The organism is Coleofasciculus sp. H7-2 (assembly GCF_042747725.1).
Lineage (GTDB): Bacteria > Cyanobacteriota > Cyanobacteriia > Cyanobacteriales > FACHB-T130 > FACHB-T130.
Genome location: NZ_JBHZGO010000085.1, coordinates 1 through 52,277, shown reverse-complemented (window position 1 = coordinate 52,277; position 52,277 = coordinate 1). Strand labels below are relative to the sequence as shown.

The following is a 52,277-nucleotide window of genomic DNA, read 5'->3' as shown; positions in this document are numbered from 1 at the left end:
CTTTAGCTATTAGCCAGGGGTTTAAACCTCTGGCTGGCGGACTGGCGGACTCTCAAGAAAATGATTATTAGTCGGTTTTAACCGACTTTAGCTATTAGCCAGGGGTTTAAACCTCTGGCTGGCGGACTGGCGGACTCTCAAGAAAATGATTATTAGTCGGTTTTAACCGACTTTAGCTATTAGCCAGGGGTTTAAACCTCTGGCTGGCGGACTGGCTGGCTGGCGGACTCCCAGCACGAGCCTTTACACAAATGCTCCAAGTCCTAAAAGACCTGGTGAGGGTTTAAATCCCTGGCGGACTCCCAGCACGAGCCTTTAGCTATGAGGTGATTCCCATGCAAACTACAGAGCGCGACTTGCGTTTAGATATGTTAAATAGTCTGCTCACCACGCCTCACCGGGAGCTAGAGAAGGTGAGTGAAGTTCACAAGAAGATGGTGGAAAACGACCCCATCTTCTATGGACATTTAGCGGTATGGTATCAGCGCAATGGGGATGTCCGCGACCACAAAGAGGTATTTGTGGGGAATTTGCTTACTAGCAGCTTATGGGAACACCGCGATGCTGGTTTTGTCATGCTACAAGAGTTTCCGCCTTATCAAGTAGCGCGGATTGTAGACTTCTTGAAGCAACACCGGGGTAAGTTGCCGCGTTCTACCCGAACTGCGGTGCGGCGCTATCTTTATGAACGGGAGAAAAATCCTGTATTCTTCGATCGAGCAGCGCTGCGGGCACGCAGTGCGATGAAGCACCTGTATGCTAGCTTGCATATTAAACCGAGCGATCGCGCAGATGCAGTGTTATTCAAGGACAACCCGCCAGAAGATAGTTTAGCGTTTGCGCTAAAGCTGATGGCGATCGCATCTTCACCCTTAGAGCAAGCGCAACTGATTGTAGAACACAAAATTCCCTACACAGTGGCAGTGGGAGCCATCAAACAGATGACCCCCACCGTGCTAGTCGCGCTAATTAACTCCATGACACCCCAAGAGGTGATTAACAACCTCAAGTCACTGCAATCTCGCGGTGCAATGGCAAACCCCCAGGTAAAAGCCCTCATCGACGAGAAATTGGAGAAAGCGCAAACTGATGTGCGGGTAGCAGCTCTCAAGGCGCGTGTAGCGGCAGATGCGGCGGAACTAGATGCCGAAACAGCCGCCAAGTTAGAGCGCGTCATGGACGAGCAGGTGAAAAAGCGCGGCAAAATTAATCAGCCAACCGCCCTGCTAGTCGATAAGTCTAGCTCAATGGAAAGCGCCATCGAAGTCGGGAAGCGCATCGCCGCTCTAATTTCCGGCATGGCGGCGGCAGATTTATTCGTCTACGCCTTTGACACCATGCCTTATCCGATTAAGGCGTCTGGGAACCAGTTGAGCGACTGGGAACGGGCATTCCAGCACATCAAAGCCAACGGTGCCACTAGCATCGGTTGCGGCTTGGAAGCGATGCGCCTGAGAAAGCAACTGGTTGAGCAAATCATCCTAGTAACGGACGGAGGAGAAAATAAAGCGCCCTACTTTGTGGAAACTTTCGACGCCTACAAGCGCGATCTCAAAGTAGAGCCAAGCGTCCTCATTGTCAAAGTAGGTTATTCCTACGATTGGCTAGAGCGCAAGTTACAAGAAAAACAGGCGCAAGTAGATACTTTCACCTTTGCGGGTGACTACTATTCGTTGCCGAACTTGATGCCACTTTTGTCTCGTCCTTCGCGTCTAGAGTTGCTGATGGAAATTCTGGAGACACCTTTGCCAGTCCGGGATGACAAGTAGGGGTAGGTTTTAAAAAACCTGCTCTGACAAAACAAAGTAAGGTGGGCAGTGCCCGCCTTACTCTGGACTGCATAGGTTTCGTTATCGGTGAAATATATCAACGATCGATGTAGATTTGCCGCTAGTGCAAATCTTTGCCAAAAATATATTCATCCCAAAAGATGCCATGAGCGAAATACAGACAGCGTACAAAGTGGTAGCCCTTGCCGTATGGCAAATTGTTGGCGAACAGCATCCCGATGATTTAGCAATATTAAAACGAATTTTTCGCGTTAAAGCAAAGGGAAAAAGAATTCGGAGTTGTTTCAAATTTTAATAAGTTTGTCATGAGCATCTTTAAGGTAGAAATCGTCAAAATCAACAACGTCACTCCTCATCCCAATGCTGACAGATTAGACATTTGCACGTTTGAAGGGATGGCGTATCAAGTTATTACTGCTAAGGGTAATTTTAAAACTGAAGATTTGGCGTTCTACTTCCCGATTGAAAGTGTGATTCCCGAACAGTATCTCGATGAATTTGGGATTCGCCCTTACTACTCCAAGAAACTGCGTGCAGCAAAACTACGCGGTATCTTCTCTGAAGGTTTACTGATTCCTGTTAGTGAAAAATTTACGGTAAATGTGGGCGATGACTACACCGAATACTTTGGGGTGACAAAGTACGAATATCCTCTGCCGCCAAAAAGTATGAATGGGGATATGGAAGCCCCGATTGGACACTACAAATTCCCCAGCCCAGAAAATCTCAAGCGGTATCGAGATATCCTTCAGGATGGGGAAGAAGTGGTCGTGACGGAGAAGCTTCACGGCACGAATTTCACTGTCTTGGTAGATGCTGATGAAACCATTCACGTAGGTAGCCACAACTACTTCTGGAAAAATAACGAAACTAACAATAATTTAGTCTACATTCGGGCTTACAACGAAAATCCATTTCTGCATAAACTGCCACCAAACACTCAAGTTTTTGGGGAGATTTATGGTGTACAAGATATTAAGTATGGCTTGCAGAATGGTAAGATTGGAATGGCTCTGTTTGCTGTGCGTAGCGGCAACAGATTCCTCAATTACACTGAATTTGTAGGGTTTTGTGAAGAATTTTCCTTACCCAGAGTGCCTGTTCTCTATATCGGTGCTTACAGTTGGGAAGCGGTATATCAGTTTAACAATGCTGATAGCGTATTGGTTTCAGATTGCATGATGGAAGGCGTTGTCGTACAGCCGTTAGTTGAGAGAACGCATCCAGAAATTGGGCGAGTGGTGTTGAAGTTGATAAGCGATCGCTATCTCCTCCGCAAAGACGGTACTGAGTTGCATTAGCTAGAAATAGAATAGGAGCGCACAAGCCGTGCGCCCTTACAATTGGCAAAGCAAGATTTATCGGGAATCGGTCAATCCCAGGCTGTAGTACCTTATAATACAAATACTGTCATTGTGCGATTTCCCAGCCTGTCGCCTTTGTCAGCATTGCTAAAATGCCGATTTTTGTAAAAAGTCGCCGCACATCCCTGGATACTTTGCGTAAACGCTATGACGAAGCAACGATTCTCGACTTAACTTCTCGTGGTTCAGAACCCTGGTTTCGCTTTAGTCCATTTTATCCTCATGGTGGAATTCCCGTTCCATTTTCGCCGGGACACTTTAGCTACACCGTTGAAGGTATTTGGCAGGGATTAAAAGTTTTTGAGTCTGCGGATGTAGATCCGGGCAAACTAGCGATCGCTAATATGAAGGGGATCAAGCGCACGACACGAACTTCCGGCAAGGTTCTAGGGCATCGTGCAGGCTTAACCGGAGACAAATTATTGTCCTATGCAGAAGCACGTCATGCCATCTACCTACCATCGTATAAATGGGTACTAGAGAACTATCTTCAGAACCTACTCGCGGAACTAAAACAGCTAAGTGCAGACCAAACTGTGTTGTTATTAGATTATGAAACAAACTGCGATTTAAACGATTTATCGAGTCCTTTATCCCACGCAGGTTTGGTCAAGCGATATTTAGAGGATGACTGGTATTGTTAAATTAAAAAGAGCGATTCAATGAATAATTCTCGCTTAGTTAAAATTAGCAAATATCTCAGCAAGCATCTTCGGCATACTCCTGAAGCAATTGGTCTTCAACTTGCACCTGGTGGCTGGGTTGCTGTCGATAAACTTCTAAAAGCGTGTGCAGATCGCTCTTTTATTCTTACTCGTGCTGAACTCGATGAAGTTGTCGCTAAAAATGACAAAAAACGCTTTTCCTTTGACTCAACAGGCACCTTAATTCGTGCGAATCAAGGACATAGTACAGAAGTTGATTTGCAGCTAGAAGCCGTTGTTCCTCCAGATGTGTTATACCACGGTACAGGACACGGTACAGTCGAATCAATTTTGAGTACAGGACTGTGTAAAATGTCGCGTCACCACGTCCATCTATCGAAGGATATTTCCATCGCAAAAACTGTCGGCGCACGGCATGGTCGTCCGGTCGTTTTTGCTGTAGATGCGGCGGCAATGCACAAAGCAGGATATGAATTTTACTGTTCTGAAAATGGGGTTTGGCTAGTGGATTGCGTTCCATCCGAATACTTGCAAAAAATTTAAATGGCAGTTTGGAAAAATAACTGAGCGCATTACTTCCTCATCATTCCATCACAAAGCAAGAAGAACTGAAACTATGGGATCGGGATACTTCGGAAACGACGAAAGCAATCCAGGCAACAAAAACCCGCAAGCTAAAGGCTTATTGGGTGCAGGTTGGCGACCCTTAACCCGGCAGATTGACTGGGGATTTCTTGTGCATTTAGTATTTAACGACCCCAAAGAGCTAAGCCAGAAAGCTTTGGATTTAGCTAGCGATGTTGCTGATGCAATGGGTCGCAATGAATATACTTGGTGGGCAAATATTTTAAATGTATTTTCTGAAAGTACGCGATATGAAGTCGATGAATTTTGGAATTACATTACCCCAGACCCTCCAAGTCCAGATTATCGCTTCCAAGACGTTTTAAGTGTTGATTCGCCTGTCATTCAATTTGTCAGCCGTAACAGCATTCCCATTGAACACGTTCTCAATCGGCTACAGGAAATTACTATTTTCAAAGTTCTGGAATTATTGGGACGTCCGGACATGATTACCCAGTATTATCTAGATCGATATTTTTATTATCCTGTAGATCGATTTGTTAACTGGGAACGTCTCGATATCATTAACACGGTTTATGCCTATTGGCCTCAACAGCAAGCTTGGCTAGAAATTGAAAATTTAGATCGGGGACGGCGACGCTATACCCTGATGGCTAAGGAACTAGCGCCACTGGTCAATAAAGCAACTTTTAATCTTGCAGTGATGCTGAGTGGCTACCAGAGTCGTGTGGGAAAAATTCACGGCGAATTTCCAATTCGGTCGTTTCCCGCTGACATTCAAAGCTTTACCGATAGCGTACAGCAGGCAATTCTCGACCAAAGTCAGTTAGCGGTTCTCGTCCACGGAGATCCGGGTACGGGAAAAACTGCTTGGACGCAAGCTGTAGCAAAAGAAATTCTCGCGCCTCTCGGATATGTAATTTTTATTCTGGATCACGATGCGGTTGAGAATTTTGTACCGCCAAGTTACTTAGAGCGAATTTGTCTGATTATTAACGAAGCGGATAATTTAGCAAAAAATCGCGCTTCTGAAGCCGCTCAAAATAACAACAAAACAGAGCATATTTTGAGCTTACTAGATGGAACCCTCTATCAAAGTGTCATTGATGATTCGGGGATTCATACTAAGCAAAAGTTAGTGGTTTTGATGACTTGCAATACAACTGAAAGATTAGATCCAGCCGTTTTACGCAAGGGAAGAGTTGATTTCACCTATGAATTTGCTCACCGATTTGTCTAAGGTTAGGATAAATGAGGATGCAAGGTTGTTATTTAACCACAAAGACACAAAGAACACAAAGGAAGAGTAAGAAGAGAGATATAGCAATCTTAAATGATTCGTGAAGGCGAGATATCCGACAACTCTTACGAAGTCGGGTATCTGAAGGGATAGTTCACAACTAAAATAGGATTGCTATAGATGGAATAAAATGCGCTTCAGGCAATTCAGAAATACACAATGGCTCTTTTACTACAACAGTGCTAATTTAAACCCCAATTTTGTAGGCTGGGTTGAGGTAACGAAACCCAGCATCATCCTGGGAATGTTAGGTAACGCGATCGCTCAACCCAACCTACTAGCTTCATTCAACTTAGAAATACACAATGGCTCTTTTATTACAACAATGCTAATTTAAACCCCAATTTTGTAGGCTGGGTTGAGGTAACGAAACCCAGCATCATCCTGGGAATATTGGGTAACGCGATCGCTCAACCCAACCTAACAGTTGCCTGAAGTCAGTGCCATTGCTATTAACAAAAAAATTTAGCTAAGCCAAACATCGTAATCAAGGCAATATCATGGCAGATATTCGCAATCTCCTTAACCAAATTGCTGCACAAGAAGTGCAATTACGCGATACTCAATTTCTCGCACCGTGCGTGGGTGGGGGGAAAGTCCGCGCTTCTGTAGCTGGGATGGTTTACACATTTAAACCGCAGCCACAAGAATTTGAAGGATGGGGCATTTTTCAGCCGATGAACGAAAAAAAGGCTGAGATGCTGGAGGAAGCAAACTTGCCGCAGGTGGCGGAATATCTGCGACTGTTGAAGCCGTTGCGCCTGCGTCTGGCTTATGTGTTGCAAGGGCAAACGTGGCTGGCGTACCCTGTGAATGAATCTGATATGCAGCAGCGCTTGGGTGTTGCTAAGCCGGTGCCGGTGTATTTAGTTACTGAGGGGGCAGTATTTGAGCCAGCGATCGCGCGTTGGGATGGCGCTGCTTGGTGGTTTGATGAACTCGATCGACGTGCCGATCCGCTGGTGGCGGAACAACTCAAAGAACAACTCAGAAATGGGACGGAAGCGGAAAATCTTCGCTTTGCGGGGATGACGCCAGAGATGCGGACTGTCTATGACTTGGCGTTGCAGCAGACGGAAGAATATCAACTTAGAAGACAGCAACAACTTGAGGAAGAACGCTTACGCCAGATGCGGCGGGGTACAAGACGCCAGCAGCAGGTACGGCAAGATCCGGAGCGGCAGGCGTTTTCAGGCGATGAAAGCCGCGTGCGCGATGCCTTGCGGATGGGTGGTGGCGAACTCGAAGATGTGCGCGATCGCGGTGACTTTTGGCAAGTCGAGTGGACAACCCGCAGCGGTGAACGTCAGATATCTGCAATTGCCAAGCGCGATTTGACAGTTATCAGTTCTGGGATTTGTTTGAGTGGACGCGATCGCGATTTTGACTTGCAATCTCTCGTTGGCGTGATCGAAGCGCGAGATAACTGGGACTTTTGAATAGGTAATAGGTAATGGGTAATGGGTAATAGTTCATCGTTTATTGAATTTGCCATGAACGATGAACTATTAGCAACAGAACTTACGCAAAGCTTATACATATAGCGTTCTTGTCGGTTCAATCCCCCTGTGGTTGCCCTCAGATGTAGTGATGTTGCGTAAGTCCTGAACTATTAGCAATTAGCAATTAGCAATTAACAAAAATGTCGATATTCTTTCACGAACAACTGCACAGAACACCCGCACTAATGGCACAGATTAAGGAATTTTCGCTAACTGTGTGCGGTGCGGGGGCGCTGGGAGCGAATATTACCGAAAATCTGGCGCGTTCTGGCTTTGGTAAGCTGGTGGTTATCGATCGCGATCGCATTGAGGAACGCAACCTCTCCACCCAGCCTTATTACCGCTCAGACGTTGGCGCGTACAAAGCTAAAATTCTTACTAATACCATTTACCGCGCTTTGGGTGTCGCCGTTGATGGGCGTCCGAAAGAATTAACATCAGCAAACGCTGCCCAATTGCTCAGCGGTAGCCATGTTGTCATCGATACTTTTGATAACAGCACCAGCCGTCAAATTGTCAAAGATTATTGCGCCAATGCAAATATTCCTTGCCTGCACGTCGGCTTAGCTTCCGATTACGCTGAAATTATCTGGAATGAAATTTACCGAGTTCCTTCACCAGTAAACGATGACGTTTGCGACTACCCCCTGGCACGGAATTTAGTAATGTTGGCTGTTGCCGTTGCTTGTGAAGTTATGGTGAATTTTGTTGCTACTAGAAATCGGCAAAGTTTCACTGTGACACTGGGAGATTTTGCCGTTAAGCCAATAGTTGTTTAACGCTCTCGTTACGCAGAGTTTAAACTTACCTTTGCGTTAAAAATTTACTATCTAATTACAATTCGCCGGTACCGAGCTTCTACGAAATTATAAATACCATAAGCGACCAAACCAAGCGCCACAATTCCTAACAACCAAGGACCAAAAGGTTGTTGTGCTAGTGCTGCTAGCGCCCCACCTAGTCCCTGAACTTGGTTGGCGTCAGACAGACGCCCCGCTTGGAGCAAAAATAAGCCAATAATGGAAAAGACAACGCCACGGGCAGCAATCCCAAATCTGCCAGCAAAGATTGCCCATTTCTCCTCTTTTTCGCTCATCTCGCTGACTTTCCACTTTTTGCGGAATTTTGCTTTGTAGGCTCTGTAAAATTGATAGAAGCCCATGCCAACGATCCCGGCTCCCACAAGCCCAACTAGGAATTGACCGAAGGGCTGCGCTAACAAGCGTGCTGTCCAGTCTTGTGAGGAATTACTATCGCCGCCGCCTCCCGAACCCAGGATCAGCTTAATCGCACTCCAAGCTAAACCAGCATAGATTAAGCCGCTGCCAACGGCTCCCAGGCGCGATGCAAGACCTTTGGCATCGGTGCCTTTGTTGTCAGGATCGGCGATCGCTTCCACGAAACGCCACAGCACAAAGCCAAGCAAACCCAAAGCAACAATTGCCAGCAAGAATTTCCCAAAAGGCTGTGTCACAATCGTCACCAGCGCACCCTGCGTATCGGTGGTTCTGCCGCCTGCACCAAACGCCGCCTGCGCCGCCAGCACTCCCACCGTAGCGTAAACTACCCCTCTCGCCCCAAAGCCCAAACGTGCCAGTCTTTCCACCCATGTAGAGGCATCTTCTGGTGTCATCGGTTGGTCTGGTCTGGTCTGCATCTTTATGTCTTCTGCGTGGGAGCAGGTAAATTGTGGTTTGCTACCAATTTTTTAGCAATATTTACTCTTATCTACATCTACCCAAATGCTTAACTATTGCTAATGTTGTTCTCAAACTTGTAAGCTCATATTTCATTTTGATTTCATCAAGCTCTGTCAATCTAGTTAATTAGGAAGTGATTGATTGTTAAGGAGTATTTTGATGAAAAAACTGATTTATGCCGCTGCACTCACTTTACTGCTCACATCTACTATCCCAGCTGCTCAAGCCACTGGTGTACCGGGGGATGTCAAAGCCTCGCATATAGATCATACTGGAGCGCATCCATTCAACGCTCGCTCCCCCAATGCCACTCATCACTTTGAGCTACACGTCGAGGGGCCTTCTCTTTCTCAACTTTCAATTGATGTGCCAGAGGGCATTCGCATTGGTAGGAAAATTGAGATTACCGATCGAGCGCAAAAAAAAGTTGAGGCTACCGTTTCTATTCAAGACAGAAAAGCTAAGATTGTTTTTGCTAAACCTGTACCTTCAGGAACAACACTGTCAATTTCAATGAAAGGCATCAGGACTTCAAGCTACCTTGGTCGTACCTGGCTTTATCGAGTCTCAAGTCAAATGGTTGGTTTAATAGGTGATATCCCACTGGGTACAGCCCAGATTAGAACTTATGACTAAGGAACGTGGAGTCCATGAGGGTGTTGCTAGTTGAAGATGAGCCAGATTTAGGGGCGGCAATTAAGCGAACTCTAAGTCAGGAAGCGTATGTGGTTGACTGGGTTCTGAATGGCACGCAGGCATGGGAGTTTTTAGAAACCCAGTGGACGCAATATACGCTGGCTATTTTTGACTGGTTACTGCCAGGATTATCAGGAATCGAGTTATGTCAGCGACTGCGGGGGAAAAATAATCCTCTGCCAGTTTTGATGTTAACTGCTAAAGATCGCATGGAAGATAAGGTGGCTGGATTGGATGCTGGTGCAGATGACTATTTGGTGAAGCCATTTGGCATGGCGGAACTGCTGGCACGATTGCGGGCATTGCAAAGGCGATCGCCTCAGCTTCATTCCCAACAACTACAAGTGGGAAATCTCACTTTAGATTACGGCACTCATACGGTTTGGTATCAGAATACATTGGATGACAAACAAATCATTCCTTTGACTAGCAAGGAATTTCAGTTGCTGGAATATTTGATGAAGCATCCTAACCAAATTATCACTCGCGATCAGTTGCTAAATCAGCTTTGGGAATTTAGTGCAGAACCAATGAGTAATGTGGTAGCAGCGCAGATGCGATTGCTGCGGCGTAAGTTAGCGGCTTTTGGATGCGATCGCTTTATCGAAACTGTCTATGGTATAGGCTATCGTCTGAATAGTTATTAGTCATTATTTCGATTAAAAATGATTGTAGGGAATGGTTGAGGAACGAAACCCAACACCTACTTATGTTTAGTTGGGTTTCGTTCCTCAACCCAACCTACGCTAAATAATCAAATTTCCCAATTACCAATTAACGTGAATGAAAATAAACTTTTTCAGCTAACTCGTTGGCGACTGGCAGGTTGGTATGCAGGCGTCATGGGAGTGATTTTAAGCTTGTGTGGAGTTGCGGTTTCTGAAGCGATCGCTCGTGCGAATTGGGTTGCCCTCGACCGAGAATTGGAATCTGTCGCCGGTACGCTTCACGACAGTATGGAGCCGATTTTGCAGCAACCGGGACGCTTGGAACCCGATGTCCAGCAACTATTGCCGGATATTTGTTTGGTTGGGGAAAAATGCGTTAACCAGATAGAAAATCCCACTCGTCACACTTTGGGGGCAATTCACCAAGGTAACTACTACGTGCGGCTGCTAGATAGTTCGGGACACCCAGTTGCTTTGGCAGGACTTCAGCCAGTGGGATTGCCAGCGACAGATAAAGGCGATCGCGTTTCTACAGCACAATTGTGGCAAATCCTCCAGAATCGCCAAGGCACCCGTTTTCATCAAATTTCTCTATCGCTGCATACCGAAGACAATCGCCCTTGGGGATATCTTCAGGTGGGGCGAAGTCTCAAAGAATTGGACGATCATCTGACTGCCCTGAAATTTATTCTCTTGCTGGGGTTGCCGGTAGCAATGATCGTCGTTGCCGGTTCCAGTTGGTGGTTGGCGGGGCTAGCAATGCAACCAATTTACCAATCTTATGGGCAAATCCAACAATTCACAGCCGATGCCGCCCATGAGTTGCGGACACCCTTAGCGGCAATCCAAGCAACGGTTGAATCGACGTTGAGAATGAATCAACTGAGCGAACTAGAGGCGCGAGATACTCTAAAAACCATTGAACGGCAAAATTACCGGCTATCTGAATTGGTTCGGGATTTATTGCTACTCTCCCGCATGGATCGGCAGGTGTTGTCCATCAAATATCGTCCCGCCTGTCTCAACGATCTCGTTAGCGATGTTACAGAAGAATTGTCAGCACTAGCGATCGCTGCCGATTTGACGCTTTCCACAGATATTCGCACGCCGGAACCTTTGCATGTCAACGGCGACGAAGAACAGCTGTATCGCCTGATTTTTAACTTAGTAGTGAATGCAATTCAATACACGTCCGCCGGGGGTCAGGTGACGATTATTTTAGATAGTAATAATTCTCACGCACTAATTTATATAAAAGATACTGGCGTTGGGATTGCACTCCCAGAGCAGACGCGAATTTTTGACCGCTTTTATCGGGTAAATAGCGATCGCTCTCGACACACTGGCGGTTCTGGATTGGGTTTGTCAATCGCCAAAGCGATCGCAATTGCCCACAACGGCAGCATCGACATTCAGAGCGAATTGGGCAAAGGCAGCACCTTTACGATTCGACTGCCTTTGCATAATTAAATGAAAATGTCAAGCAGTTGCCATTGACATCTGGCGGCATGAATCGGCACAACGGCGACACATCTGAGCGCACTCTTTCATCTGAGGATCGTCACCCATCCGATCGCAATCTTGGGAGCAGCGATCGCAAATCTCAGCACAAACACCACAGGTACGGGCATGGAGATCGGAACCACGCAGCATAAAATTAGCACTTGTCTGGCAAATCTCCACACAGTCGAGCATCAGGCGAATGTGAGCTGCGTCTGCGTGCATTCCGCCTTTCTGTAAGCAGTACGATACAGTATTCAAGCAGGTGCTATGGCAATCCAAACAGTTTTGAATGCACTGCTGCATTTCTGGGCTAATTTGATGCAGATGATGTGACATTAGTTTTACCTCTTTTGCTTGAGTTAACTGTCATTGGAGGTACTTGTACCTCTTGGGGTTAACTTTAGAAAGTTGGATGCTTGACTGCGTCTATCTAATTAAATACGTTGGATTTCTTCCTAATGACATATTAGAATTTCATCCTAATTTCATTTTTTTATAAGACACTGAGAAATGCCTACTGCTTTCTTGACGTAACGTAGAGAGCAGAAGCGAGAATAGTCAAACAAATTGATGCCCATAAAGTCTATGCAACCTAATTTTTTAAAAAATGGTTTTTTTGCTGTCACCCTGGTAGCGATCGCCTCCATGACTGGCGGATTTCTGACAGCTTGTTCTAGTGGCTCCCAAAACCAAGCCCAAGCCCCAAACGCCTCTCCATCAGATGCTGGCGGCATGGAAAATATGGGACACGGAAGCGGCATGAATCATAGCATGGCAATGGATTTAGGAGCAGCCGATGCTAACTACGATCTGCGGTTTATCGACGCAATGACCGTGCATCATCAAGGTGCAGTGATGATGGCAAAAGAAGCCCAGCAAAAATCGAAGCGTCCTGAAATTAAACAGCTAGCAGACAATATTATCAAAGATCAAAACAAAGAAATTAATCAAATGACACAGTGGCGACGGGCATGGTATCCCCAAGCCAGCAAACAGCCTGTTGCTTACGGAGGTGCAGACAAATCTGTAGTCCCCATGTCAGAACAACAACGCCAAAGCATGATGATGTCTGGAGATATGGGCGCTGCTGATGCTGAATTCGATCTGCGTTTTATCAATGGGATGATTGCTCACCATGAAGGCGCTTTAACAATGGCTCAAGATGCACTCAGTAAGTCTAAGCGCTCCGAAATTAAACAATTGTCCCAACAAATTATCACTTCCCAAAAAGCAGAAATTGAGAAAATGAACCAGTGGCGACAAGCCTGGTACAAAAAGTAATTCAGAAAGTTAATTGAAAGCAGGAAGCGGCGATAAAACAGCACCGATAGGTGAGGCAAAAACTCACCTATAGCAGAATGGCACTGACTTAAGCCCTAAACTAAAGTTTGGGCTAAAAGCTCGCAACCCGTTTCAACGGGTTAAAAGCTTACCCAGTAAGCTTTAGCTTGACATAGCTGTGAGCCGGAAATTTATTTCCAGGCTCCTTGCGTCAGTGCCATTCACCTATAGCAGGATTTCTGCCTCCCCGTGAACCTACCGTGTACACACAAGTCGGCAGACCTCTCCCCAAACCCCTCTCCACCTCTCCCTAACCCTCCCCTACAAGGGGAGGGAAAAGGAATAAATTTTTTTGGCTGGAGAGGGGCTTTGAATATGGCGCCCCTTCCCTATGAGGGAAGGGGCGGGGGGTTGGGTCTGGGAGCGCTTTGAGCAACAAATAAGTCACTTGTGCGAACACCGTAGCCCCGCGAACGGGGAGGGGTGAGGTTCCGGATTTCATCCTAATTTCATTCTTTTGTGCAAACTTAAATCTTTAGATGGTGGTTTAACGCTGTTGCGGTCAGCATCGCTGATTATTTCGGCAGTAGGCAAGTGCCCTTGCTAGAGGGCTGAATTAACACCTCGGTATCCCATCCAAACGCAAGAAACCCCTAGTTATGCTTTTTTTTGCAAGCTTCAAGCCATCTAAGGCACGCGATCGCTTATTTGGGACACTTCTGAGCCTACTGCTACTGGCTGCACCAACCTCAGTTCTCGCCCATGCTGGACATGGGGACGAATTTCATGGGGAAACCGAAGCCAGTCAAGGAACTCCACAAGGAATTCAAGTGGATGCCCAAACAGCAAAACGGATGGGAATTGAGGTAAAACCAGTCGCTCAACAACGGCTGGATTTTGGCATTAAAACCACGGGTCAAATTGAAACTTTGCCTAGCCAAAAAGCAGAAGTGACATCACCGACTGCGGGGAAAATCGTTGAGCTTCTCGTGGAACCCGGTGCAGTAGTGCAAGCAGGCAAAGTCGTCGCCGTCATCGCCGCACCCGACTTAGTAGAACTGCGCGTAGGTTCCCTAGAAAAACGAGCCGAAGCCGAAGCGGATCTGCAACAGGCGCAAGCAGATTTAAAGCTAGCCCAAGAAAATTATCAGCGATACTCGCAGATAGCCGCCGCAGATATTCAGCAAGCTCGCACTGAACTAGCAGTCGCTCAAGAACAGTATGAACGCGATCGCGAGTTGGCGCGTGCCGGAGCGATGCCACGTCGCCAAATGCTGGAGTCTCTTGCTCACCTGGCAGAAGCCAAAACCCAATTGACCAAAGCAACCAGCCGTCGGGAAGTTCTGGAAGCCGAAGCGCAACTCAAACGCGCCCAATCGGCTGTAAAAGTCGCAAATTCCCGGATTCGCCTGAGTAACGCCGCTTATCAGACGCGGCTGCAACAACTGGGAACCCGCGCCAATGAGCAAGGACTGGTGACGGTAACGGCTCCCATTTCTGGCACCGTTGCCGACCGGGAAATTACCCTCGGTCAATCGGTGGAGGAGGCGGGGGCAAAGCTAATGACCATCCTGAATAATAATCGGGTGTGGGCTACGGCGAATATCTACGAAAAAGATTTAAATAAGGTGAAAATTGGGCAACGGGTGAGCGTGAAGGTCACTAGCTTGCCGAATCGCACCTTCAAGGGCAAGATTGCGGTGATTGGCTCGGTTGTAGAAGGGGAAACGCGGGTCGTGCCAGTCAAAGCCGAACTGGATAACCCTGGCGGACAGTTAAAGCCGGGGATGTTTGCAGAATTGGAAGTATTAACCGACCAAACTCCCGCGCCTATCTTAGTTATTCCCACTTCAGCAGTGGTAGAAACTAATGGCAGGCAGCTAGTTTACGTGCAAAATGGTACCGCTTTTGAGCCAGTTGAAGCCACCTTGGGGCGAACGATGGGAGACTTAGTTGAAGTCAAGGGAAGTTTGTTTGAGGGCGATCGCATTGTCACCCAAGGAGCCATTCAACTTTACGCCCAGTCCTTACGCGGAAGCAAGGGAGCAGGAGAGCAGAAAACTACTCCTCAGCCCTCAGTCCTTAGTCCTCAGCCCTCACTTCCTTGGTGGGTTTTGCCAGCCGGGGGAGCGATCGCATTCGTTGCCTTTTGGTTAGGACGCCGCACCAGTAGCAATCAGCCATCAGCGATTAGCTTAGTTGACTTCTCAACTTCCCAAACAAACAAAACTCAAGACTCTAATTCCCACCAACCAATACCAAAGTAACGTAAAAAGGGGCAATATTTGATTGCGCCTTTTTGCAGCATCAAAGCCCGCTCAAGCTAAGATCCAGTCATAAAGCTGCTCTTTGAGCCATTATGGTAAACTACAATCCGCTGCAAAATCTGCCCTCTAGTGACGAACTACCAGATTCTGACGACACTCCAGTGGATCATGAATTGCAAATCCTCATCCCCACCTTGCTGAGGATAATTTTAAATTGGCTGTGGGCTAGTCGTAACGACTGGTTTTTCGGCGTTAATATGGGCATTTACCATACAAGTGGGAGAAATCCTAGAATTGCCATAGTTCCCGATAGTTTCCTGAGTTTGGGAGTACCGCGCCTCAAAAATGGCAAGTTACGACCAAGTTACATCGTTTGGGAAGAAAATAACATTGTCCCAACTTGGGTCTTAGAAATCGTTTCCAAAACCTACGGGGGAGAATACGACGAGAAAATTACCGATTATGCCCGATTAGGGGTGTTGTACTATTGCGTTTACAACCCCGATTATTGGCGGCGCGACAAACATGACCCCTTAGAGGTTTATCGCTTGGTGGACGGGAAATATGTACGTCAACCGGGGGAACCTATCTGGATGCCGGAGATTGGCTTAGGAATTGGGCGCGAGATTGGCACACACGATCGCTGTCAGCGGGAATGGCTTTACTGGTATGACGAGGAGGGTAATCGATTCCCAACGCCAGATGAACGGGCACAGAAAGAGCAGCAACGAGGGGATCGGTTGCTAGAGTTACTACGGAAAAGGGGTATTGACCCGGAAACTCTGAGTTAGCGGATTTAATTTGTGTAAGTGACGAGCGAGAGAATTTTACAATCTACCTGTCTTTGTCAGAGAGAAGAAACACGTATGCTTGTCTCTTTTCCCACCAAAACCCAGTCACACCCCAACTCAACCCACCCAACCTGATAGCAACAGCAGGCAGATGTCCATCGAGAGCTGAGGAATTGAAGGTAAGGTCATCGACTTGTAGGCAGTTTTTATTCACGCGCCATCCTACGCGATCGCTAAAAGGTTCGTAAATTTGATCGCTAGCGTTGAGATTTCCTCCTACGCTTTTCCAAATTTGCTTTTGTACACTATATCCAAAGCGTCCATCAGAGGATTTTAACCAAAGTTGGTCGATAGCGCGAAGGTCTTCATAGGGGAATTTTTCGATGGATGCTACATCCAGCCAACCTTCTTTTTCTCGACCTGCCACTTGAAGCCGAATCCTGAGCGTTTCTTCGTCAGCTTCTTTCCATCTTCTAGATGCTAGAAGATCGGCTAGTTTTGAAGCTAACGTTGGCTTACTTTGTGGAGTTGCAGGCTTTGCGAAAAACTCATTGATAGATGGTTTCAAGTCGCGCATACCATCTTCAGTCTCACCAATCAAACTTCTCAGTGGCGGTGACTGGATGGTTGTTTCTTGATTCTTCGGCTGCGGCTGATTTAAGTTTTCCAGCTTTCTTGCTTCTTCTCGCTGAGCTAATCGCTGCTGATTTAAGTTTTCCAGCTTTCTTGCTTCTTCTCGCTGAGCTAATCGTTGATGTTTGTCTTGTTCGCGTCGTTGCTCCTCTTGTCGCTGGTGTTGCTTCCATGCAGCCCAGGCTAACACTCCCGCCGCTACTACTGCGACGATTACGAGCATCACCCCAATAATTGCTATCCTACGCACAACTCCTCTACTTCTTAGCTTGAATTTCATCCTGATTTCATTTTGCTGTGTCAACTATTAAAAAGGGATTCTCACGACAACAACTGACAAATGCTCAGTACCATCATTAAGTGGTCTATTAAACAACGCTGGCTAGTTGTCCTCGCCGCCATGCTGGTGACAGTTTGGATATTTCGCGTGGCGTCGCAAATGCCGGTGGATGTATTTCCCAGCTTTGCTCCACCCCAAGTCGAAATTCAAACTGAAGCCCCCGGATTAGCACCAGAAGAAGTAGAATCTCTGGTTACTTTACCGATTGAAAGTGCTATTAATGGGACTCCCGGCGTCACAACAGTACGCTCCGCTTCAGCGGTGGGACTTTCAGTTGTGAAAGTTATCTTCAACTGGGAAACTGATATTTATCAAGCCCGACAATTGGTGACAGAACGATTGCAGCAAGCGCAAGAAAAGCTGCCAGGAAGTGTTGATTCACCGCAAATTTCTCCGATTAGTTCTCCAATCGGCACTGTATTGCAATATGCTTTCACTGTTGATGAAGGCAACAGGCAACAAGCAAATTCACTCAGCACTGACTTGATGGAGGTCAGACGTATCGTAGATTGGCAGGTGACAAACCGCCTTTTAGCGGTTCCTGGCGTCTCGCAGGTAATCGCTTATGGGGGTGATATTCGCCAGTATCAAATATTAGTCGATTCCGCAAAGTTGAAAGCTTTTGATGTATCTTTGCAGGACGTGACTGAAGCCGCAGAGAAAGCCAATGTTAACGCTCCGGGTGGATTTTTGATCAACCCAGATCAAGAGTTATTAATTCGCGGTGTTGGACGGATTGAGTCGATTGAAGACTTGCGACAATCAGTGATTACCTCTCGGAATGGAACACCGATTAGATTAGGCGAGGTCGCTGAAGTCAAAATTGGTGCCGCACTCAAGCGTGGCGATGGCAGTTTTAATGGCAAAAAGGCAATTGTGGTCATGGTTAACAAACAGCCACAAGCCGATACTCCCACTGTCACTCGTGCCATTGAGGCGGCAATGAAAGAGGTGAAATCGAGTTTACCTCCGGATGTAAAAATGACGGTTACTTTCCGTCAAGAAGACTTTATTGACGCCTCGATTGAAAATGTCCGGGAAGCGCTATTTGAAGGCAGTATTATTGTTGCCTTTATTCTTATCCCGTTTTTGATGAATTGGCGCACTCTTGTTGTGAGTCTTACCGCACTTCCCTTGTCTTTGCTGTTAGGATTGTTGGCGTTAAATTGGCTGGGATACGGTCTGAATACGATGACTCTGGGAGGCTTAGCAGTTGCGATTGGCTCAGCCGTTGATGATGCCATTGTAGATGCCGAAAATGTCTACCGTAGCTTGCGAGAAAATAAGCTGGCAGAGAAACCAAAGTCACCATTAGAAGTTGTCTTTGAAGGTTGTCAGGAGGTGCGTGATTCTCTATTTGGTGCCACTTTAATTACCGTAGTCGTCTTCTCGCCAATTTTCGCCCTCGCGGGTGTGGAAGGTCGCATTTTTACACCGATGGGAGTGGCTTATTTAGTAGCAGTTCTGGCTTCTAGCGTTACCGCACTCACTATTACTCCAGCTTTATGTGCCATCTTACTGCCTCACGGTCGCTTACCAGAAAAAGAACCTTGGGTGGCGAGATTTTTTAAAGGACTTTATCGTCCGTTTTTAATGTTTTCTTTGCGGAATTCTCAGCTGATTTTGGGAGTTGCTGTGGCGAGTTTAGTGGCTGCAATTTTAATTGTCCCCTCGTTGGGACGGGTGTTTTTACCGGAGTTCCAAGAGCGATCGCTCGTCAACACCCTGACTCTCTATCCCGGTGTCTCCCTAGAAGCAACTAATCGCGCCGGTTTTGCCCTTCAGGATGCGCTCAAGGATGACCCCCGGTTTGATTTTATCCAGTTACGCTCAGGAAGGGCACCCGGAGATGCGGATGCGGCGGGTGTCAATTTAGCACACTTAGATGTAGAACTGAGCGAACAAGGGATAAAAGACCGGCAAGGAAGTATTGAAAAGCTAAGAGCAGAATTTGCCAAATTACCAGGAGTTGCGCCGAATATTGGCGGATTTATCTCTCACCGCATGGATGAGGTGCTGTCAGGGGTGAGGAGTGCGATCGCTGTCAAAATTTTTGGTCCGGATTTAGAACAACTCCGCACTCTTGGTAAACAAGTCGAAGAGATTATGAAAACTGTTGAGGGTGTCGTAGACTTGCAACTCGAACCCCAACTGCCAATTAGACAGGTACAAATCCAGTTTGATCGCCAACAAGCGGCTCGTTATGGATTATCGGTAGGAGAACTTTCCGAAACTATTGAAACTGCACTCAATGGACGTGTAGTTTCTCAAGTTTTGGAGGAACAACAAACTTTTGACCTCGTTGTATGGTTAAAAGAAGATGCGAGGCGCAATCTAGAAAGCATCCGCAATTTATTAGTGAGTACACCAACAAATCAAAAGATTCCCTTAGCTCAGGTAGCAAAAATTGGCTACGGTACTGGACCGAATACCATCAACCGGGAGAATGTTTCCCGCTTAATTGTCGTCTCCTCTAATGCTAGCGGTCGAGATTTGCGCTCTGTCGTTGATGAAATTAGAGCCAAAGTTAAACAACAAGTGCAATTACCTGCTGGTTACTTTATCCAATACGGCGGTCAATTTGAGTCGGAAGAACGCGCTACTCAAAATATCTTGATATTCAGCGCGATCGCGTTTGTGGTGATTACGGTATTAATCTACTTGTCTGTTAAGTCCATCCCCTCAACCGCGATGATTATGATTAATTTGCCCTTGGCATTGGTGGGAGGTGTAATTTCAGTAGCACTAACGGGTGGGATTATTTCCGTCGCCTCTCTAGTTGGCTTTATTACTTTATTTGGAGTTGCCACTCGCAATGGATTGTTATTAGTTGATAATTACAACGCTAAATTTGCCACGGGAATGCCTTTTTGGGAAGTAATCATTCAAGGTTCGATGGAACGGCTCAATGCCATTCTGATGACGGCTTTTACCTCCGCTTTAGGATTAGCACCTCTGGTAGTGGGAGGCGGCGCAGGAAAGGAAATCCTACAACCGTTGGCGGTAGTTGTGTTAGGAGGGTTGTTTACTTCTACGGCGTTGACGCTGTTAGTTCTACCCGCTTTGTATGCCAAGTTTGGCAAAGTTTTGCTGCCGAAACAGGTAAAGCTTGTGTCTGAATTATAAGTTGCAAGAAGAATTTAAACCACAAAGACGCAAAGGACGCGAAGAGAAAATGAAATTATTGAAGGCAAGTTTAATTGTTTTGAGTAGTGTCGGTTTAATGGTTTTGGGCGCTTGCACTGGCGAACAGCAGGCAGCGAAACCTGATAATAGTCCCACAGAGGCGAAAACGAGTCTTCCTGCTGTTTCTCCTTCAGAAACGGCAACCAAAGCCGATCATTCACAACCGTCCAAAGGGGGTAAAGTCGTCGAGGCGGGAAAATATCATTTAGAGTTTGTGCCTGAAAAAGAAGCTAATGGCACTCACTTAGATTTTTATCTTCAGAAAGGTGACACCCACGAAGCAGTTTCTAATGCTAAAGTGACGGCTCAAGTTCAGTTACCCAATGGGGGTCAAAAAACCCTAGATATGAAATACGATGTTCAGGGTAAACACTACGCTGTTTTGCTACCCGAACCAGCATCAGGGGAGTATAAAGTGGTTTTTCTCTCTGAAATTAATGGTGAAAAGGTGAATGGTCGTTTTACCTTTAATCGCTAGTAATTCTAGGGGTACAAAGCTAGTAGGTTGGGTTGAGGCAACGAAATCCAGCCTGCACTGCATAAGCATTTGTTGGGTTTCGTTCCTCAACCCAACCTACAACTGACAATCCCGTACCCTTAGAATGCTAAAGATTGGATTTAGTCGTTGCCTGTGACCTTTTGAATCAGGTCTTGCGCTTTTTCTATTAAGTTAGGCTCGTTATTTTCTTCTTTGGACTTGATTACAGTTTTTTCGTTTGCCTTCTCATTATAGTTAAAGGGTTCATTAGCGTTTCCTGAGTTTTGCTTATCCTCTTCGAGCAAACCTGTTGCTTCGCTATATTGGTAGGCGCGGTCAACCCTTTCGTCTGGTGTCAGCTTGTTTTTTGAATGTAACACTGCATAACTAGGCTGTGCGGCGATGAATAAACTTGCCACACTGATTAAAGTCATCAAACCTAAAACAAAAATATTCTTATGCAATCTTTGTTTTAAAGCCAATAAAATTCGTTGCATGGAAATTTCCTCTCAATTGCTTTTTGTGAGACTTGATGATGCGCGAGTAGATATGACTACTAACACAATTTACAAGTACGAAATGCATCGTACTTATCTAGTTACATCTGTGCCTTCTGCCGCAGGATACATTCGTTTATTTTTTCAACCATTCATGATGAATTTTTATTCCTCGGCTCTGCATAGTTTGTTCAAATAAATCAGTGGAAAGTGCCTGTTCTACGGGCCAGACGCCTGGTTTTTTTAGTTTTCCTGCCAACAATAACTCGGCAAGCGTGCCGGTGCCATAACCGGCTGCTACGGCTGTATTTTCATGCACTAAAGTTGAGCAATAACTTGCTGGCTGACCATCTTTATGACCGCTGACTTCAGACCGAATTGCTACACCGATGCCGGTGAAGCGATCGCTAAAATCTGTCATGCGGTGGCTGACGCGAGCTAAAAATTCGATGACTTTTGGGTTGTTGAGCCAGCTAGAGGGCCACCAGTGGGCAACGCTCCAAGTTAGATAATTGTAAAAATCGGGAACTGTACCAAATTTGGTGATGACAGTTTTAACGGGAAAGGTGTCGGGTAGCGTGAAGGCTTCTGGCATATCAAACCAGTAAACGCCGATGCGACCATAGGGAGGAGGAAATTCAATGGTTTCGCGATCGCTATACGGCTTGATTATCTGCCATTGACCATCTATCCAAGCTTTAAAAGGGCTTTGTAGCCCTAGAAATGTAGTTCGCATCACCGTAATGCCAGCACCCCCCGACCCCGATACTAGATAGCTCAGATGAATGCGTTCTGTCTCATCTAGTTGCTCGACGCCCTGGCGTACCATGCTATTAGAAATACCGGGGAAAATACCCGTGTTAATAATTGCCGTAACTCCAGCGGCGGCGGCTTCGTCTCGGTAATCCAAAACTTTGCGAGTAAAAGATGGGTGATCGCTGACATCCAGATAGTTGACACCCATTTCTATACAGGTTTTTAGCACTTGGACATCTCGGTAGTGAAACGGCCCCGCACAGTGGATTACTAGATCGCAAGAGGCGATCGCATCCCTCAACGCTTCTCGATCCGCTAAATCCAAAACTCGAAATTGCACTTGCGATCCCAGCTTTTCACTGACCAACGTTGGCAAGGTTGCAACACCGTGCGCTCCGATTGGGTTTCTGCCGGTAACGGTAATTTGCGCCTGTGTGTGAGCGACGATATCCGCCGCCACATTGCTACCAATCCGTCCGCTTCCTCCCAGAATTAAAACCCGTGTCATTAATCAAGTTGTTAACGTTATCTTCAGTTCATCAGGTTTGCCTGCTTCTCTCCATCGGTACCAAGGCAGACTTTTTCCTAACTAGAAAGGATGATAGACAAGTTTTATATAAAGCCGCGAAGATGAATTTGCCAAGCAGCTGACCTACATCAGATTCCTTTCACACCCAGCTCTAGTGAGTAGCATCTACCCGAAAACTTCACACTCTTACATTATACTTAAGGAAGATGTACATATAAATTTTCTATGTTATTCAAACAAATACCAATAAAGCTGGCGTCAGAAGTCTTTTGTCAAAAGGCTTCTGACTGCCGTCAATAGTTCATGAATGAAGGAAAATAAAATCTTTTGATCAATTGCTAAGAACTCCTTAATCTAAAGATAATTTCAGGCTGGCATCATTAGTTGCGAATGAAGGGAGTAATTAGCTGGATTCGGCATAACTTCTCAATGGAAGTGTCCAGCAGTGAAAAAGGAAATTTTCGAGCAGCAGATTGAGGCTACGCTACAACGCCTGAAAGAGTTTTGGCAACAAATTGAAGAATTTCCCACCCAGGACAAGCAACTGCTGGTGGAAAGTTTGGAAGCACACAACCAAACTCTACAAGAATTACAGATAGCCACAGAGGAACTGCACCAGCAAAATCAGGATCTAGCTGCCACCCGTCAAGTATTAGAAGCAGAGCGTCAGCGTTACCAGGAGTTGTTTGAAATGACTCCAGACGGATACCTGGTGACAGATCCAAATGGGGTAATTCTGGAGGCTAATCAGGTTGCAAGTAACTTACTGAAAGTTCCTCAGCAACACTTGGTAGGCAACTCATTGATTGTGTTTGTGTCTGGTGAGGCTCATCAAGAATTTTTAAGTCAGTTAAGTCAGTTACAAAGCGGTAACGAAACGAGGGGATGGAAAGTCTGGATTCAGCCTCGGCAGGGTATATCTTTTCCAGCCACTTTCAGGGTTGCTGCACTGCAGGACTCGCAGGGGCAGGTGGTGAGCCTGCGCTGGTTGCTACAAGAGATTACTCAGAGCAACCAGTACGAAGCTGAGCTTGTGGAAACCAACGAGCGACTCAAACAGGAGATCGCTAAGCGCCAGCGGGCTGAAAAAGCGCTGTGGCAACGGGCGGAAGGGGAATGGGCGATCCGGGTGATTACCGAACACATCCGCCAGTCACTCAATCTGGAGGAAATTCTCAACACGACGGTAGCAGAAATTCGACAAGTTCTAGAGAGCGATCGCGTACTCATTTACCGCATAGAGCCGAGTGGCGATGGCGTCGTGGTGGCTGAATCAGTGGATGCAGCTTGGCTCTCATTCTTAGGCACCACCGTACCCTCATCCCTGTTTAGAGAATGTATGCCCCTATATCGACAGGGGAACGCCAGAGTGATTGATGACATTCAACAAGCAGCATTTCCAGCAGATATCACTGAGTCTTTCCAGTCGTCGCAAGTCAAAGCCGCCTTAGGAGTGCCGATTATGCATGGCAATCGGTTTTGGGGGTTACTCGCGGCTCATCAATGTTCGGCACCGCGTCACTGGGAACCGTTGGAGATCGATCTGCTCAAGCAATTGGCAATCCAGCTATCTATTGGCATTCAGCAATCGGAACTGTATCGGCAAGTGCAGCAACTGAATACGAACCTGGAACGCCAGGTACGCGATCGCACTGCCCAATTGCAACAAGCGCTCGACTTTGAAGCGCTGCTCAAACGCATCACCGACGATGTCCGCGATCGCCTTGACGAAAACCAGATTTTGCAAATTGCCGTCTGGGAATTAGGCGTCGGGCTGAATATTGACGGCTGCGATACGGGTTTGTACGATGCCGACCATACCACGTCTACCATCAGGTACGAATACACCTTGGGAATCCCTTCCTCTCAAGGGCAGGTAGTGCAGATGGCAGACTTCCCAGAGGGTTATGCTCAGCTGCTGCAAGGTGAATATTTCCAATTTTGTCAACGGGTGTCCGATGGTCGAGGTGCGCTTACCAGATTCGCTTGCCCGATTGTTGACGATCAAGGGGTATTAGGAGATTTGTGGTTATTTAAGCCGCAGCAAGAAGCCTTCAGCGAGCTAGAAATTCGACTGGTGCAACAGGTAGCGAATCAGTGCGCGATCGCCCTTCGGCAAGCCCGACTTTATCAAGCAGCGCGATCGCAAGTCGAGGAACTGGAAAAACTCAATCGCCTCAAAGATGACTTTCTCCATACCGTTCCCCACGAGTTACGCACACCAGTATCTAACATGAAAATGGCGATTCAGATGTTGTCCATTAGCCTGAATCGAGACTATGCCTTATTTGCCGAACTGGGCAAGCCGAGAGAACAACAAAGCAAAGTCGCTCGCTACTTTCAGATTTTGCACAACGAGTGCGAACGAGAAATTCGCCTGATTGATGATCTCTTGGATTTGCAAAAACTTTATGCAGGCGCTCACCCTTTATTGCTAAGTGCGATTCAGCTACAGGAATGGCTGCCGCCTATTGTAGAACCTTTTCAAGAACGAGCCAAAAACCACCAGCAAACCTTGCTCCTTGACATCTCTTCCGACCTCCCTCGCTTCATCTGCGACCCCACGACGCTAGGGAGGATTGTGAGCGAGTTACTGGACAACGCCTGCAAGTACACCCCCGCATCAGAAAGAATCACGCTCAAAGTCCAGGGTAAGCCAGGGAGCGTTCAGTTTAGCGTCAGCAATTCCGGAGTGGAGATTCCGGAACGCGAACTCCCCCATATCTTTGACAAGTTCTACCGCATTCCCACTAATGACCCGTGGAAGCAAGGGGGAACGGGATTAGGGTTGACGATCGTGAAAAGATTAATCACTCATTTGAAAGGGACTCTTCGAGTTGAAAGTAAAGATCGTCAGACCTGTTTTACAGTTGAGTTGCCGAGCGATCGCTCAGCTCAAATTGTCTCCTAATCCTTCCAGTGGTAGTAACACGGCATTGCCGTGCTACTACATTTATCGCTAAAAGATTTTAAACACAGACTCAACCGTAGATTTAAGAGAATTTCCCGCATCCTTCAGCTTTTGGGCAATTGGCTGCTGAGTATGCAGGAACACACGAGCGCAGTTGCGTCCCGGCATCCCGGAAACAGAACCGCCTGGATGGGTACCCGCACCGCTGAGAAATAGCCCTTCAATCGGAGTTTTGTAGTTCGCCAATTCCGGCAATGGACGGAAAAAGACCATTTGGTCGAGAGTCATATCAACGTGGTAGTAGTTCCCTTTGTAAGCGCCCAAGCGATCGCCTAGTTCCGCTGGACTTTCAACAGCACGGGCGATAATAGAGTGCTTGAGATTTGGCGAATAATCGGCTAGCTTATCTAACACGCGGTCTGCGACTTTATTTTTCAGTTCATCCGTCCAACCAGTGCCATGCAAACCCGTACCCTCCGCACCAGCAATCTGATAAGGCGCGAAAAACTCAATCCAGAGCGTATGCTTGCCTTCCGGAGCCATCGACGGATCGAGCATCGTGGGTACGACCACATACATTGAGGGGTCGGCATCGGGAATATTGCCGATAGAAGCCTCGCTGTGAGCAATTTCCACATGGCGCACCGAGTCAGCAATCAGAACTGAGCCAATCAGATACTCATCCTGGTGGTTGTGGTGTTCAAAGCGCAAAGGCTCCGATAGGGCGCAATCAATCTTGAGAATCGTTTCGTTGTTGTTGACAATTCTGCGCTCTAAGCGCTCCCTTAAATTCGGGTCGGCTGAATCAACATCGCTCTGATCCATGTGGCGTAAGAACAAGCGCTTGGCATCAATGTTGGAGATCACGCCAGATTTAGCGCGGTATTCGGTGCCACCTGCCACCCGCACGCCCACCGCACGACCGTCATCGACTAATACTTTCTCAACCGTCTGGTCGCACAGGACGACACCGCCTATACTTTTCACCAATTTCAGCAAAGCTTCCACCAGTGCGCCGCTGCCACCTCTAGGTCGCGCCATACCTGGGTCGTGGCGCATCGCCATCATGATCGCACCCACTGAAATTGTTTTTTGGGACGGAGGTGCGCCGAGTTCTGAGGCAAGTCTAGCCAGGGGTGCTTTGAGAAACTCCGAATCAAACCACTCATTGAGGATATCTTCCGGGCTGGTGAGCATGGTGCGAATCAGATCCAACGTCTTATTTGGCCCACCCAAGACGGAGAATAAATCTTGAAGCTTTTTGAAGTCGTAGTTGCCAGCAATGTCAACAATAGATTTTGGCGGTGCATTGAACATCGGGATCATTGCACCAAGTAAGCGCTGCCAGTAGTTGGTGTACTCGGCATATTTTTCGGCATCTCTGGGGCTATAACGTGCAATCTCTGCACAAGTTTTTTCAACTGATTTGTGACCTAAAAAGTATTTGCCATCGGGATGAGGGCAAAAAACGACTGGGTCGCAATATAGATATTCCAAGCCATATTTAGTGAGTTCTAACTCTTCGACTACCGGCCCCAAGTGAATGAACTCGTGGTCAATCGAGCAGAGGTTGAACTTAAAACCCGGTGCCTCTTCAGGTAAGATTTCTTCTGTTGTTGCACCGCCGCCAGGAATGGAACGCTTTTCTAGTAACAGAACGCTATAGCCTGCTTTGAGGAGATATGCGGCACAGACAAGTCCGTTGTGACCGGCACCAATAATGACAACATCGTACTCTTGCATGGACAATACTCTCAGACCCGTGTATATACCCGATTTTAAGAAAGTTAAGAACTTTAAAGTGTCTATCACTCGAAGGATATCCTGCGTCCGCAGCAGCCAGCTCGATCGGGGAGGAAACGCCTCTAGGGCTGCTTGTGCAAGACGCAACGCCAGTAAGGTCAGGGCAAAGCATCCGCTCAGGGCATGGCGTCACCAGGAGGGGCGTAGGGCAAGCGGGCGGAATAGTGAGAGGTGGTGAGAGGCGCGATCGCTGATTTTCTTCATTAACAGCGGCTAAAGTCTAGCCCAAAGCAATTCTCGCAGTTATACTGGCTAGGTCTACATCGTCTTGGAACGGGTCAGCACTACAGAATATGAATCCTGTTGTCAAAATTGTTCAACCCTCTGGCATTTTAGACGGTATGAAGGCGACTCAGTTTCGTCAAGAAATTAGCGATATTGTTGAAAACGGAGGCAATATGGTGTTAATTGACTTTAAGGACGTTACCTTTATGGATAGTTCTGGGTTGGGGGCGCTAGTGCTTGCACTCAAAACTGTTCGCGCCGCCGGTGGTAAACTCTTTATTTGCTCGATTAATGAGCAAGTAAGAATGTTATTTGAACTTACCAGTATGGATCGCGTCTTTGAAATCTTTCCCAATCGAGAAGAATTTAATAACGCGATTAGTCAATAGCTAATGGCTAATCGCTAATGGCTAATCGTAATTCACAATTAGCACTTAGCAATTAGCACTTAGCGCTTGACTAATCAAAGTTGATTTGCAGCAACGACAAATCATCGTCAAAATAGTCTTTCGGGTTCATAACTTGAACAGAATTCACTATCTCGTCTAGATTGTTCTGAGTATTCCTCGGACACTCTGTAAGCAGATCGATGAACGCATCAAGACCCCAAATCGTGCCGTCCGGTTGGTTAATTTCATAGATTCCATCACTGAAAATGTAGAGAGTACTGGATTTTTCCACCTCGCAGCTACCATCCATAAATTCAGCATCAGGAAACATCCCAACCGGCAAACCTGGGGTTTTTAGACGTTTGACTTGGGTTACTAAATTCGAGGTTGCGGAGATTAATACTGCTGGTGGATGCCCAGCGCTGGCGTAAACTAGGGTGCGCTTAACTCGGTTATAGACCCCGTACCAGATGGTGAAATATTTATCATTTTTCTGAGTCATCTGGAACGTTTCATTCAACGCCTTGAGAACATCGCTAGGCTCATAGTAATTAATTTTGGGCAGGGCTTGGCTTTTGAGTAAGTTCATTACAGAAAGAGACGGTAAAGCAGCCCGCAATCCATGTCCAGCGACATCCAGCAGATAAATGGCTAAATGATCTGGATCTAGCCAGTAATAATCAAAGCCATCCCCTCCTAATTGGCGGGAAGGAACAAAGCGCGAATCGATGGTTACAGGAGGTGAGGTAAGCGGAGAAGGGAGGATGGAACACACATACTCGGCGGCTTCTGCTAATTCCGCCTCCAGCAGCAGTTTTTGGTGCTGCAAGTCGTGGCTGAGTTGATGCAACCTTAACCCTGCCCGCACTCGCGCCTTCATCTCATACATATCGATGGGCTTGCACAAAAAATCATCCGCCCCGGCATCCAGCCCTTTCACCCGATCTTCGACGGAACCCATCGATGTCAGCAAAATAAAGAAGGTCGTTGAAAGTTCTGGCGTTGCCTTGACCTGACGGCACACTTCCAGTCCGTTCATGCGCGGCATGATCCAATCGCAAATCACCAGTGCGGGTCGTAACTCTCGTGCTTGGGTCAAACCGGCTTCACCATCGCTGGCGACGGTTAACTCATAACCCTCGCTTTTTAGCGTTCTTTTCAGCAATAGCTGAATTGCAGGGTCATCATCAATAATCAGAACTTGAACCATGAGATAGAGGGACTACAGGTCGCTTAAGATGGAAGGCAGTTAAAACTAAAAGATGACACCTGAGGCAAGCGTGAAGATCGCTAAACTTCACCGAAAATATGAACAATCATAAACAAGTATAGTCATCGGTTGCTCGAAGTTCTCCAGACTTTCCACCCGTTACTGACTCGCATTATGATGATCAACATTGCTACTGCGATCAAAAATGCCCATGTAGATATTTTGAGATACGTCATCACCAAATCTAGCAAGTTCTACGCCCAAAGCCATCAATACTTCCAGTCTAGGCACTTCCGACTTCTGCACTCATGCCACGCATTCATGAGGCTAATGAGAAAGTGGCACGCCACCCAACTACAAGAAAATTCATGGCGATCGCAACGATTACCTATAGGCTAGACTGGATTCTCTCTGATTTGGGCTGGTGTTTAATACAAAGCTTCAGTGTCGTTGATTAAAAAGGCTTTGAACAGTTGAAACTCATCAAAAAAATCTCTGTACAAGTTTCCAGCGACCTCAAGGCGTTAGACGGTGTTTTGTCATGGTTTGAAGGTTTAAATCAACCTGATATTCCTAAAAAAGTTTGGCTACAGTGCCAATTAGCTCTGGCTGAAGGATTTACTAACGCGGTTCGTCATGCCCACAAAGGCAAAACTTCAGATGTTCCAATTGATATTGAAGTTAACTTGTTTTCGGAATGTTTAGAAATCCGAATTTGGGATCAAGGACCGCCCTTTGATTTAGAAGCCCGCCTCAAAAAACCAGAGGAGATCAGTAAGAATGCCACGGGGGGGCGGGGTATAGCCATTTTACAAAAAATTGCCGACTATTTGAGTTATACCCGCACTGACAATCGGAATTGTCTGTTAGTTGTGAAACATTATTCTAGTTTGTTAGCGTCAGATTGAATTTTTGAGAAAGATAAGTAGAAGTTTAATTTTTCATAAGATTTTAATCTTCAGAACTGGAGGAAGAAAAGAAATTTATAGACCTAGAAGGCTGTAGGATCGAGGGTTAAGAGGCTAGGAGTTGGCTGAAGCACGGACTTCTTAGCGTCTCAAGTCCAACGTCTTCAGGAAAACGGTTTTTGGGTTGATGAGCGCCTACCTGCTGAAATAACCATACAACACGAGCAATGAGATGGGTGCGAGTAGCGATCGCGCTTGGCTGGCGGATGCCGATCCTAGCACTGCTGACACGCCCTAGCCTACCCTACGGGAAGCCAACGCCATTTTACGTTTTTAGCTTCTCGCGCAGTTAATTTACAAGAGGAATCTGAGATTATGACCGCACCGACTCAAGAGGCGATGTTAGCGACGCCTGCTTTTGGCGATGGAATTCAATATTTTGGCGAGAATTTGCCAGGATTTGAGACGGCTGGAAAATCTCCTGCCATAGAAGAGGGTAAGCCAAGCATTGCATCTCCCACCGATCCGGCTGCTGTATTCCAAACTTTACTTTATGCCGACGCTTTGCGGTACCTTACCCTGCAAGTTACAGCCTCTAAAGCATCCGGACACCCCGGCGGTTTTGCTTCTCAAGCGGAAGCTTATGCCTCTTTGGTCATGCTCGGTTACAAGAATATCATTACCGAAGTCGGGCATCACGCTCCCGGATTTTATAGTGCCATGTTCTTGGATCGGTCGCTAGAGGACATGGGAATAACTACCGTGCAGCAATTGCGCGATCGCTACCGGGAAAAGCACGGACTCTTAGGACACCTCTCCGGCTACATTCCTGGCATTCTCGCACCCGCTGGTCCCTTGGGGCAAGGGCAACACTTCGCAATGGCAGCAGCACTCCTGCACCGCGACAAACTCTTCCCCTTCACCATCGGCGACGGAGGCTTAGGCGAACCCTACATTATGAGTGGGATGGGACACTTCCACACTGCCTATCCCGAAGTCACGAATTTCTTGCCGGTGCTGGTTTGGAACGGCTACAGCCAGGAACACCATAGCATGGTTTCCACCAAGTCCAACGAGCAGATGATTGGTTACTGGCGTGGCAATGGGTTTGAAGAAGTTATCTTAATTAACGCCAAAGACTTCGACGATCAAAACCAGCCAGGAGATTACGTTGATAGCACAGCCTTTTCCTTTGATAAGCGGCTGGAATTCACCAAAGCGGTGCTACTGGCAGCAGATAAAGCAGCCAAATCTGCACTCGGCGGCAAACTCACCGTACTGATTATTAAACAGCTCAAGGGTGCTGGTGTCCACGCCAAAGGTGCAAAATCCCACAACCTCTATCCCAAAGACACCCTGGATAGTCCCCACATCTCCAACGCCTTGAAAGCACGCGCCTTATCATCTGCGGCGTGGGAATTGGTGCGGACGAATTGCGAACGCGCCGGTGGTGGTCCTGCTTCTAAGACCGTTGTGACAGAATTTGAGTTACCGTTGCCAGACTTGGGTGAATTGCCCTTGGAAGAATATTCTGTGGGTGGCGAGGCAAAGGTGTCAACGACAGCGATGGGGCGTTTGGTAGGGAAAGTCGGAGAGAGCGATCGCGCCTTCATTGTAACTAACGCTGACGGCAACGAAGCCTCTGGGATTGCTAATATTAACCAAGTCCTAAAGATTATCCACCCCACAGTGGACGATCTCTACAATCAAACACCAAATGGACAAGTTTACGAACCCTTAAGCGAAGATGCTTGTGCAGGGTTAGCTGTTGGATTGGCGTTGATGGGTGCTAGAACTCTCTGGTGTTCCTACGAATCCTTTGCCATCAACGGCTTACCGATTTGGCAAACGGTAACGCAAGCGATGGCAGAATTGCGCCGTCCCACTCCCTCTACGATTACCTTATACACTGCTGGAGCATTGGAACAAGGGCGTAACGGTTGGACGCACCAACGTCCCGAAATCGAAGCTTATTTCGCCGCCATGATGCGGAATGGCAACGTTTTCCCCCTGTTCCCCCCCGATGCCAATAGTATCCAAGTTTGCTATGACTGGGCGCTGACAACGAAAAATAAGGGAATTGTCATTACTGCCAGCAAATCGCCGCTACCGATTCGCACCACTTTTGAGCAAACTCGCCAAGGGTTGCGCGACGGTGCCATCGTGCTGCATGAAATCCCCGGTGACAAGATGGTGGTGTTTGCCGTCATTGGAGATATGACGCTGATGCCAGTCTTTGAAGCCGCAACATACCTGGAAACTGAAGAGATTGGCGTGCGAATAGTTTCTGTTGTCAACCCACGTCGCTTGTACCGTCCTCACGATGTCTCCTGGGATACCTGTTCCGAATCTGACGGCGGCTTCTTGGACGATGCTGGCTTTGCCAAACTATTTAATGGTGATGCTTTAGTTGGTGTTACAGGTGGCGCTTCTGGGATGCTGGAACCCATCATGCTACGGAGTAACTGCAAGCGCGATACCTTCGCCTGGAAGCGTGGAGAAACCACAGCGAGTGCTGGTGAATTGATGGCATTTAATGGTTTGACTGCTGAGGCGTTGACGAAACGCGCGATTGAGTTAGTGCATTAAGCTGGAAGTGATGCCCCTGCCTATGTTTTACCAGTAGGCGGGGGTGCATATCAGTTTTCACAACCAGAACATAACGAGGTAAGAAAATGTCTTGTCTGTACAGGAAAAGATTCAGCTAAGTTTAGATGTGTCAACCGAACTTTATCAAACTTTGGAAACGCTGGCTCAAAAGATAAGTGGAAACAAAAAAGACAAAGCTGTAGCTAATGTACTTCTTAAGGCGATTACTTTAATGGAGATAGCAGTAAAGGCTGAGGAAGAGAGTAAGAGTATCTGGATTGCCGATAAAGATGAAAAGCTAGATACTAAGATTGTTGGTATTTCACCGCAATAAACTGCAACTACCAACCCACGCTAGCAACCTGAATTTGAGCGACAGCAGAAAGCGGAAACTAACAAACACAAGTTAGAAGAAGCTATAAAGATGCGTGAAGACAATGGATTGAAAAAGAGCGATCGCCTGTGATAAATTGAGAAAATATTTTTTCTAAAAACAACAATAAATAGAACTATGAAATTTCGAGTTATTTTTACATTCGATCCAGAATATCAAGGTTACGTTGCAGAGGTTCCTGAGCTTCTTGGATGTGTAAGCCAAGGTAAAACGTTGGACGAAGCAATTGAAAATATTAAAGATGCCATCAGAGGCTATCTTCACGTCCAAGCCAAGCATGGCAAGCCTTATGTAGCCAAGGAAACTCAATCCTTTATCGGAGAAGTTGTCGTATAAATGGGACGTTTATCAAATATCTCCGGTAGAGAAGCTGTCAAGATTTTTGAAAAATTTGGCTATGTATTAGATCATCAAACTGGAAGCCACATGATATTGTGGCACGAATTAAGACCAACTTTATCAGTCCCAAACCATCGGGAATTAGCACCAGGATTACTTAGAAGCTTGATTCGACAGGCAGGGATTACAGTCGATGAATTCTTTGCTAACAGATGAGAAGCTAAAAATAAGAAAATTTAGGAACTGTTTTGCTGTTTTTCATTGAGGCGATCGCTATCATCATTCACCTAGTTCAGATGCCCGAAAGAAAGGATCTGGGAAAGAGCGATCGCATTTTTTAGCGCTAGACTTATTGTATACAATTGCGACAATTACTTATGAAGTGGCAAGAAGTTTGCGAAAACAAGTATCTTCAAAATTTACCATTTAAAGTCGAATTAAATAAATGGGGACAAATTGTCATGAGTCCTGCTAAGCCTAAGCATAATATTTATCAGGGAATTATTCAAAATCTATTGAATTCATTGATTGAAACAGGACTAGCGTTTCCAGAACTAGCAATTCAAACAACTAATGGAGTTAAAGTTGCTGATGTAGTTTGGGCTTCAGATGCGAAACTAAGTATTATAGAAGATGAAGATGTTGCCTCTATTGCTCCTGAGATTTGTATAGAAGTCAAATCTGCTAGCAATACTATAGAAGAAATGCTAGAAAAAAAAGGTTTGTACTTTGGTGCAGGTGCCCAAGAAGTTTGGGTTTGCGATGCTAAAGGTAAAATGAGCTTTTATAATCAGCAAGGAGAATTAAGCAAATCTTTGCTAGTGCCAGATTTTCCAGGGGAGATTAAACGGAGGAATCAGCCTGCTAGTTAAGCCTGCTAGTTAAAATATTTATTTAAATTAAGCTAAGTTCGCTATCCGTAAATTTACCGCTATTTTAGGCGATCGCTTTCAGCAAAACCTCTCTTAAAGTATCATAATTAGACAGTTAGATATTACAGGAGCATCCAGCTGTGCAGCCAGATTTGCAGGGCTTGGAAATTACGAAGGGAGAATTGAAACATTTGAGTGGAGTGGATACAGATGAAGTATTCCGACCCTCAGTCTTACGATCAGAAACTAGATTTAGTTTTATACTTCAGGAAATATTACTATCTCTTGCTTTGACTCCAATTTTAGTGGGGTTTATTTATACGTTTATTATTCTTCCAACACTTGGTTACTCAATTCTTCTGCTGATATTATTGCTAATTTTAGTACCCCTTTGTGTGGGATTTGGGCGCTGGTTTTGGCGAACGAGAAACAAACTGGCTGCTTTAGGCGGTTTGCTGGATGATGTGGATAGATATAATGCGGTCATTCAAGCAATAAATATTAATCAGCAGCTAGAAGCAGCCAGGTCTAACAAGATAGATTTAACTGATAGAGAAAAATTAGTTGAAGCCCTAAAAATTGCTAGAGATGATTTGGTTCATGCTTTGAGGGTAGAAAGGATTATGCGGGAAAATCAGAAGATTATTGCCACAAATCCAGAACTTTTTGCCACCAATTTGCAGGCGTTGCAAGCGTTGCAAGTCAGTAGTCAAGCGAGTGAGTATGGGCGTCTCCTGAATGAAGCGTTGCAGATTGGCGTCAGCGTACAGGAAGAGATGAGAAAATTACAGAATCAACGTTAAAACCAATATACCTGGCGAATAGAATTCGCGGCTACACAAACAAAGTCCGCGGGCGCGGGCTAAACAAATTAGATTGAAAACCTGCTCCTACACTTTACTTAAGGGTAAACTATGGCAGGTTTAGTTTGTATAGCCGCCGCTTCTCGCCAGGGTTCGCTAGAGATTTAGCATGACAACCAAACCAAAAATTATTGTCCTTGATGATGACCCTACTGGTTCTCAGACGGTTCACGGCTGCCTGCTGCTGACGCGCTGGGATGTAGATACCTTGCGGTTGGGCTTAGCAGATGAATCACCGATTTTCTTTGTGCTGACGAATACCAGGGCGCTGACTCCAGAGGAAGCGGCAAAGGTTACTAGAGAAGCTTGTCATAACTTGAAGGAAGCCATTAGCCAATCAAACATCCATGATTTTCTAATTGTCAGTCGTTCTGACTCCACCCTGCGCGGACATTACCCAGTCGAAACCGATGTTATTGCAGAAGAATTGGGTTCCTTTGATGCCCATTTTCTGGTTCCTGCCTTCTTCGAGGGGGGACGAGTGACCCGCGATAGCGTACATTATCTGATAATTGACGGCGTTCCTACACCCGTTCATGAAACTGAGTTTGCCCGCGATTCTGTTTTTGGCTACAAGCATAGTTATTTGCCTGATTATGTGGAAGAGAAGACAAAAGGTAAAATTCCCGCTAACAAGGTAGAACGATTTTTACTGGCAGATATTCGCGCTGGGAGTTTGCAACGCCTGATGAATTTCACTGGCAATCAGTGCGGCGTCGTAGATGGGGAAATTCAGGCAGATTTAAACCGTTTTGCAGAGGATATTCTAGCAGCAGCAAGTCAGGGAAAACGCTTCCTATTTCGCAGTGCTGCCAGTATCTTAACTGCCTTAGCTGCTTTACCTCCGCAACCCGTAGCGGCAGACGATATGGCGCAATATGTGCGGGAAGGCAAACCCGGTGCAGTGATTGTCGGTTCTCATGTCAAAAAGACGACACAACAGCTAGAACAACTGCTAAAAGAACCGGGTACGGTTGGCATTGAAGTAGAGATTGAACGTTTACTCGATGATTCTGTGACTGCGTTAGAAAGTCTCCTGAATGAAACTCTAGAAAAGGTTCATGCAGCGCACAATTCGGGGAAAACGCCCGTAGTTTACACTAGCCGCAAAGAACTTACTTTTAAGGATGTGCAAACGCGGTTACTGTTTGGGGAAGATGTTTCTGCATTATTGATGGATATCGTACTGGGTTTACCTGCAAATATTGGGTTTCTCATCAGCAAAGGCGGCATTACTTCTAATGATGTGTTGAGTACAGGTTTGGCGTTAACCTCAGCGCGGTTATTAGGTCAAATTTTGCCCGGATGTTCGATGGTACGGACTCCAGACAATCATCCTCAGTTTCCAAATTTGCCTGTTGTTCTGTTTCCCGGCAATGTAGGAGATGCGGATGGGTTAGCCACAGTTTATCGGCGTCTAAGTTAGTAGCGTTGGGTTAGTAGCGTTGGAAAAAGTGCTGGTTGCAACCAATATTCGGTTAGCGCTGTAATCCTTGGAGATCCCCCTTAAAAGCTACCGTGTACACACAAGTTTCTTGAACTTGCCAGTCCCGTTTTGATCCCCCCTACCCCCCTTAAAAAGGGGGGAAATCAAGTCAAAGTCCCCCTTTTTAAGAGGGAAATCAAGTTAAAATCCCCCTTTTTAAGAGGGAAATCAAGTCAAAGTCCCCCAATTTATCGGGGGATGCAAGGGGGATCAATCAATGTTTTGCCACTTAACTAAAGATGTGTGTACGCGGTAGCCTTAAAAAGGGGATAAGAGCAAAAAAAGGTTTTAGCCTTGCAATTCATCGCGAGGTTAGGAGGATTTGAGGGATCTGTTGACTCCAGAATCTGGGCACTCCTTGTGGGTACCCCTACAAACTTCGATTGCCGCTTGCCTATATCATGGATAATTAGTCAATCCGCCCAGGTCAGGCTTTTCGTCCATGACTTCTGATTCGTCCGTTCCAATAGCTGTTTCAGTTGTTCCCGAAAATACAGGGGAAGTAAATTGCCACGAACAAGTCCGCATCAAAAGCGACCAGAGGTGGCTGACATTAATTTTGCCCCCAGAAGCGGAGACACCCGCCACGGCTAGCTGGTCTGACCTTTGGCAACAGCTGAAGCAGCGCCTGAATGCCGGTGAACGCTTCTGGCAGCCGAATACAGAGGTGCATTTGGTGGCAAAAGATCGCCTGTTAGATGGACGCCAGCTACAAGCGATCGCAGATGCCCTTGCCGAAGATCGGCTACAACTGGTGCGTGTCTACACCAGTCGCCGTCAAACCGCTGTTGCTGCCGCCGCTGCCGGTTACTCGGTGGAACAGGCACCCCCGGTTTCTCCCCTCAATCAAAAGCCTTCACCGCCAACGACTTTATTAGCAGAACCCCTATATCTGCAAACGACTGTGCGTTCGGGAGTGGAAATTCGTCATCCCGGTACTGTGATTATCCTGGGAGAAGTGAATCCGGGCGGCAGCATTATCGCATCGGGCGATATCTTAGTGTGGGGGCGTCTGCGCGGGATTGCTCATGCTGGTGCCGAGGGCAATCAAGAGTGTTTAATTATGGCGCTACAGATGGAACCAACCCAACTGCGAATCGCCGATTATCTGGCGAGGGCACCGGAAAATCCACCCGCTCAATTCTATCCGGAGGTTGCCTACGTAACGCCGGAAGGGATTCGGATCGCTAGAACGACTGATTTTTCTAAAACCCAGTCTTTATCGATGGGGGTTGGACGTTAAAGAGGCAATAAGCGGGGAGTGATAAGTTCTGTAGGGGTTGTAGGGATGGTATCTTCTCTGTGTTTGCCCTGAGTTTTGCGCTAGTTTTAAGTTAAGGAGTTATTATTTTTGAGGAGTAAGTATATACTGAACTCAAAACTCAAAAAATCAAAAATAATTGATTGACCTAATTTAAAATGCCAGAATCAAAACTCTCTCAAGGGCGAATTTACTAGGCATAGCTGTGGGAGAATAGACAATTCGATTAAACTCGCCCCTATACATTCACGCACTAAAACGAAGCTAAGAACTTTTCAACATGAGTCGCATTATTGTGATTTCCTCCGGCAAAGGAGGGGTGGGAAAAACCACCGTAACGGCAAATTTAGGCATGGCTTTAGCTAGGGCGGGGCGTCAAGTTGCTCTAGTCGATGCGGATTTTGGCTTGAGAAATTTGGATTTGCTGCTGGGGCTAGAAAATCGGATTGTCTACACGGCGGTTGAAGTCCTGGCAGGCGAATGTCGCTTAGATCAAGCGTTGGTGAAAGATAAGCGGCAGCCGGGACTGGTGTTATTACCCGCTGCCCAAACCCGAACCAAGGAGTCAATCACCCCAGATCAGATGAAACAGCTGGTTAATGAATTAGCTGCCAAGTACGAATACGTCTTGATTGACAGTCCAGCGGGGATTGAGACGGGCTTCAAGAATGCGATCGCTGCCGCCCAGGAAGCCTTGATTGTGACAACGCCAGAAATTGCCGCCGTGCGCGATGCTGACCGGGTTGTAGGCTTACTGGAAGCACAAAACATTAAGCGTGCCCACCTGATCGTCAACCGCATTCGACCGGCAATGGTGCAAGCCAATGACATGATGTCGGTAGAAGATGTGCAGGAACTTCTCGCCATTCCCTTAATTGGTGTGATTCCTGACGATGAGCGGGTGATTGTCTCCACCAACCGGGGCGAACCTCTGGTACTGGCTGAAAATCCCACCCTACCGGGAACGGCATTTTACAACATTGCTCGCCGCCTAGAAGGGGAGCCGATTGAGTTTCTTGATTTGGATGCTGGTAATGACAACTTCTTTTCTCGCATCCGAAAATTATTGTGGTCTAAGATTATCTAACCTTCACATCTGCCCGATCCATGATTAGCGAACTTTTAGAACGACTTTTTCCTCGCATTAGTGCTGACAACAGCCGCGCGGAAGTCAAGCGCCGCCTGCAATTGGTAATTGCCCACGATCGGGCTGACCTAACGCCAGAGATGGTAGAGTCAATGCGGAAGGAAATCCTGGAAGTCGTCTCTCGCTATGTCGAAATTGAGGTGGAGGGGTTGGAGTTTTCTTTAGAAAGTAACCAACGGGCAACGGCATTGATTGCCAATTTGCCCATCCGGCGGGTCAAAGCAGACGCGGAGGCTGCGGATACATAGTAGCGATCGCACCCATCCTATCAAAGCCATCACCAAATTTTTAATCCTATTTTTATTTCTTAAAACTAAAATAAATCGGGTTCTGCTCTCAGGCTTTTATGCTCTCCTGTCTCCTAAGAGCGAACTAAGTTTTCATGCAAACTTAGGGCGAATTGGTCTGATTTGCCGTGTTAATTAATCCTCTCTCTAAAGTTAAATTTAAACAGATTGGCTGTTTTTACTGCTGTGGGTGGATAGGAAATTTATCGATTGTCGTTAACAATAAAAAGAGAATCACTCCAGCATTTAAAACTCTTTTTTCACAAAAAAAAGAGCTTTTCAGAAGTCGATTGATTAGGGCATCGAGAAAACCCGTTGCAGCATTAAAATATCTACTCTTGAGGATGAGCCGGTTCAATGACTACCTCTTTGTGGAAATATCTATCAGCCGGTATCGCGACCACCTTTATCGCCTTGGGAACAGCCGCACCCTCTAGGGCAACCACTCTCTCCGGTTATGCAACTTCCGGAAACATGATGAGTGGGATGCAGATTACAGTTGGTTTCCTTGATGGAACCTCGCAAACGGCAACTTGGGGGGTCACAGATTCTATTTCGGGAGGAGCATTTGGGAGTGGCTGGTCGCTCACCCAAGCGGGTAATACATACGGTTACGATCCAGACTATGGTGCATACGGCTGGAGATTTAGCCACTCCGGCGTCAGCCCCATTGCCTCGCTGCTAATCAATGCGATTCCTGGAAATGCCGTTTTTGATACTTATCCTTATCTAAATGGTTCCCAAAATACGCCTGGGTCAGCTGAGGGTTGGGAATTCCAGGTACTATCAGGGCAATCTCCCACTGCCTATGCCTACTCAGTCCCGATTGACATTTCAAAAGGCGACTTATTTGGGGCGCTTTCGATGTCCTGGAACGGCGGATTTAACGGGACAATGCGATTTATCGCCGATACGGATAGCGGCACCACAGCCGACCCGGTGAAGCCGCTAGAACCACCACCGCCACCACCGCCACCGCCACCACCACCGCCGCCACCGCCACCGCCACCGCCACCACCACCACCAAACATCGCGCCGACTCTGAATTTCGACAATTACACGATTTATGAGGGTCAATCGGTATCGCCGATATTGTATGCCACCGATCCCGATCCCGACTCGATCGCCTTCTTGCTGAATGGCAATGTCGTTGGTACCGATCCCAATACTTTAGGAATCCGTGCATTGTCCGTGCCACTAGGGACTTATGCAGATGAGGGAAGCTTTACCTTAACGGCGCAAGCACAGGATAGTAGAGGTGAGAATAGTCCGCCCGTCACTCGAACGCTGACGGTTCTAAATGTTGCCCCCACCATCACTAACCTGACCCCAAATTTAACCATTAAAGAAGGCGATCGCTTTAATTTTAATGGCACCGCAACCGATCCGGGAATCTATGATGTTCTGACCTACAATTGGGACTTAGATAACAACAGTTTGTTTGATAACTTCACTGGCTCCAACGGGCAATCTTCCTTTGCCGATGAAGGTTTCCATCCCATCGGGCTGCAAGTCTCAGATGGCGATGGCGGGTATGCTTACGGTGCTTTTAACGTGACGGTTGAGAACGTTGCCCCCACAATTACTAGCATCACTTCGGCACTCACGGTTTTAGAAAACCAGAAGTTTGATTTTGCTGCTACCGCAACCGATCCGGGCATCCAGGATCTGCTCAGCTTTGATTGGGACATCAATAATGATGGCGTTTTTGACGACTTCACCGGCACGGCGGGGCAGTGGGCTTTTAGCGATCGCGGGACTTATACCGTTGGCTTGAGAGTCTCTGATGGCGATGGTGGGTTTGCTTTCAGTTCTTTTGATGTGACTGTTAAACACGTCCCCGAACCTTCGAGTGCGATCGCTCTATTGGCGTTTGGTGCTGTTGGTGCTGGTGCTATCCGCAAGCGCAAACAGCCGTAAAAAATTAGCTTCCTAGTTAGGCAGGTTGGCATAGCCCAACCTGCTGATTTCGCCTATCTAGATAAAAGTTTTGTCAAGAAGCGATCGCATTTGAACGGCTCCAACCCAATTCAGATAAAGCCCGCTTAACACCCCCAAATGCTTTGAGAGCAAGGGAAGGGGATGCAGGACGCCCCTAGATTGGGCTTTGTATTCCTCAATTAGCGATCGCTTCTACCCAGTTTATAAACAGGAAATGCCACATAAGTTTATGTAGGACTAAAAAGGGTGAAGATTCCGGTTATAAATCCTACAGTAACTTTTGAAATGGCTAGCTAGTAACCATGTTGGGAAGTCATATATTTGGTTCGACCCTTGTATAGTTTAAATCTATAAAACTACCTATCGATATTTCCAAGTCAAAAATCCCAAATCTAAAGTTCAAAATGGGATGACGTGGAATCCAGGGGTTTAGGAAGTGTTTGGAGAATCAGCTTTCCATTCAGTGTGTGGGTGATTAGTGCTAATAATTACACTGAAATGCTGAAGTGAAAATGGGAACAGAAAGCTAGGGATAAACATCCTTAACTAACTGCAAGGAAAAATTGGCAATTGCCGGATATTCCTTAGAAGGCATCGCAATTATTACCAGGGATGAGAGGTGTACTGGGCAATGCTATTCACTACTTAACCTTACATCTAACACGCGATCGCGGCATACGCGATGATTCGGCTGTTTCCCCTAGTATTCGGACAACGCGCCAACTACGCACTCAGCTCAGCTAAAACCAGATGCGATCGCCTCTAGACAGTGAAGTGGCTGGGCGATCGCGCTTAACGGCTGTAGAACTAGCATTTCCCACAATCAGCCTTTATTAAAAATTCATGAAGTCTTCGTATAATTTTTTACAAGTTAGCATTAACCGATCGATATAAATTCAGTCCAAGGGCTGATTTAGGCTTCCGATTCTTCTTAAATTAAGCTATTTAAATATATTGTTTCAATAAAGATTACCAAAAGGTACTGGTAATTGATTCAAAAAATATGCCACACTTTCCACAGAAATGACTACAACAAAATTTTGTTTTTTTAAAGTACACAAAGGCACTAAGGAGATTTGCAGATTTTATTGAAACAACAGTTGCATTCGCACGTCAGAGAATATACGGTTATCAACATTTAACTGAATGGGCACGGAATTGTAGAAAGTTATATCTAGAGCGGCTTTGACCAACGACTGACACAAAATCTTCAAAATTTATCTGTAGCGATTGATTCTATCTGCGATTAGCCGAAATCCTCATTAGTCATCTTTGCAAGTGCTTTGACTTGCGGCGGAACGGGCAACCCATACAGTCAATATTCACTTTTTTAGAAAAAAAGTTTTATGAGTGCCTTAAATCTTATGAAAAAGCTATCTATGACAGCCGCTGGAGTAGCCTGTATCTCCGTGGGAGGGATGTGCGCGAATGTACCCCCCCTCAAGGCGGCAATTCTGGCAGTGGATAATTCAGGATCGTGGGCAACCGGGTCAGATACGCTATCAAGGATGGGGTTCAAGATGGTTCAGGTAGCAAATAGTGCCGAACCAGAGTTTTCGATTCTTTCTACTCTCTCGTCGCCGTTGGGCAATTTGACCTTCAGCCCCCAGGTTCAGAAAATGAATATTAATTCCGGCTGGACAACGTGGAGTCATGGCTACACGGGCGAGGTATATTTTAGCGGCTGGAATGTTTTAACCACGACGATTACACTACCTGCCAGTATTACTGCGTTTGATTTATATGTGGAGCCAAACCTCTTTGGCATATTCGACATCGCAGTAACGGGTATAGATGGTACCTCGACAACCCTGTTGCAGAAAGTCAGTGGTTTGTCAGGTGCTAAGTATTTTGGGTTCTACGCCACTGAGGGAGATTTGCTTTCCACCATCAAAATCACTGACCGCTCGAACGGTGCTGCTCATGGGTTTGGCATGGCTGAGTTCCGTCTCGCATCCCGTACAGTTGCTGCTGTTCCTGAATCCTCTTTTGGGTTGGGTATATTAGTGTTTGGTGCGTTAGGTACTACTTCGTGGCTATTGCGGAAACGGCAACACAAAGTTTAACTTCTTCGCCGGAAGCCCCACACCATAGCGGTATCCTACTCAGGACTTACGCACTGAAAGCTTGAAACCTAGATCCCCCCTAACTCCCTGATAAATTGGGGGGATTGGAAAAGTCCCCCTTTTTAAGGGGGATTTAGGGGGATCTCTGCGTAAGTCCTACTACTCCTACAACTACGACAGTCTCTCCGACACCAACTCCTACTCCCAAACTGGCTTCTATTCCAACGCAAGTCTCGATAACTTCACTTTCGGACAAGCGGCTAAGTCAGTTCCCGAACCTACTTCAGTGCTTGCTTTGCTAGCAGTAGGTGCTTTAGGTGCAGGTTCGTCCAAGCGCAAACAGCAAGGCAAAGCTTAAGATAACAGCCGATTTGCCAAGTGCCAACTTAACTGCGTGAGTGCTATATCTTCCTTTAGAAGGCATGGCAGTTTTTTTGGGGAATGATTCAGGCGAGGTTTTCCCTAGGTCGCATCCTATAGAGGGATCAACTCAAGCTGCCAGACAGATTCGGCATCCTTTCAGTGGTACTCTGGAAAATGGCATTGCTAAATGTTAAGACTGTTTTCCCGTATCTATACACATAGATTCACAACATAGGCACAAGCATGGTAGCCACCACAGACAAGACAAACGTAGGGCGTATTACCCAAATCATCGGTCCCGTTATCGATGCGGAGTTTCCCAGCGGCAAGATGCCGCAGATTTACAATGCCTTAAAAATCGAAGGCACAAATGAAGCCGGACAGAACGTGTCCGTAACCTGCGAAGTGCAGCAACTTTTGGGTGACAACCAAGTGCGTGCTGTTGCCATGAGTGCCACCGATGGCTTGGTGCGCGGCATGGATGTAGTAGACACCGGCGCTGCCATTACCGTACCCGTTGGCCCTGCCACTCTGGGTCGGATTTTCAACGTTCTTGGCGAACCCGTAGACAATAAAGGGCCAGTCAATGCTGACGAAACCTTCCCCATTCACCGTCCGGCTCCCAAGTTCACCGACCTGGAAACCAAGCCATCAGTGTTTGAAACCGGGATTAAAGTTATCGACCTGCTGACACCCTATCGACGCGGCGGCAAAATCGGTTTATTCGGCGGTGCTGGTGTCGGTAAAACCGTGATCATGATGGAGCTTATCAACAACATTGCCACCAATCACGGCGGCGTGTCTGTGTTCGGCGGTGTGGGCGAACGCACCCGCGAGGGAAATGACCTCTACAATGAAATGATCGAGTCAGGGGTTATTAATAAAGACAATCTTGGCGAATCTAAAATCGCCCTAGTCTACGGTCAGATGAACGAGCCACCCGGAGCCAGAATGCGCGTCGGCTTAGCTGCTCTGACGATGGCTGAGTATTTCCGCGATGTCAGTAAACAAGACGTGCTGCTGTTTATCGACAACATCTTCCGGTTTGTGCAAGCCGGTTCAGAAGTGTCGGCGCTACTGGGACGGATGCCTTCTGCTGTGGGATATCAGCCGACTCTGGCAACGGATATGGGCGACTTGCAAGAGCGAATCACCTCAACCACCGAAGGTTCGATTACCTCTGTTCAAGCGGTGTACGTGCCAGCCGACGACTTGACCGACCCCGCACCAGCAACCACCTTTGCTCACTTGGACGGAACCACTGTGTTGTCTCGTGGTTTAGCCGCGAAGGGGATTTATCCCGCTGTTGACCCGCTAGATTCCACTTCCACCATGTTGCAACCCAGTGTTGTTGGTGAGGAACACTACGGGACTGCTCGTGAAGTTCAGTCAACGCTACAGCGCTACAAAGAGCTGCAAGACATTATCGCCATTCTGGGTTTGGATGAATTGTCTGAAGATGACCGCTTGATAGTGGCTCGTGCGCGTAAGGTTGAGCGTTTCTTGTCTCAGCCGTTCTTCGTGGCAGAAGTCTTCACCGGATCTCCGGGTAAATATGTGAAGCTGTCAGAAACTATCAACGGCTTCAAGAAGATTCTCTCTGGAGAGCTAGATTCTTTGCCAGAGCAGGCTTTCTACATGGTCGGCACTATTGAGGAAGCGATCGCTAAAGCTGAAAAAATCAAAAGCTAGTCCATAGGCATTCGCCATTAGTCATTAGTCTTTTTCACCTGACTAATGACTAATGACCAACTAACAACTGACAACTCACAAACTATGGCTTTAACTGTTCGTGTTGTTTCTCCCGACAAAACTGTCTGGGATTCTAGTGCTGAAGAAGTGATTCTACCTAGCACTACAGGTCAACTCGGTATCCTCAGCGGTCACGCTCCTTTATTGACAGCACTGGATATCGGTGTCATGCGTGTCCGTTCTGGCAAAGATTGGGTGCCAATCGCCCTCATGGGTGGCTTTGCAGAAGTGGATAATAATGAAGTAACCATTCTGGTTAACGGTGCCGAGCGCGGCGACAAAATCGATCGCGAACAAGCCCGTGCTGCTTACACCGAAGCTGAAGCGAGGCTTAATCAGGTTGATAGTGGTGGCTCCCGTCAGGAGCAAATTCAGGCAACTCAAGCCCTCAGACGCGCCCGCGCTCGTTTTCAAGCCGCTGGTGGGATGGTTCAAGTCTAAAGTCTCTCAAAACTCAAGTCTTCTGAAAAGCTTCTCCTGTAACTGAACGGGAGGAGTTTTTTGTTTGGGACTAGACGGGCGCGGTCAAGATGGATACGCCCTATTAAGTGTTGCACTCAGTGAAGCGATCGCTGCTTCAGGAATTTATACTATTTCCCGATTCATCTGCAACTAATGACAGGATAGCTAATGACAGGATTGCTAATCAATTAATGAACAATTAGCAATAAAAAATAATATTTCTAAACTTATATATTTGCTTTTGACAAAAAATGATTGATGACTAGCCTGCTTTGCCTAAAAAATTAGGTTGACTGCTGAATGCTCCCAGCATCAATCCTCCCACCTGTTGAAAGCTAAAAAATGCCAAGTTTCGGCGGATATCAAAAAGGCTTCGCTTGCAAAGACTTAAAACTTGCAGCCCCTAAAAAGTAAAGCGAAGATCGCCAGCTTTGTAAACTTTTTATCGAGCAAGATCGCCATCTTTATCAACTCTTTAAATTATTCAAGACCTAATTAATCATTCCTTTATCAAGGCTGTGATATTACGGAGTGACGCAGTAAAATTGCGGATTTTATAGTTGTCGCAAATTTTTCATCAGCCCTGAGGAAGAGATTGATGTCAGTATTTACTAGCAGAATCGGTGCCCTGTTAGCCATGTTATTGTTTGGGACTTCTGTAGGTGCCACAGCCACCTCTGCCCAGTCAATCATTGCGGCTCCCAATGACACGAATACTCTGGTTAACCAGAATGGAAACCAGATTGACATCAGTGGCGGCACCCTTTCTAGCAATGGCTCGAATCTCTTCCACAGCTTCAATCAGTTTGGTCTGAATCAAAACGAGATAGCCAACTTTCTGTCGAACCCATCCATTCAAAACATCCTGGGTCGCGTCAATGGGGGAAACGCCTCGGTAATTAACGGTCTCATCCAGGTGACGGGTGGGAATTCCCACCTTTTCTTGATGAACCCATCTGGCATTATCTTTGGTGCCGGAGCCAGCCTAAATGTACCTGCCTCCTTCACCGCCACCACCGCTAACGGCATTGGCTTTGGGGGCAATTGGTTCAGCGCCACGGGTGCCAATGACTATAAGGCTTTAGTCGGTACGCCAAACGCCTTCGGCTTCGCAATGAGTCAGCCGGGAGCGATCGCTAATGCCGGAAACTTGGCAGTGAAACCAGGACAAAGTTTAACCTTGCTCGGTGGCACCGTAGTCAGTACCGGGCAATTGTCAGCACCGGGGGGTAATATCACGGTGGCAGCGGTACCTGGTGAGAGCGTAGTACGCATTTCTCAGGCGGGAAGTTTACTGAGTAGACATCTCCGAAATAGTAATGTTTTGTGGTAAAAGAATAGAATAGGAGTTTTTTATACCAAACTTATGAGTTCCGTACTGGATTATATCGAAGCAAATCCTCAACAAGCCCAACGATTAATTGGTCTGGCCTACCCGGAGCTACAAAAATTACTTCAAAATGCCGAAAAATCACACCATAAAAATCAAGCTTTGTTAGAATCAAAGAAAATTAGAATTATCTCCGGTGGAGGTGGTCGTAAACCAAAATTATCTATAAAAGAACAAATAATTTTAACCTTGGTTTATCTCAGACATATGACCACATTTCAACTTCTTGGCATCCAGTTTGGAGTAAGTGAATCTACAGCAAACGATACATTTAATTATTGGTTGCCAGTACTGAGAGAGTTGTTGCCATCCAGTTTAATTGAACAAGTAAAAAAAAAGAATCTGACTATGAAGTAGTTAAAGAGATACTCGAGAGAGTATGAATTAATTGTAGATAGCTATGAACAGCTCAGAGAAAGACCTGGGGACAATCAAGAGCAAGAAAAATATTATTCAGGAAAGGAGAGTGATCATACATTTAAAAGTCAGATGATTATCTTACCAGATGGCAAAGATATCGTTGATGTTATAGCTGGTGAACCTGGACCGAAAAGTGATATAACTTTGTTCCGAGAAAATCGTGAGCGCTTTGACCCAAAACAAAAATTTAAGGGGGATTTAGCTGATCAAGGGGAAGAGCTAATTACCAATCCAATTAAAAAACTAAGAAATCGAGAATTAACCACAGAACAAAAAGAACAAAACAAGGAATTTTCTGCTAAGCGAATCTTTGTGGAACCTAGAATTCGTTCTGTCAAAATATTTCGAGTTGTTCAAGAAAGGTTTCGGTTAAAACCCAAAAAATATGAGCAAGTAATTTTGACAATTTGTGGGCTAGTAAGACTCCGAATTGGGGCACTTGTATTACCACCAGAAATCCCCGCGCTCCCATGAGCTAAAATTAACGCGCATCACCATATATTTTTGTCTTATTCTCAACAACAAATATCTCAAACCCTTATTTTTTCGTATAGACTAGCTGATTGGCAACGCTTGCATTTGCACCCTAATAGCTAGTCACATCAAGGCTTTGATAGTTATCGGAGGTGTCTAGTGTAGAAATTCAACCCCTAGCAGCAGCAGACAATCAGCCGAATGACTGGATGCTGCCAATTGCTTCCTTACCTCAGCTGTTGACGGGTGCTGGGGAAGTGGGAAACGCCACTAAAATGACCGTTAGTAGCGACGGCACGGTTCATTTAACAGGTTCCAACACTGCGATACCTACAGACACGGGTACTGTAATTGCCTCTGGTTCCCTAAATGCCTCAAGCACTGCCCCAAGTCAAACTGGAGGCACAGTCCAGATTGTTGGTGACAAAGTAGGGCTAATCGGTGCCAATATTAACGCTTCCGGTACCCTCGGCGGCGGCACAGTGCGAATTGGCGGCGACTATCAGGGTAAGGGTACACTGCCAAATGCATCTCGCACCTACGTCAGTAGCGACTCCTTCATTGCCGCAGATGCTCTCCTCAACGGCAACGGCGGTAAGGTGATTGTTTGGGCAGATGAGACAACCCGTTTCTACGGCAATATTACAGCTCGTGGCGGCGCTCAAGGTGGAAACGGTGGCTTTGTCGAGACATCAGGCAAACAAAACTTGGACTTTGACGGTTTGGTAGATGTGGGTGCAACCTGGGGAAAGGGCGGTCAGTTGCTATTAGACCCAAAAAGCGTTGTCATTGATACGGCAAACGATGACAAAAATCAGCTTGATGACAAGAAGATCCTGGCTGATGACGGCAGCAACAACGATACATTCAAGATTTCTGCTGACAAGGTGAAAACCATGCTCAACAGTGGCGATGTGTCAATCGCAGCCAAGGACAACATTGATGTAAAAAGTGCTATCGATGCCAGTGGCAATACCAATACCCACAATCTTAAGTTGGACGCTGCGACCGTCAACTTGAACGCTCCTATAACTCTCAAGGGCGGTCTGACAATTAATAGCACGCAGGAGCTGAAGATAGACGCTAGTGCCAGCCTAAACTTAGGTGGAGCCTTCAGCCAAACTGGGAGGGGGGCAGTCTCCACAGCAGGCGACATCACCACTAGCAACGACAAAATTAGCTTCAGCAGTCCCGTTACCCTGACGGGAAATGTCAAGCTAGATACTGGAACTGGCAACGGCGATATTGCTTTCACCGGAGCGATCGCAGGCAGTGGTAAAAACCTAGAACTGCTCGCAGGCACGGGTAAGGTGGACTTGGGTGGTGCAGTGGGTAGTAGTGGCACCCCAATTGGCAACTTGACCATTGGCGCTAACACCATCAATCTAGCTCCATCAATCAACGCTGCGGGTGTCACCCTGAAACCCGGTACGTCAGGCAAGACGATTGGTGTAGGAATTGGTGTCAAACCTGGACTGGATTTTATCCTCGATCAACTAAACAATATTACAGCCACTAATTTGACCATTGGGGATGCCACTAATACTGCCAGCATCCAGATCGGGACACTTCTCAACCCGCTTACCGAGAATCTCACCTTTATTAGTAAAGGGACTGTAGATGTCACTGCACCGCTATCGCTACCGCTACCGCTATCTGTAACCAAGAATTTGACGATTACCAACGGTGGCAAGCTGACGATTGCTCCTGCCGCAGACATAATTTTGGGGGGAGCCTTCGTGCAAAATGGCTCCGGATCGGTCGTTACCGCAAGCAACATCACCGCCGAAAACGGCATCAGCTTTAAAAGCGGACTTCCCCTCAGCGGAGCGAACATCGCCTTAGATAGCGAAAAGGGCGAATATAACGACCTAAAGACGATCGCAGGCACCGGCAACATCTTCTTTGGCAAAACGGTGGGTGCGGGAGAAGGTAAAGGATTGGGTGCAATCTTAATTGAGAATGCGACCAATGTAACTGCCCTTTCAACGATTGTTGCAGACAGTCTGACGCAGTTATCTGGTAACACTACGACTCTGGCGGGTGACATCACCACAACTAAGCTAGCCGGTGTAAATATTACTGCCACTAATATCCAAGTGGGAGGCAGTATCAACACCAATGGCGGTAAGGTAAATCTGATTGGGAACGGCGGAGTCACCGCTAGCAATATTACTTCTAAAGGCGGGGAAATTAGCCTCAATAGCACTCAAGGCGCGATCGCTACCAGCAATGGCACTCTAGATTCTTCTGGCGGTAATGTATTTCTCAGCGCTAATCAAAATATCGCTACCAACAATATCACCTCAAAAGGTGGAGCAATTACCCTCAATAGTGACACGGGAGCCATTAATACAGGAGCGTTGGACTCTTCTGCAACGGGTACTGGCGGCGCGATCGCTCTTACCAGCCAGCAAGGAGCCATTATTGCTGGCAATGTGACATCAAAAGGTGCCACTGGCGGTGGTGCAGTCACCGTTGCGGCTCCTGGTAGCATCACTACGGCAAATATTGACACATCTTCTACTAATAACATCGGCGGCGCGATCGCTCTTACCAGCCAAAAAGGAGCCGTACAGACTGGCAATTTGATCTCCCAAGGAGCAGCAGGCGGTGGGGACATTGAAGTTTCCGCTCAAGGCATCATCACCGCTGGAGTTATCGATAGTTCCAGCTTCGGGAAAGGAGGGAATGTCACCCTGGCGAACCCGCTGATCGAACTCAACAAAACTCCAACTGATGACATTCAAGTTGTCTCCATCAATGCCCAAAGTGGAGGTAGCGCCTTCGGAGGAGTTGTTAAAATTACAACCGATCGCTTCTTCCGCGCTACAGGCACTTTCACTGGTTCCAAAAACCCATTTGCGACCAGCATTTCCACGATTGGAGGCGCTGGGGACGGCGCGATTCTGATTTCCCACGGAGGCGGTTCCTCCTTTACTCCCTTTGTGATAGGAGATGCTACAGAAAACGGCACAGCGGGCGCTCTCACCACCGGAACTGGGTTCCTCAGTACGATTTTGCCATCTAAAGAATTTCCTGGCCCTTACCGCCAAGGCAATATTCAAATTATTCCCCGCCGTCCCGGAGACAACCTGCTTCCCTACTTCGGGGCAATACCCGTAAATACGCCTGCTAGCGTCTCTGACGTAACGATTGATACGACGAGCGACCTGGATAGCACTATCACCTCTAAATTTGACCAACATCTGGGGCAAACGGGCAATATCACCAATCCGAAAGAAGCCGCCAACCTACTGAGCCAAATCGAGAAGCAGACGAGTATCAAATCCGCTTTTATTTATGCAGTCTTTGCGCCCGATCAAGTCTCTAGTAGTCAGAAAATTCAAATTAAGAAAGACGATGAGCGACTAGAGCTAATTTTGGTAACAGGAGAGGGAAAAACGAAACGAGTGCGCGTAGCTGGTAGTAGGCGAGGAGCAATCCTAAAAGTCGCTGGAAGCTTGCGGAACGCCATTACCAATAAAAATAAACTGAATGACGACTATCGTGCCCCCTCCGAACAACTGTATCAGTGGCTAATTGCACCCATCAAGGACGAGTTAGAAGCCCAAGGCATCCAGAATCTAGTCTTCATTATGGATGCAGGCTTGCGATAGCGAAGCGCCGACCTGTCGGTTCGCTTCCTATCGCTGCCCTCCACGATGGTCAACAGTTTTTAGTGGAGAAATATAGCATCGGTCTAATGCCCAGCCTCAGCCTCACCGATACCCGCTACGCTAACATTAAGAACGCCAAAGTCTTGGCAATGGGTGCCGACCACTTTACCAACAAAACGCAAAATCCATTGCCTGCTGTGCCGGTAGAATTGTCGATGATTACTTCTAAACTGTGGCAAGGTAAATCCTTCCTCAACGAAGCTTTCACCCTCAAGAATTTAAAAGCACAACGCACTTCCACGCCCTACGAAATTATCCACCTCGCTACCCACGCAGAATTTAAGTCAGGGGCACTCGGCAACTCCTATATTCAGCTGTGGGACACCCAATTGAGATTGGATCAAGTGCGTCAATTGGGCTGGAATAAACCAGCGGTGGAATTATTAGCGGGACTTAAACAATGAATTAAAACCAAATGAGTTATGATCCATGCCAGATAAGAAGTTCACGTTGAAAAATACCCATGAAGGAAACTACACCCGACGCAATGCCTCCATGCTTTGAGAAATGGTGC

Annotated in this window: 47 protein-coding genes and 1 pseudogene; 41 read left to right on the top strand and 7 right to left on the bottom strand. The window is 46.7% G+C overall.

The features are described from left to right. Nucleotides 1-335: 335 nt before the first annotated feature. The 8 genes from ACFW2W_RS16985 (at nucleotide 336) to ACFW2W_RS16950 (ending at nucleotide 7,985) form a co-directional block, all read left to right on the top strand. Nucleotides 336-1,769, top strand: coding sequence for a hypothetical protein (locus ACFW2W_RS16985; RefSeq protein WP_378180498.1), 1,434 nt, complete (start codon nucleotides 336-338; stop codon nucleotides 1,767-1,769). 326 nt (nucleotides 1,770-2,095) lie between these two features. Next, complete coding sequence (locus ACFW2W_RS16980; protein ID WP_378180495.1) at nucleotides 2,096-3,091, top strand: RNA ligase family protein; 996 nt, start codon at nucleotides 2,096-2,098, stop codon at nucleotides 3,089-3,091. 155 nt (nucleotides 3,092-3,246) lie between these two features. Next, nucleotides 3,247-3,798 (top strand): DUF6939 family protein, encoded by a 552-nt coding sequence (locus ACFW2W_RS16975; protein ID WP_378180492.1) that lies wholly within the window; start codon nucleotides 3,247-3,249, stop codon nucleotides 3,796-3,798. 18 nt (nucleotides 3,799-3,816) lie between these two features. After that, nucleotides 3,817-4,362: an RNA 2'-phosphotransferase gene (locus ACFW2W_RS16970; RefSeq protein WP_378180489.1), complete on the top strand. Its 546-nt coding sequence runs from the start codon at nucleotides 3,817-3,819 to the stop codon at nucleotides 4,360-4,362. Nucleotides 4,363-4,435: 73 nt separating this feature from the next. Continuing rightward, the gene (locus tag ACFW2W_RS16965) at nucleotides 4,436-5,644 is read left to right on the top strand and encodes an AAA family ATPase (RefSeq protein ID WP_378180487.1); all 1,209 of its coding nucleotides are present in this window, start codon (nucleotides 4,436-4,438) and stop codon (nucleotides 5,642-5,644) included. A 190-nt stretch (nucleotides 5,645-5,834) separates the two neighbouring features. Beyond that, nucleotides 5,835-6,041 carry a hypothetical protein gene (locus ACFW2W_RS16960; RefSeq protein ID WP_378180484.1) on the top strand — a complete coding sequence of 69 codons (207 nt, stop codon included), beginning with the start codon at nucleotides 5,835-5,837 and terminating at the stop codon, nucleotides 6,039-6,041. Between the two features lie 163 nt (nucleotides 6,042-6,204). Then, nucleotides 6,205-7,143, top strand: a complete 939-nt coding sequence (locus ACFW2W_RS16955; protein WP_378180481.1) for a hypothetical protein — start codon at nucleotides 6,205-6,207, stop codon at nucleotides 7,141-7,143. A 203-nt stretch (nucleotides 7,144-7,346) separates the two neighbouring features. Then, a complete protein-coding gene (locus tag ACFW2W_RS16950; RefSeq protein ID WP_378180478.1) occupies nucleotides 7,347-7,985 on the top strand; it encodes a HesA/MoeB/ThiF family protein in 639 nt (212 codons plus the stop codon). 47 nt (nucleotides 7,986-8,032) lie between these two features. Here the strand turns inward: ACFW2W_RS16950 and ACFW2W_RS16945 are convergent, their stop codons facing one another. After that, nucleotides 8,033-8,863: a DUF1206 domain-containing protein gene (locus ACFW2W_RS16945; protein WP_378180475.1), complete on the bottom strand. Its 831-nt coding sequence runs from the start codon at nucleotides 8,861-8,863 to the stop codon at nucleotides 8,033-8,035. A 202-nt stretch (nucleotides 8,864-9,065) separates the two neighbouring features. Between ACFW2W_RS16945 and ACFW2W_RS16940 the strand changes: the two genes are divergently transcribed. From ACFW2W_RS16940 to rppB, 3 genes are all read left to right on the top strand, one after another. After that, complete coding sequence (locus ACFW2W_RS16940; protein WP_378180472.1) at nucleotides 9,066-9,542, top strand: DUF2808 domain-containing protein; 477 nt, start codon at nucleotides 9,066-9,068, stop codon at nucleotides 9,540-9,542. 14 nt (nucleotides 9,543-9,556) lie between these two features. Continuing rightward, nucleotides 9,557-10,249 carry a two-component system response regulator RppA gene (gene rppA, locus ACFW2W_RS16935; RefSeq protein WP_378180469.1) on the top strand — a complete coding sequence of 231 codons (693 nt, stop codon included), beginning with the start codon at nucleotides 9,557-9,559 and terminating at the stop codon, nucleotides 10,247-10,249. 132 nt (nucleotides 10,250-10,381) lie between these two features. After that, nucleotides 10,382-11,740 carry a two-component system sensor histidine kinase RppB gene (gene rppB / locus ACFW2W_RS16930; protein WP_378180466.1) on the top strand — a complete coding sequence of 453 codons (1,359 nt, stop codon included), beginning with the start codon at nucleotides 10,382-10,384 and terminating at the stop codon, nucleotides 11,738-11,740. 9 nt (nucleotides 11,741-11,749) lie between these two features. Here the strand turns inward: rppB and ACFW2W_RS16925 are convergent, their stop codons facing one another. Further along, nucleotides 11,750-12,109 carry a four-helix bundle copper-binding protein gene (locus ACFW2W_RS16925; RefSeq protein WP_378180463.1) on the bottom strand — a complete coding sequence of 120 codons (360 nt, stop codon included), beginning with the start codon at nucleotides 12,107-12,109 and terminating at the stop codon, nucleotides 11,750-11,752. 249 nt (nucleotides 12,110-12,358) lie between these two features. On the opposite strand from ACFW2W_RS16925, the gene ACFW2W_RS16920 reads away from it, so the two are divergent. The 3 genes from ACFW2W_RS16920 to ACFW2W_RS16910 all read left to right on the top strand — a co-directional run bounded on the left by ACFW2W_RS16920 (nucleotide 12,359) and on the right by ACFW2W_RS16910 (nucleotide 16,112). Beyond that, nucleotides 12,359-13,054 carry a DUF305 domain-containing protein gene (locus ACFW2W_RS16920; protein WP_378180460.1) on the top strand — a complete coding sequence of 232 codons (696 nt, stop codon included), beginning with the start codon at nucleotides 12,359-12,361 and terminating at the stop codon, nucleotides 13,052-13,054. 659 nt (nucleotides 13,055-13,713) lie between these two features. Beyond that, entirely contained in the window at nucleotides 13,714-15,321 is a 1,608-nt protein-coding gene (locus ACFW2W_RS16915; protein ID WP_378180457.1) for an efflux RND transporter periplasmic adaptor subunit, read from the top strand. A gap of 92 nt (nucleotides 15,322-15,413) precedes the next feature. Then, nucleotides 15,414-16,112, top strand: coding sequence for a Uma2 family endonuclease (locus tag ACFW2W_RS16910; protein WP_378180454.1), 699 nt, complete (start codon nucleotides 15,414-15,416; stop codon nucleotides 16,110-16,112). Nucleotides 16,113-16,155: 43 nt separating this feature from the next. Here the strand turns inward: ACFW2W_RS16910 and ACFW2W_RS16905 are convergent, their stop codons facing one another. After that, a complete protein-coding gene (locus ACFW2W_RS16905; protein ID WP_378180453.1) occupies nucleotides 16,156-16,995 on the bottom strand; it encodes a GUN4 domain-containing protein in 840 nt (279 codons plus the stop codon). Nucleotides 16,996-17,085: 90 nt separating this feature from the next. On the opposite strand from ACFW2W_RS16905, the gene ACFW2W_RS16900 reads away from it, so the two are divergent. Next, nucleotides 17,086-20,211 carry an efflux RND transporter permease subunit gene (locus tag ACFW2W_RS16900; RefSeq protein ID WP_378180450.1) on the top strand — a complete coding sequence of 1,042 codons (3,126 nt, stop codon included), beginning with the start codon at nucleotides 17,086-17,088 and terminating at the stop codon, nucleotides 20,209-20,211. A 49-nt stretch (nucleotides 20,212-20,260) separates the two neighbouring features. After that, nucleotides 20,261-20,749 (top strand): hypothetical protein, encoded by a 489-nt coding sequence (locus ACFW2W_RS16895; protein WP_378180447.1) that lies wholly within the window; start codon nucleotides 20,261-20,263, stop codon nucleotides 20,747-20,749. 140 nt (nucleotides 20,750-20,889) lie between these two features. On the opposite strand, the gene ACFW2W_RS16890 is transcribed toward ACFW2W_RS16895, so the two are convergent. Next, on the bottom strand, nucleotides 20,890-21,246 hold the full coding sequence (locus ACFW2W_RS16890) for a hypothetical protein (RefSeq protein ID WP_378180444.1): 357 nt from the start codon (nucleotides 21,244-21,246) through the stop codon (nucleotides 20,890-20,892). 136 nt (nucleotides 21,247-21,382) lie between these two features. Further along, complete coding sequence (locus tag ACFW2W_RS16885) at nucleotides 21,383-22,510, bottom strand: saccharopine dehydrogenase family protein (protein WP_378180441.1); 1,128 nt, start codon at nucleotides 22,508-22,510, stop codon at nucleotides 21,383-21,385. A 466-nt stretch (nucleotides 22,511-22,976) separates the two neighbouring features. On the opposite strand from ACFW2W_RS16885, the gene ACFW2W_RS16880 reads away from it, so the two are divergent. Then, nucleotides 22,977-25,442, top strand: coding sequence for a GAF domain-containing protein (locus ACFW2W_RS16880; RefSeq protein WP_378180438.1), 2,466 nt, complete (start codon nucleotides 22,977-22,979; stop codon nucleotides 25,440-25,442). 48 nt (nucleotides 25,443-25,490) lie between these two features. Here ACFW2W_RS16880 and crtO read toward each other — a convergent pair whose 3' ends face one another. After that, nucleotides 25,491-27,185: a beta-carotene ketolase CrtO gene (crtO, locus tag ACFW2W_RS16875; protein WP_378180435.1), complete on the bottom strand. Its 1,695-nt coding sequence runs from the start codon at nucleotides 27,183-27,185 to the stop codon at nucleotides 25,491-25,493. Nucleotides 27,186-27,538: 353 nt separating this feature from the next. Between crtO and ACFW2W_RS16870 the strand changes: the two genes are divergently transcribed. Then, nucleotides 27,539-27,859, top strand: coding sequence for an STAS domain-containing protein (locus ACFW2W_RS16870; protein ID WP_190411640.1), 321 nt, complete (start codon nucleotides 27,539-27,541; stop codon nucleotides 27,857-27,859). A gap of 70 nt (nucleotides 27,860-27,929) precedes the next feature. On the opposite strand, the gene ACFW2W_RS16865 is transcribed toward ACFW2W_RS16870, so the two are convergent. After that, nucleotides 27,930-29,069: a PP2C family protein-serine/threonine phosphatase gene (locus tag ACFW2W_RS16865; protein ID WP_378180431.1), complete on the bottom strand. Its 1,140-nt coding sequence runs from the start codon at nucleotides 29,067-29,069 to the stop codon at nucleotides 27,930-27,932. Nucleotides 29,070-29,542: 473 nt separating this feature from the next. Here ACFW2W_RS16865 and ACFW2W_RS16860 point away from each other — a divergent pair, with 473 nt between their 5' ends. The 23 genes and pseudogenes from ACFW2W_RS16860 to ACFW2W_RS16750 all read left to right on the top strand — a co-directional run bounded on the left by ACFW2W_RS16860 (nucleotide 29,543) and on the right by ACFW2W_RS16750 (nucleotide 52,167). After that, entirely contained in the window at nucleotides 29,543-29,977 is a 435-nt protein-coding gene (locus ACFW2W_RS16860) for an ATP-binding protein (protein ID WP_378180428.1), read from the top strand. A 227-nt stretch (nucleotides 29,978-30,204) separates the two neighbouring features. Next, nucleotides 30,205-30,330 carry a hypothetical protein gene (locus tag ACFW2W_RS16855; RefSeq protein WP_378180426.1) on the top strand — a complete coding sequence of 42 codons (126 nt, stop codon included), beginning with the start codon at nucleotides 30,205-30,207 and terminating at the stop codon, nucleotides 30,328-30,330. A 22-nt stretch (nucleotides 30,331-30,352) separates the two neighbouring features. Further along, nucleotides 30,353-32,566: a phosphoketolase gene (locus tag ACFW2W_RS16850; protein ID WP_378180423.1), complete on the top strand. Its 2,214-nt coding sequence runs from the start codon at nucleotides 30,353-30,355 to the stop codon at nucleotides 32,564-32,566. Between the two features lie 91 nt (nucleotides 32,567-32,657). Beyond that, entirely contained in the window at nucleotides 32,658-32,900 is a 243-nt protein-coding gene (locus ACFW2W_RS16845) for a DNA-binding protein (protein WP_378180419.1), read from the top strand. 177 nt (nucleotides 32,901-33,077) lie between these two features. Then, the gene (locus tag ACFW2W_RS16840) at nucleotides 33,078-33,296 is read left to right on the top strand and encodes a type II toxin-antitoxin system HicB family antitoxin (RefSeq protein ID WP_378180416.1); all 219 of its coding nucleotides are present in this window, start codon (nucleotides 33,078-33,080) and stop codon (nucleotides 33,294-33,296) included. Beyond that, a complete protein-coding gene (locus tag ACFW2W_RS16835; RefSeq protein ID WP_378180413.1) occupies nucleotides 33,297-33,515 on the top strand; it encodes a type II toxin-antitoxin system HicA family toxin in 219 nt (72 codons plus the stop codon). Between the two features lie 161 nt (nucleotides 33,516-33,676). Continuing rightward, complete coding sequence (locus ACFW2W_RS16830; RefSeq protein ID WP_378180411.1) at nucleotides 33,677-34,171, top strand: Uma2 family endonuclease; 495 nt, start codon at nucleotides 33,677-33,679, stop codon at nucleotides 34,169-34,171. A gap of 371 nt (nucleotides 34,172-34,542) precedes the next feature. Further along, the gene (locus ACFW2W_RS16825; RefSeq protein ID WP_378180408.1) at nucleotides 34,543-34,974 is read left to right on the top strand and encodes a hypothetical protein; all 432 of its coding nucleotides are present in this window, start codon (nucleotides 34,543-34,545) and stop codon (nucleotides 34,972-34,974) included. A gap of 169 nt (nucleotides 34,975-35,143) precedes the next feature. Beyond that, nucleotides 35,144-36,460 carry a four-carbon acid sugar kinase family protein gene (locus ACFW2W_RS16820; protein ID WP_378180405.1) on the top strand — a complete coding sequence of 439 codons (1,317 nt, stop codon included), beginning with the start codon at nucleotides 35,144-35,146 and terminating at the stop codon, nucleotides 36,458-36,460. A gap of 502 nt (nucleotides 36,461-36,962) precedes the next feature. After that, nucleotides 36,963-37,763, top strand: coding sequence for a septum site-determining protein MinC (gene minC / locus ACFW2W_RS16815; protein WP_378180402.1), 801 nt, complete (start codon nucleotides 36,963-36,965; stop codon nucleotides 37,761-37,763). A gap of 298 nt (nucleotides 37,764-38,061) precedes the next feature. Continuing rightward, on the top strand, nucleotides 38,062-38,868 hold the full coding sequence (gene minD / locus ACFW2W_RS16810) for a septum site-determining protein MinD (protein ID WP_378180400.1): 807 nt from the start codon (nucleotides 38,062-38,064) through the stop codon (nucleotides 38,866-38,868). A gap of 20 nt (nucleotides 38,869-38,888) precedes the next feature. Next, nucleotides 38,889-39,176 carry a cell division topological specificity factor MinE gene (gene minE / locus ACFW2W_RS16805; protein WP_378180398.1) on the top strand — a complete coding sequence of 96 codons (288 nt, stop codon included), beginning with the start codon at nucleotides 38,889-38,891 and terminating at the stop codon, nucleotides 39,174-39,176. A gap of 396 nt (nucleotides 39,177-39,572) precedes the next feature. Then, nucleotides 39,573-41,135: a PKD domain-containing protein gene (locus ACFW2W_RS16800; RefSeq protein ID WP_378180396.1), complete on the top strand. Its 1,563-nt coding sequence runs from the start codon at nucleotides 39,573-39,575 to the stop codon at nucleotides 41,133-41,135. A 633-nt stretch (nucleotides 41,136-41,768) separates the two neighbouring features. Next, entirely contained in the window at nucleotides 41,769-41,900 is a 132-nt protein-coding gene (locus ACFW2W_RS16795) for a hypothetical protein (RefSeq protein ID WP_378180394.1), read from the top strand. Between the two features lie 620 nt (nucleotides 41,901-42,520). Beyond that, on the top strand, nucleotides 42,521-43,222 hold the full coding sequence (locus ACFW2W_RS16790; protein WP_378180392.1) for a PEP-CTERM sorting domain-containing protein: 702 nt from the start codon (nucleotides 42,521-42,523) through the stop codon (nucleotides 43,220-43,222). A gap of 262 nt (nucleotides 43,223-43,484) precedes the next feature. Next, nucleotides 43,485-43,580: pseudogene (locus ACFW2W_RS16785) on the top strand (PEP-CTERM sorting domain-containing protein); the annotation flags it as partial. A 248-nt stretch (nucleotides 43,581-43,828) separates the two neighbouring features. After that, entirely contained in the window at nucleotides 43,829-45,277 is a 1,449-nt protein-coding gene (atpD, locus tag ACFW2W_RS16780; RefSeq protein WP_378180390.1) for a F0F1 ATP synthase subunit beta, read from the top strand. Between the two features lie 84 nt (nucleotides 45,278-45,361). Beyond that, nucleotides 45,362-45,778: an ATP synthase F1 subunit epsilon gene (gene atpC / locus ACFW2W_RS16775; RefSeq protein ID WP_378180388.1), complete on the top strand. Its 417-nt coding sequence runs from the start codon at nucleotides 45,362-45,364 to the stop codon at nucleotides 45,776-45,778. A gap of 619 nt (nucleotides 45,779-46,397) precedes the next feature. After that, complete coding sequence (locus ACFW2W_RS16770; protein WP_378180386.1) at nucleotides 46,398-47,132, top strand: filamentous hemagglutinin N-terminal domain-containing protein; 735 nt, start codon at nucleotides 46,398-46,400, stop codon at nucleotides 47,130-47,132. Between the two features lie 33 nt (nucleotides 47,133-47,165). Continuing rightward, nucleotides 47,166-47,546 (top strand): transposase family protein, encoded by a 381-nt coding sequence (locus ACFW2W_RS16765; protein ID WP_378180384.1) that lies wholly within the window; start codon nucleotides 47,166-47,168, stop codon nucleotides 47,544-47,546. Nucleotides 47,547-47,576: 30 nt separating this feature from the next. Next, nucleotides 47,577-48,083, top strand: a complete 507-nt coding sequence (locus ACFW2W_RS16760) for a transposase family protein (protein WP_378180705.1) — start codon at nucleotides 47,577-47,579, stop codon at nucleotides 48,081-48,083. A 152-nt stretch (nucleotides 48,084-48,235) separates the two neighbouring features. Further along, nucleotides 48,236-51,703, top strand: coding sequence for a hypothetical protein (locus ACFW2W_RS16755; RefSeq protein WP_378180382.1), 3,468 nt, complete (start codon nucleotides 48,236-48,238; stop codon nucleotides 51,701-51,703). Continuing rightward, nucleotides 51,619-52,167 (top strand): CHAT domain-containing protein, encoded by a 549-nt coding sequence (locus tag ACFW2W_RS16750; protein ID WP_378180380.1) that lies wholly within the window; start codon nucleotides 51,619-51,621, stop codon nucleotides 52,165-52,167. The genes ACFW2W_RS16755 and ACFW2W_RS16750 overlap by 85 nt, the downstream gene beginning before the upstream one ends. Nucleotides 52,168-52,277 lie beyond the last annotated feature (110 nt).

Excerpts from the sequence above, each read along its gene's own strand:
- ACFW2W_RS16870 (WP_190411640.1), top strand. The coding sequence starts at position 27,539 with ATGAATCCTGTTGTCAAAATTGTTCAACCCTCTGGCATTTTAGACGGT.
- ACFW2W_RS16910 (WP_378180454.1), top strand. The coding sequence starts at position 15,414 with ATGGTAAACTACAATCCGCTGCAAAATCTGCCCTCTAGTGACGAACTA.
- ACFW2W_RS16970 (WP_378180489.1), top strand. The coding sequence starts at position 3,817 with ATGAATAATTCTCGCTTAGTTAAAATTAGCAAATATCTCAGCAAGCAT.
- atpD (WP_378180390.1), top strand. The coding sequence starts at position 43,829 with ATGGTAGCCACCACAGACAAGACAAACGTAGGGCGTATTACCCAAATC.
- ACFW2W_RS16895 (WP_378180447.1), top strand. The coding sequence starts at position 20,261 with ATGAAATTATTGAAGGCAAGTTTAATTGTTTTGAGTAGTGTCGGTTTA.
- ACFW2W_RS16885 (WP_378180441.1), bottom strand. The coding sequence starts at position 22,510 with ATGACACGGGTTTTAATTCTGGGAGGAAGCGGACGGATTGGTAGCAAT.
- ACFW2W_RS16855 (WP_378180426.1), top strand. The coding sequence starts at position 30,205 with ATGAGATGGGTGCGAGTAGCGATCGCGCTTGGCTGGCGGATGCCGATC.
- ACFW2W_RS16980 (WP_378180495.1), top strand. The coding sequence starts at position 2,096 with ATGAGCATCTTTAAGGTAGAAATCGTCAAAATCAACAACGTCACTCCT.
- ACFW2W_RS16940 (WP_378180472.1), top strand. The coding sequence starts at position 9,066 with ATGAAAAAACTGATTTATGCCGCTGCACTCACTTTACTGCTCACATCT.
- ACFW2W_RS16795 (WP_378180394.1), top strand. The coding sequence starts at position 41,769 with ATGAGAGGTGTACTGGGCAATGCTATTCACTACTTAACCTTACATCTA.
- ACFW2W_RS16770 (WP_378180386.1), top strand. The coding sequence starts at position 46,398 with ATGTCAGTATTTACTAGCAGAATCGGTGCCCTGTTAGCCATGTTATTG.
- atpC (WP_378180388.1), top strand. The coding sequence starts at position 45,362 with ATGGCTTTAACTGTTCGTGTTGTTTCTCCCGACAAAACTGTCTGGGAT.
- ACFW2W_RS16945 (WP_378180475.1), bottom strand. The coding sequence starts at position 8,863 with ATGCAGACCAGACCAGACCAACCGATGACACCAGAAGATGCCTCTACA.
- ACFW2W_RS16975 (WP_378180492.1), top strand. The coding sequence starts at position 3,247 with ATGCCGATTTTTGTAAAAAGTCGCCGCACATCCCTGGATACTTTGCGT.
- ACFW2W_RS16840 (WP_378180416.1), top strand. The coding sequence starts at position 33,078 with ATGAAATTTCGAGTTATTTTTACATTCGATCCAGAATATCAAGGTTAC.
- ACFW2W_RS16865 (WP_378180431.1), bottom strand. The coding sequence starts at position 29,069 with ATGGTTCAAGTTCTGATTATTGATGATGACCCTGCAATTCAGCTATTG.
- minC (WP_378180402.1), top strand. The coding sequence starts at position 36,963 with ATGACTTCTGATTCGTCCGTTCCAATAGCTGTTTCAGTTGTTCCCGAA.
- ACFW2W_RS16820 (WP_378180405.1), top strand. The coding sequence starts at position 35,144 with ATGACAACCAAACCAAAAATTATTGTCCTTGATGATGACCCTACTGGT.
- ACFW2W_RS16765 (WP_378180384.1), top strand. The coding sequence starts at position 47,166 with ATGAGTTCCGTACTGGATTATATCGAAGCAAATCCTCAACAAGCCCAA.
- ACFW2W_RS16830 (WP_378180411.1), top strand. The coding sequence starts at position 33,677 with ATGAAGTGGCAAGAAGTTTGCGAAAACAAGTATCTTCAAAATTTACCA.
- crtO (WP_378180435.1), bottom strand. The coding sequence starts at position 27,185 with ATGCAAGAGTACGATGTTGTCATTATTGGTGCCGGTCACAACGGACTT.
- ACFW2W_RS16900 (WP_378180450.1), top strand. The coding sequence starts at position 17,086 with ATGCTCAGTACCATCATTAAGTGGTCTATTAAACAACGCTGGCTAGTT.
- ACFW2W_RS16925 (WP_378180463.1), bottom strand. The coding sequence starts at position 12,109 with ATGTCACATCATCTGCATCAAATTAGCCCAGAAATGCAGCAGTGCATT.
- ACFW2W_RS16890 (WP_378180444.1), bottom strand. The coding sequence starts at position 21,246 with ATGCAACGAATTTTATTGGCTTTAAAACAAAGATTGCATAAGAATATT.
- ACFW2W_RS16920 (WP_378180460.1), top strand. The coding sequence starts at position 12,359 with ATGCAACCTAATTTTTTAAAAAATGGTTTTTTTGCTGTCACCCTGGTA.
- ACFW2W_RS16790 (WP_378180392.1), top strand. The coding sequence starts at position 42,521 with ATGAAAAAGCTATCTATGACAGCCGCTGGAGTAGCCTGTATCTCCGTG.
- ACFW2W_RS16985 (WP_378180498.1), top strand. The coding sequence starts at position 336 with ATGCAAACTACAGAGCGCGACTTGCGTTTAGATATGTTAAATAGTCTG.
- minD (WP_378180400.1), top strand. The coding sequence starts at position 38,062 with ATGAGTCGCATTATTGTGATTTCCTCCGGCAAAGGAGGGGTGGGAAAA.
- ACFW2W_RS16835 (WP_378180413.1), top strand. The coding sequence starts at position 33,297 with ATGGGACGTTTATCAAATATCTCCGGTAGAGAAGCTGTCAAGATTTTT.
- ACFW2W_RS16960 (WP_378180484.1), top strand. The coding sequence starts at position 5,835 with ATGCGCTTCAGGCAATTCAGAAATACACAATGGCTCTTTTACTACAAC.
- ACFW2W_RS16965 (WP_378180487.1), top strand. The coding sequence starts at position 4,436 with ATGGGATCGGGATACTTCGGAAACGACGAAAGCAATCCAGGCAACAAA.
- ACFW2W_RS16800 (WP_378180396.1), top strand. The coding sequence starts at position 39,573 with ATGACTACCTCTTTGTGGAAATATCTATCAGCCGGTATCGCGACCACC.
- minE (WP_378180398.1), top strand. The coding sequence starts at position 38,889 with ATGATTAGCGAACTTTTAGAACGACTTTTTCCTCGCATTAGTGCTGAC.
- ACFW2W_RS16850 (WP_378180423.1), top strand. The coding sequence starts at position 30,353 with ATGACCGCACCGACTCAAGAGGCGATGTTAGCGACGCCTGCTTTTGGC.
- ACFW2W_RS16955 (WP_378180481.1), top strand. The coding sequence starts at position 6,205 with ATGGCAGATATTCGCAATCTCCTTAACCAAATTGCTGCACAAGAAGTG.
- ACFW2W_RS16915 (WP_378180457.1), top strand. The coding sequence starts at position 13,714 with ATGCTTTTTTTTGCAAGCTTCAAGCCATCTAAGGCACGCGATCGCTTA.
- ACFW2W_RS16950 (WP_378180478.1), top strand. The coding sequence starts at position 7,347 with ATGTCGATATTCTTTCACGAACAACTGCACAGAACACCCGCACTAATG.
- rppA (WP_378180469.1), top strand. The coding sequence starts at position 9,557 with ATGAGGGTGTTGCTAGTTGAAGATGAGCCAGATTTAGGGGCGGCAATT.